Source organism: Neisseria sp. RH3002v2f (genome assembly GCF_014596375.1).
Lineage (GTDB): Bacteria > Pseudomonadota > Gammaproteobacteria > Burkholderiales > Neisseriaceae > Neisseria > Neisseria cinerea.
In genome coordinates, this window is sequence record NZ_MAYZ01000020.1 from 1 (window position 1) to 57,275 (window position 57,275).

Genomic DNA, 57,275 nt, shown 5'->3' on the forward strand with positions numbered 1-57,275 from the left:
CAGGACCGTGAAACGACTCAGCGCCGATGATAGTGTGGTTCTTCCATGCGAAAGTAGGTCACTGCCAAACACCCATTCAGAAAACCCCCGGATATCCGGGGGTTTTTGCTTTGCCAGGAAAAAATGTTGGGGGTGGTAGGACGGTATCTGTACGGTGTCTGGTTGGGTTTGTAGAGGGACGACTTGAAACTTTTGGATATTCATTTTAAAATGACGTAATTTTATTATTTACCACACGTTGAAGGAAAAACCATGAAAAAAATGTTTGTATTGTTCTGTATGCTGTTCTCCTGCGCCTTCTCTTTTGCTGCGGTAAACGTCAATGCCGCTTCCCAGCAGGAATTGGAGGCGCTGCCGGGAATAGGTCCGGCAAAGGCAAAGGCCATTGTGGAATACCGTGCGCAAAACGGTGCGTTCAAGTCTGTGGACGAGTTGACAAAGGTTAAGGGTATCGGCCCTGCGGTGTTGGCGAAGCTGAAGGACCAGGCTTCTGTCGGTGCGCCTGCGCCTAAGGCCCCAGCCAAACCGGCTATACCCGCAGCTAAAAAATAGGGCGTAAGTGCCGATAAAGTGCCGTCTGACCATAGGTTGGGCGGCGTTTTATTGTGTGTACTTTATAGTGGGGCAGGGTGTTTGATTTCGTTATGGCTGTATTGATGGAATTAAAATCTGCTGTTTCGGTAATGGTTGCTTATGAGAGTAAAGTCAACTATTGCATGCCCGCTCAAGAGAGAATGGGGCGTACATATTTGACTTTAATTGACTATGTGCCGTCTGAAAATTGGTTTTTAGACGGCATTTCCGGTATGTGTGAAACAATGAGGTAAACTGCGCTACGGAATATTTCTGTTGCAAATGGGCAAAGGCGGCACTTCTATATTGCCTTTCATGCGTAAGGGAATTAGAACGTTGCGGCTACGCGGAAGCCGTATTTGTTGTCCTTTGTACGATCCATTTCGGTTTTGTCGCTATCCAAGACGAACTCGGCAGACTCGCGGGTTGCGCGGTGACGGTAGTACGGACCAAATTTCATGTTGAGACCGTCGGTCAGTTGTTTGCCCTCATTCAGACTGGAGCTAAATTCCCATACTTTGGTGCTTGCGCTTCCCCATTTGAGTGGTCGCCACTTTGGTTTTGCTGCGTAAATCCACACGGGGATCTGTTCGCGGAGTTATGGATCAGCCTTCATCAAGGTCTTGACGGATTTCGCCGTCTACTTGTAGGGTAAGGAGTTCACTTTGTGGAGAGACAGGCGTAGCCGTCGCTCCTTTCTCCCAGAGGACGTTCCGCTTGGATGTACTGTATCCCCGACTAATGCTGCTACGGATCCTGTTTTCTGCAATGAAGATAAGTTAAAAAGATTGCAGGGAAATGCCCACTTATCAATTAAATCTTTTCTCAATTAATTCGTTTATTTTCTTTTCAAGGGTTTCTGTGTATTTTTGGTTGTTTCGGTTTTGTCGTGCAGGTTTGCCCAAATGAATGGCGAGTATTGTTTTTATCAATCTGTTTTCTTCTTCTTTGGAATAAAATTTCTAAAATATTAAAAATATGAAATTTAAAATCTATAAAAAAATCTTTGTCTGTTATTTTGGAATAAAATAGCTTTGCGGTGGACTGTTGTGCTTGTTATGGTTATACAAACCATGTAATCTATATATAAACCCAATCAAGAAAGATACCCGATGACACACCATTACCCCACTGACGATATTAAGATTAAAGAAGTTAAAGAACTGTTGCCGCCGATTGCCCATCTTTACGAGCTGCCGATTTCCAAAGAGGCTTCGGGTCTGGTTCACCGTACGCGCCATGAGATTTCGGATTTGGTGCATGGTAAGGATAAACGGCTCTTGGTCATTATCGGGCCGTGTTCGATTCACGATCCGAAAGCGGCGTTGGAATATGCGGAGCGTTTGTTGAAACTCCGTAAGCAGTATGAAAACGAGCTTTTGATTGTGATGCGAGTTTATTTCGAGAAGCCGAGAACGACGGTGGGTTGGAAAGGTTTGATTAACGACCCGCACTTGGACGGAACATTCGATATCAATTTCGGTTTGCGTCAGGCGCGCAGTCTGTTGTTATCACTGAATAATATGGGCATGCCTGCCTCTACCGAATTTTTGGATATGATTACACCCCAGTATTATGCCGACCTGATTTCTTGGGGGGCAATCGGTGCACGGACGACTGAAAGCCAAGTTCACCGCGAATTAGCAAGCGGTCTGTCCTGTCCCGTCGGCTTTAAAAACGGTACGGATGGTAATTTGAAGATTGCAATCGATGCAATTGGTGCGGCGAGCCATTCCCATCATTTCTTGTCTGTAACTAAAGCCGGACATTCCGCCATTGTCCATACCAGTGGCAATCCAGATTGTCATGTTATTTTGCGGGGCGGTAAAGAGCCGAATTATGATGCGGAACACGTCAGTGCTGCGGTTGAGCAGTTAAAGGCGGCCGGTGTAAATGATAAGCTGATGATTGATTGCAGCCATGCTAACAGCCGCAAGGATTATACCAAGCAGATGGACGTGGCACGGGATATTGCCGCCCAATTGGAACAGGACGGGAGCAATATTATGGGTGTAATGGTAGAAAGCCATTTAATAGAAGGCAGACAGGATAAGCCGGAAGTTTACGGTAAGAGCATTACCGATGCGTGTATCGGTTGGGATGCGACTGAAGAACTGTTGGCATTGTTGGCGGGTGCCAACAAAATACGTATTGCTCGGGCAAGTTGAGATTTTTGATACGGAATATCATAAAATGCCGTCTGAAGCTTTCAGACGGCATTTTTATGGAGACGACATGACTAAAATAACCTTAATTGCAGCGTGTGCGGAGAATCTGTGCATTGGGGTAGGAAACGCCATGCCTTGGCATATTCCGGAAGATTTTGCATTTTTCAAAGCATATACCTTGGGGAAGCCGGTAATAATGGGACGGAAAACATGGGAGTCTTTACCGGTCAAACCCCTGCCTGAAAGAAGAAACATTGTTATTAGCAGGCAGGCGGATTATTGCGCGGCAGGTGCGGAAACGGCGGCAAGTTTGGAGGCTGCATTGGCATTGTGTGCCGATATGGAGGAAATCGTTATTATGGGCGGTGCGCAGATATACGCACAAGCGATGCCGTTGGCGACTGACCTGCGGATAACCGAAGTCGGCCTGACTGTGGAAGGTGATGCGTTTTTCCCTGAAATAGACCGGATGCATTGGAAAGAGGCGGAGAGGACGGAACGACGTGTTAGCAGTAAAGGGACAGTATATGCATTTGTACATTATCTCAAAAGATAATCGTAAGGCAGATGCCGTCTGAATGTATTTCAGACGGCATTTTATTTCCAGGTTGAGAACGGGTGTTTGCTCAAGTATGCATTGGTAAACATGCCGTCCGAGGTGATTTCCCGTCCCAGCCAGTTCGGACGCTCAAAATCGGCATTCTCGTCGGGCAACTCGATTTCCGCAACGACCAAAGGCGCATTATCGCCAAGAAAAACATCGATTTCAAATAGGCTGCCGCCCCACCTGACCGGATATCGCCATTTTTCCATTTTAAACGGGCACATCGTTTCCATCATCTTTTCGGCATCTGCAAGCGGGATTTCGTATTCAAACTCACTGCGGCTGAGTTCCGAAATATAGCCTTTCAGTGTCAGCCACGCCCTTTGTCCGACAATACGGACACGGACGGTACGTTCTTTCTCGACAGAAAGATAAGCCTGTTTCAAGAGCAGCGGCTCATCGGCGTATTGATGCCATTTGTCGTTTTCAATCAAAAAGCGGCGTTCGATTTCTACCGTCATAAGGCACTCCGTCAAAACGGTTTGAACACAACCAGGTAAAGCGCACCTATCATCAGCAGTACAGGGATTTCGTTAAATACGCGATACCAGCGGTGTGAGAAAGTATTGCTGTAATTCTGAAAACGACGCAGCAGCACGCCGCAATACAGCTGATAGGCCAAGAGCATCAACCCCAAACACAGTTTGACATGTACCCAACCGCTGCCCCACCAACCGGCGGCAAACGGTATCGCCGAGCCGAACACGACCGCACCGAAACCTAAAGGGGACATAAAACGGTACAACCGCACCGCCATGCCCGACAGACGCACATACTCGGGATTGCCGCGCGGCGCACCGATCATTGCCATATTGACAAAAATCCTCGGCAGGTAAAACAGGCCGGCAAACCATGAAATAACAAAAAACAGGTGAAACAGTTTGAACCAAGAATACATAAATGCCAGCACATCATACTGAAAAGCGGTATTGTACAGGCAAACCGTCCGTGAAACATGATAAAATAAGGCATACAGACGGATTAAATATAATCGTTACCGAAAACGGAGGAAAAATGCTCAAATCCATCGAACTCAATTCGCATGTCCGCAACCGGCTTGCTGAATATCTGAAAAGCCGCGGTTTGGATTTTCAGGCAGCCATGCAGGAAGAAGAGGGCAATAAAGAAATTGCCTCAATTATTCATGGCGGCCTGCCCATACTGGTTCGCAAACTGTATTCTGAACAAAAAATGCAGAAGTTTTTTTGGGACAAAAAAGAACTGATTATGACCTATATCGGTCAGCAGCTCGGCAGATAGTTTTTCGAAGTCAGCCGCCCTCCGTTTTCAGGTAGGGCGGCTGTTTTTATAGCGTACTCATTCGAATAATACGGCATCGCCCGTCATCCGGTACTGCCCGTACCGTCTTTACCTTGATGGCTTATTTATCTTTATTGAAATCTATGCCGCCATATTTGCCGATAAAAAACGGCCGGGTGTTTCAGACGGCATATTCGGCATATTTGGTATCGGCGTTTAAAACGGTAACGTAAAAAACTGGTACAATCCCCAATTGATAATGATTGTTTTTAGAAAGCTGTTTTATGACTGCACAAAACAGATGGGTATTGCTGCTACCTTTGTTGGCAACAGCGGCATACGCCGAAGAAATACCGCATGGACCTGATTTGAGAAACAAGCCCGAGTTCAAGCTCCATGAAGTGGAAGTTAAACCCGTCAACAGGGAAAAGATATCGGAACAGGTACAGGAAAAAGGGAAAGTTTTGCAGATTGATGGAGAAACCCTGCTGAAAAATCCCGAATTACTGTCGCGTGCCATGTATTCCGCAGTGGTCTCAAACAATATTGCCGGTATCCGTGTTATTTTGCCGATTTACCTAAAACAGGCGCAGCAGGATAAGATGCTGGCACTTTATGCACAAGGGATTTTGGCGCAGGCAGACGGTAGGGTGAAAGAAGCGGTTTCCTATTACCGTCGGCTGATTGCCGTCCAGCCCGATGCGCCCGCCGTCCGTCTGCGCCTTGCCGCCGCATTGTTTGAAGACAAACAAAACGAGGCAGCGGCAGACCAGTTTGACCGTCTGAAAACAGAAGACCTGCCGCCTCAGCTTATGGAACAAGTCGAACTGTACCGCAAGGCATTGCGTGATCGGGATGCGTGGAAATTCAACGGCGGATTCAGCGTCACCCAAGAGCGAAATATCAACCAGGCTCCGAAACAGCAGGAATATGGAAAATTTACGCTCCCAAAACAGGTGAACGGTACGGCAGTCAATTATCAGATCGGCGCGGAGAAAAAATGGTCGTTGAAAGACGGATGGTATGCGACGGCGGGCGGCGACTTGTTCGGCAGGATTTATCCGGATAACACGAGATTTAACGACATGACGGCGCGCGTATCTACCGGTGCAGGCTATTCGGATCAGCGTAAAGATATAGGGCTGACGGTATTCCACGAACGCCGGACCTACGGCAACGATGCCTATTCTTATGCCAACGGCGCAAGGGTAAGTTTCGACTATTGGCTGGCGCAGAAACTGCAGATGCTTACCGCCGTGGAAACAGGTTATCTGAAAAATATACGGTATGACCGTTCAAACAACAAAAACCTCATGTTGAGCCATTCCTTGATTTACTATCCCAATGCGCGGCAATATTGGATGGGCGGTTTGGATCTTTACCGCGAGCGCAACCCCGCCGACCGGGGCGACAATTTCAACCGTTACGGCATGCGTTTTGCTTGGGGGCAGGAGTGGGGCGGCAGCGGTTTGTCCTCGCTGCTTCGGGTCGGTGTGGCGCAAAGGCGTTATGAAAAACCCAGCTTCTTCAGCAGTTTTAAAGGGGAAAGGCGCAGGGATAGGGAACTGGATACTTCGTTGAGCCTTTGGCACCGTGCGTTGCATATTAAAGGCATCACGCCGCGCCTGACCTTGTCGCACCGTGAAACATGGAGTAACGATGTGATGAATGAATACGAAAAAAACAGAGCGTTTATTGAGTTTAACAAAACGTTCTGATGTTCGTCGCAAAGTGAGAAATGCCGTCTGAAACCGGATTCAGACGGCATTTTTACAGTGGGGAAGACTTAGGCTTCGACAACTTTGCCGCGCAGGGAGAAGGTGTAGGCCTCGGTGATTTCCAAATCGATCATTTGGTTAATCATGTCGGGTGTGCCGGTAAAGTTGACCACGCGGTTGTTGGCGGTACGGGCTTGCAGTTGGTCGGGGTCTTTTTTGGAGATACCTTCGACCAGGCAGCGTTGAATCGTGCCGACCATGGTTTGGTTGATGCGCGCGGTTTCGGCTTCGATGACTTCGTTCAAAGCTTCGAGGCGGCGCACTTTTTCTTCATGCGGCGTGTCGTCGTGCAGGTTGGCGGCAGGCGTGCCAGGGCGCGGACTGTAAATAAAGACGAAGCTCAAGTCGAAGGCAATGTCTTTGACCAGTTTCAAGGTTTGCTCGAACTCACGCTCGGTTTCGCCCGGGAAGCCGACAATAAAGTCGGAGCTGAGGCACAAATCAGGACGGATGGCGCGCAGTTTGCGGATGATGGATTTGTATTCCAAAGCGGTGTAGCCGCGTTTCATCGCACTCAATACGCGGTCGGAACCGCTTTGAATCGGCAGGTGCAGGTGTGAAACCAGCTTCGGCAGGTCGCGGTAGCACTCGATAATCGCGTCGGTAAATTCGCGCGGATGGCTGGTGGTAAAGCGCAGGCGTTCGATGCCGGGGATTTCGTGGACGATGCGCAACAAAGTGGCAAAGTCGCAGATTTCGCCGTTTTCCATTTCGCCGCGATAGGCGTTGACGTTTTGGCCTAAGAGGTTGATTTCTTTAACGCCTTGTTGCGCCAAACCGGCAATCTCGGTCAATACGTCGTTGAGCGGGCGGGAGAATTCTTCGCCGCGGGTGTAAGGGACGACGCAGTAAGAGCAGTATTTGGAACAGCCTTCCATAATGGAAATGAATGCCGAACCGCCTTCTACGCGCGCAGGCGGCAGGTGGTCGAATTTCTCGATTTCGGGGAAGGAAATATCGATTTGCGAGAGACCGGTGGTTTCTTTATCGACGATAAGTTTGGGCAGGCGGTGCAGCGTTTGCGGACCGAAAACCACGTCCACATACGGCGCGCGTTTGACGATGTTTTCGCCTTCTTGCGAGGCGACGCAGCCGGCAACGCCGATGATGAGGTCGGGATTTTTTTCTTTGAGCGGACGGACGCGCCCCAAATCGGAGAAAACTTTTTCTTGCGCTTTTTCACGCACGGAACAGGTGTTGAACAAGATGATGTCGGCGTCGTCGGGCTGGGTAACCTGCTCGATGCCGCCGTGTTCTTCGGCAAGGACAGACAGCATTTTTTCGCTGTCGTACTCGTTCATTTGGCAACCGAAGGTACGGATAAATACTTTTTTCATGGTTTGTGTCTTTCTCAGGCAGCCGTAATTGCGGGGCTGATTGTTGTTGGAATGAAAAAATTTCAGACGGCATGACGGTGCCGTCTGAAAATCGGTGCGGATTATAGCACGATGTGGGTTTTGTAAACAGAATATTGTTTTTAATATGAATTTATACGGTTTTGATGGCTGTATTCGGTTGATACCAGTAATCACAGTCGTGAGGGAATTACAGCAAGCGTTTCCTTAAAAGATTGGGTAAACAATCAAAAACAAAATGGCATTGCCCCAATCAGAAAAGCACGTTTCTATGGTACAGCCACAAATGTGAAGAATGATTACGCCGATGTTCTACAGAAAAACGGCTATACCTATACGGGTGCAGACGGTAAAATTTATAACAGCGGAGCCTATTCGATTGTGCATGACAAGGATTTTGTGGGGAACAAATGGATACCTTTCTTATTAGGAACCAATGACACCACACAAGGTGCATGTAAGGGATTTTGCTATTCGCATAGCAGTTATTTTGCGGAAGTGCCTGAACAGTATCAAAGGGATAGGAATGGTGAATATATCCTTGATAAGAACAACAACAAAATAGAAACAGAAGATTGGAAAGACTATAAGGGGAAATGGGGTGTTCCTAAAATGGGTGATGACGGCAAATATATCAATCATGCTATTCCGAAATTAGTGTATCCGAATAAACTCAATGGTGAGCAATATGAAGAAAACCCGTTCTAATATGGTATTGATACTGTTTTGCTCAACAATATTAACTGGCTGTTTTGGTAGTTGCGGGGACTGGAATTGTTCAGGTAATCCGCGATGGAACGAAAAAGTTAATGATTGTTATAGTAGAAACCTTGAAGTTGTTAAGCAACAATTAGGATATAAAAAATACGGTGGTGATATTGTTCGTTTCCATAGCGAAGTGCAAGATAGCGAAATTGGACAACATATCTCTACGCAATGTATTTACTATAGCGGTAAATATGATATTCATAAAGATAAGCAGTATGGTCATTTGTTTGTGAAATAGCTAGTAATGATAGCAAATACATAAATCACGCTATTCCTAAATTAGGCAATCCAAACAAACCAAATGGAGAAAAATATGAAGATAAACCATTTTAATATAGCATTACTTTTTGTTTCCACCATGATGCTAACAGGATGTTTTGGTCATTGTGCGGATTTTAATTGCACGAGACTCGATCCACGCTGGGTAAAAGCAGTTGATACATGCACAACTAAAAATCGCACAATAGTGTTACAAGTATTAGGGGAAGATTTAGGATACAAATCTCTCATTGAGGTACAAGACAGTAAAATTGGTCAACACATTTCTTCTCAATGTATTTACCATAGCGGTAAATATGATATTCATAAAGATAAGCAGTATGGTCATTTGTTTGCAAAATGATTACGCCGATGTTTTACAGAAAAACGGCTATACCTATACGGGTGCAGACGGTAAAACTTATAACAAATGTTTGGCTTTAATGGGAGGTGTGTATGAAACCGGTTGTATGGGCGGCATTGCTGCTGTGTGCGTGTACCAGCAATTTCGGCGACAGGGAACATCAGTTCCTGCGTTATCAGACGGAAGAGGGAATCGCACAAACGGTTGTTAAAGGTAAAACAACCCGGGCGGAGGTAGAGGCACGTTTCGGGAAGCGCAACCCTTTCGGCTGTTATGCCTATCATGAAGTCAGCCTGCCTATTTATAATTTTTTGCCGACCAATTTCATTTATATGAAATCAGAACGCCGGCATTGGGAGTGGTGTGTGGATTATGACGGGGAGGGAGTTGTCCGGGACTACCGCTTTACACATAAAGTTGAAAAAGACGAGCATTCCGTCATCCGGGATACGGTTGACGTTATCCGCAAAGAAGCGGGCAAATCCTTGGCGAAACCTGAAAAATGATAAAATAGCTTTTTCTGTTTCAGAACCTAAAACCTGCCTTTAGGATGGAATTTAAGGATATATATGAACCGTAACGAAATTTTATTCGACCGCGCCAAAGCCATCATCCCTGGCGGCGTGAATTCCCCCGTCCGCGCATTCGGCAGCGTCGGCGGCGTGCCGCGCTTTGTCAAAAAAGCCGAAGGCGCGTATGTTTGGGACGAAAACGGCACGCGCTACACCGATTACGTCGGTTCGTGGGGGCCTGCGATTGTCGGACACGCGCACCCCGAAGTCATCGAAGCCGTGCGCGAAGCCGCGTTAGGCGGTTTGTCGTTCGGCGCGCCCACCGAGGGCGAAATCGTCATCGCCGAAGAAATCGCCAAAATCATGCCGTCCGTCGAACGGCTGCGCCTCGTCAGCTCCGGTACCGAAGCCACTATGACCGCCATCCGTCTGGCACGCGGTTTTACCGGCCGCGACAAAATCATCAAATTTGAAGGCTGCTACCACGGCCATTCCGACAGCCTGTTGGTGAAAGCAGGCAGCGGTCTGCTCACCTTCGGCAATCCTTCTTCCGCCGGTGTGCCTGCCGACTTTACCAAACACACTTTAGTCCTCGAGTACAACAATATCGCTCAATTGGAAGAAGCCTTTGCTCAAAGCGGCAATGACATTGCCTGTGTGATTTTGGAGCCTTTCGTCGGAAATATGAACCTTGTCCGCCCGACCGAAGCCTTCGTCAAAGCCCTGCGCGAATTGACCGAAAAACACGGCGCTGTGTTGATTTACGACGAAGTGATGACCGGTTTCCGCGTCGCGCTCGGCGGCGCACAATCGCTACACGGCATCACGCCCGACCTGACCACGATGGGCAAAGTCATCGGCGGCGGTATGCCGCTTGCCGCGTTCGGCGGCCGTAAAGACATCATGGAATGTATTTCCCCGCTGGGCGGCGTGTATCAGGCAGGCACCTTGTCGGGCAACCCGATTGCCGTCGCCGCAGGCTTGAAAACGCTGGAAATCATCCAGCGCGAAGGCTTCTATGAAAACCTGACCGCCTTGACACAACGCCTCGCCAACGGTATTGCCGCCTCTGCCAAAGCGCACGGCATCGAATTCACCGCCGACAGCGTGGGCGGTATGTTCGGCCTGTATTTTGCCAGCCATACGCCGCAAAACTACGGCGACATGGCACGTTCCAATATCGACGCTTTCAAACGCTTTTTCCACGGTATGCTCGACCGCGGCATTGCCTTCGGCCCGTCCGCTTATGAAGCAGGTTTCGTTTCCGCCGCGCATACGCCGGTTTTGATTGACGAAACGGTCGCCGTAGCAGGTGAAGTGTTCAAAGCGATGGCAGGCTGATTGCCGAAAGTTAAAAATGCCGTCTGAAATGCAAACAGCGTTTCAGACGGCATTTTTTGTTTCTTATTCCGTATCGGGTTTGGTGGCGGAAATCAGAAAGTGTTCGCGGTAGTGGCGCATTTCTTCGATACTCTCCAAAATGTCGTCCAATGCCTTGTGCGAACCGCGTTTGACGACGCTTTTGGCAACGGGTGGATTCCAGCGCTTGGCAAGCTCTTTGAGCGTGGAAACGTCAAGGTTGCGGTAGTGGAAGTAGTTTTCCAGTTTCGGCATATATTTGACCATGAAGCGCCGGTCTTGGTGGATGGAGTTGCCGCACATCGGCGTGGCGCGTTCGGGTACCCATTCCGACATAAAGTCCAGCAGTTTCTGTTCGACTTCGGCTTCGGTATGCGACGATTCGCGTACGCGCTGTGTCAGCCCCGTCCTGCCGTGTGTGGCGGTGTTCCACTCGTCCATATTGTTGAGCAGCTCGTCACTTTGGTGGACGGCGTAAACTTCGGATTGCGCCAATACATTCAAATCCGAGTCGGTAATAATCATCGCGACTTCGATAATGCGGTCGGTTTCGGGATTCAGCCCCGTCATTTCCATATCGAGCCAGCAGAGGTTGTTTTTGTCCTGCATGATGTTTCCTTTGCTTGTCAGCGTTTTATCCCGCTCAATCGCGCCCATCCTTCTTCGGTTTCCGCAGGATCGAGATCGAACCATTGGCTGTAAATGCCGCTGAGTTCTTCGATTTGTTCGTCCAACAAACCGGATAACACGATGCGGCCGCCTTGTTTGGTGCGGGCGGCAAGCATTTCGCCGAGCATACGTAAAGGGTTGGCGAGGATGTTGGCGACAACTACGTCGAATTGCCCTTGAGGCAGGCCGTCGGGCAGGAAGAATTGTGCATCGACGTTGTTTTGTTCGGCGTTGTCCTTGCTGGCACGGATGGCCTGTTCGTCAATATCGACGCCGACGGCAGAACCTGCGCCGAGTTTGAGGGCGGCGATGGTCAGGATACCTGAACCGCAGCCGTAGTCGAGGACGCTTTCGCCGTTTTTGAGTTGTGTATCCAACCATTTGAGGCAGAGGCGCGTGGTCGGGTGGCTGCCGGTTCCGAAGGCGAGGCCGGGATCGAGGCGGAGGTTGACGGCAGTGCCTTCGGGGGCTTCGTGCCAAGAGGGGGTAATCCACAGGCGTTCGGAAATTTGGATGGGGTCGAATTGCGCTTGGGTCAGGCGTACCCAGTCTTGGTCTTCGAGGGTTTCGCCGGTGTATGCCAAGTCTTTTAATCCGCATTCTTGTGCGGCGGTTTGGATGATGGCGGCGGCTTCGTCGTGTTCGCCAAATAAGGCGATGACTTTGCTCTGCTGCCAGATTTGTTCGGTCGGCATACCGGGTTCGCCAAAGATGGCTTGTTCGTTTTCAGTGCCTGCATAGGCATCTTCAATGGCGGCGGAGAGTGCGCCGTGTTCCATCAGGGTGTCGGCGAGGCGTTCGGCGACGGCATCGTTGACGTTGATGGTGATTTGTTGGTAAGGCATAGAGGGCTTTCTTAACAGACCTTCGGAATAGGGTCGTACTGTATAAGGGGATGAGTGTGTAACGGAAATGCCGTCTGAAAACGGACAAACTGTTTCAGACGGCATATCGGGGACGGCTTATTTGTCCTGTTTGGCTTTGCGATCTTCCAGCCAGTGTTCCAAATAGTGGATGCTGACGCCGCCTTTTTGGAAACCTGGGTCGTTGAACAAGTCGCGGTGCAGCGGCGTATTGGTTTTGATGCCGGTAATCGCCAGCTCGGCAAGGGCTACGCGCATTTTAGCCATGGCTTGGTCGCGGTCTTTACCGACGACGCAGACTTTGCCGATCAGGCTGTCGTAGTAAGGAGGGATGCGGTAGCCTTGGTAAATATGGCTGTCGACGCGGATACCGAAGCCGCCGGGCAGATGGCAGCTTTCAATCAGACCCGGGCTTGGGATGAAGTTGTACGGATCTTCGGCGTTGATACGGCACTCAAACGCGTGGCCTTCGACTTGAATATCCTTTTGTTTGTATTGCAACGGCAGGCCGGCCGCGATGCGCAATTGCTCTTGTACGATGTCCACGCCGGTGATGAGCTCGGTAACCGGATGCTCAACCTGAACGCGTGTGTTCATCTCGATAAAGAAGAACTCGCCGTCTTCGTACAGGAATTCAAACGTACCTGCGCCGCGATAGCCGATGCGTTTGCAGGCGTCGGCACAGGCTTTGCCGATTTTGGCGCGTTCTTTTTCAGTGATGAACGGAGCCGGTGCTTCCTCGATGACTTTTTGGTGGCGTCGCTGCATGGAGCAGTCGCGCTCGGCAAGGTAGATGGCGTTGCCGTGTTCGTCGGCAATCACTTGGATTTCGACGTGGCGCGGACGTTGCAAATAGCGTTCCATGTAAACCATCGGGTTGCCGAATGCCGCGCCTGCTTCGGCTTTGGTCATTTCGACAGACTGGAGGAGGTCTTCTTTTTTCTCGACGACGCGCATACCGCGGCCGCCGCCGCCGCCGGAGGCTTTGATAATGACGGGATAACCGACTTTATCGGCGATTTTGAGGATTTCTTCGCCGTCGTCGGGCAATGCGCCGTCAGAGCCGGGAACACAAGGCACGCCCGCTTCGATCATGGCGTGTTTGGCGGATACTTTGTCGCCCATCAGGCGGATGGTATCTGCTTTAGGGCCGATGAAGATAAAGCCCGATTGTTCGACCTGTTCGGCGAAATTGGCGTTTTCGGCAAGGAAGCCGTAGCCGGGGTGGATGGCATCTGCATCGGTAACCTCGGCGGCGGCAATAATGGCGGGAATATTCAGATAGCTTTGCGCCGAGGAGGCGGGACCGATACACACGGATTCGTCGGCGAGTTTGACGTGCAGGCTGTCTTTGTCGGCTTCGGAATGGACGGCGACGGTGGCGATGCCCATTTCACGGCAGGCTCGCAGGACGCGCAGGGCGATTTCGCCCCGGTTGGCGATCAATACTTTTTTCAGCATGATAATCTTTCCGGATGGTTCAGACGGCCTCAGCGGCCGCCTAATGCGTTGCGGATTTTTTGGTCGGTTTTGTATTGGCTCAAGGCGTAAACCGACCACATGGCTGCCGGTATCCAGCCAACCAGCGTACATTGCAGAATCAGACAGATGATGCCTGCAAACGGACGGCCAATGGTGAAAAACTGCAACCAAGGCAAGAAAATAGCCAAAATCAGACGCATGGTTTGTCCTTTAATGAACAGAAAAAGGAATTTCAGACGGCCTTAAAGTGAAGGCCGTCTGAAAAAGCGGATTATTCAATGATGAAGAGCGGCTCGCCGTATTCGACCGGAGTACCGTTTTCGACCAGGATTTCTTTGACCGTACCGGATTTTTCGGCTTCAATTTCGTTCATCAGTTTCATCGCTTCAATGATGCACAAGGTATCGCCTGCTTTAACTTGTTGTCCGACTTCGACAAATGAGGAGGCATTCGGGCCGGGTGCGCGGTAGAACGTACCGACCATAGGTGATTTTTGCGCATTGGACAAATCTCGGGCTGCAGGTGCTGCGGCAGGCGCGGGGGTTGTTGCGACGGGTGCCGGTGCAGGTGTGGCAGCCATGACTGCGGCAGGTGCGGGTGCGGCATAAACTGGTGCCGCTGCGATGGTTCGGGTAATGCGGACTTTTTCTTCGCCTTCGGTAACTTCGATTTCGGCAATACCGGATTCTTCAACCAGATCGATCAGTTTTTTTAATTTGCGCAAATCCATTTTTGTTCCTTTAACGGCTGCCGGTTTTTCGGCGGGCTGTTGCGTTGGTTTTTCAGAAAACAGCCGACTTGCGGCAACGGCGCAAACCGGGCGGAATTAGGGTTTGGAAAAGTTTTTCCAACGGCGGAAAATAACCGTAATAATGTGTTTATTTTCCCGAAGTTGTCGGCAAATGTCCAGTAAAATATTAAAAAACAGCAGTTTTTGGCGGAAATATGCAGGAGGTCGGTTTGGTATGCGAGGTATGCTTTGTCGAGAGTTTTTATTCTAATTTATTGGTTTTTCGGACAAAGATGCCGTCTGAAAAAGATAAGTGCGTATAATGGACGCTGTTCCGAATGAAAGTGTCACAATGGATATCTCAGATTTTGATTTTACCCTGCCTGAAAAGCTGATTGCCCAGCATCCGCCCGAAGTGCGCGGCAGCAGCCGCCTTTTGGTTGCGTTGCCGGATATGCCCCTGCAAGACCGGGTATTCGGCGATTTGCCCGATTATGTCGGCGAGGGCGACGTTTTGGTATTCAATAACACAAAGGTGATGAAGGCGCGGCTGTTTGGTCAAAAAGACAGCGGGGGCAGAATCGAGGCTTTGATTGAGCGTGTTTTAGATAGTCATACCGCACTGGCGCATATCCGTTCGTCCAAGTCCCCCAAGCCCGGTATGGGCTTGGTGTTTGAAGGCGGTATTCGCGCCGTGATGGTCGAGCGTGTAGGAGCGTTATTCTGTTTGCGTTTTGAAGGTGGTCAAACCGTTTACGAACTTTTGGAACAGAACGGCCATTTGCCTCTGCCGCCTTATATCGAACGTACCGCCGATGCGGATGACGACAGCCGTTATCAAACCGTTTATGCCAAATATCAGGGGGCGGTCGCCGCGCCGACGGCGGGTCTGCATTTTACCGAAGAACTTTTGCGTCGCCTGAAAGACAAAGGCGTAGAAACCGCAGAAGTAACCTTGCACGTTGGTGCGGGAACATTCCAACCAGTGCGTGTGGAAAAAATCGAAGAACACAAGATGCACAGCGAATGGTTTGAAGTGCCGTCTGAAACCGTCGCCGCCGTTGAGGCGGCAAAAGCCCGGGGGAATAAAGTCTGGGCGGTCGGCACGACTTCCATGCGCGCCCTCGAGTCTGCCGCGCGCGAGACGGGATACTTGAAAGACGGACAGGGCGACACCGATATTTTCATCACGCCGGGCTACCGTTTTAATGTTGTCGACAGGCTGGTTACCAATTTTCATTTGCCGAAATCGACGCTGCTGATGTTGGTCAGCGCGTTTTCGGGTATGGGTCATATCCGCGCCGTGTATCGTCATGCGGTTGAACGTGAATACCGTTTCTTCAGCTACGGCGATGCGATGATTTTGGGGCGGAACGAAGGGGGTGGGCTTTAAACCGCCGCTGTCCGTTGCAAGACAGATGCCGTCTGAACCGTGGTTCGGGCGGTATTTTTATGGATGTCCGGCAGTTAGATAATCCACCGCCTCAAATCGGGGCGTTTAAAGGTACAAAGAAAGTGAAGGCTATGTGCAACAAAATGCCGTCTGAAACCGCAAAACGGCTTCAGACGGCATTTTTCAAGCTGATTCAGGTATCAGCTGCGGTTTTTCAAACGCCCGTGCAACTCTTGAACGCTGTACACGCCCAGATGGTCTCGGCTTTTCGCACCTTCGCTCATCGCTTCGCCGCCGGCAGTGGTGGTGTATTGCGGCACACGTTGCTGCAATGCGCTTTGGCGGATGATGTGGCTGTCGGACACGGATTGCGGATCGCTGGAAACGGTATTCACGACCAGTGCGATTTCACCGTTTTTCAGCGCGTCGCCGATATGCGGGCGGCCTTCGGGGACTTTATTGATGGTTTGTACAATCAGCCCCTGTTCGGTCAGGTATTGCGCCGTGCCACGTGTGGCGCAGATGCCGTAGCCTAAAACTTGGAAGTTTTTAGCGGTTTTAATGACGCGTTCTTTGTCTTCTTCGCGCACGGAGAGGAAGATTTTGCCGGTCGGGTTGAGGCGTTCGCCTGCGCCGAGTTGGGCTTTGTAGTAGGCTTCGCCAAAGCTTGCGCCCACGCCCATGACTTCGCCGGTGGAGCGCATTTCAGGGCCGAGAATGGTGTCCACGCCCGGGAATTTGATGAATGGGAACACGGCTTCTTTAACGGCATAGAAATCGGGAACGACTTCTTTTTCCACGCCTTGTTCTTTCAGGGAAATACCTGCCATGCAGCGTGAGCCGACTTTGGCGAGCGGCACGCCGGTGGCTTTGGAGACGAAGGGAACGGTGCGGCTGGCGCGCGGGTTCACTTCCAACACGAACACCACGCCGTCCTGCACGGCAAACTGTACGTTCATCAGGCCGACCACGCCCAGCGCGTATGCCATGGCTTTGGTTTGGCGGCGGATTTCGTCTTGGATTTCTTCGCTGAGTGAGTAGGGCGGCAGCGAGCAGCCGGAGTCGCCGGAGTGGATGCCTGCCTGTTCGACGTGCTGCATGATGCCGCCGATAACGACGTCTTTGCCGTCTGAAACGCAGTCCACATCCACTTCAATCGCGTTATTCAAGAAGAAGTCGAGTAGTACTGGGCTGTCTTCGGAAACTTGTACGGCTTCACGCATGTATTTTTGCAACTCTTCGGCAGAGTGAACAATCTGCATGGCGCGGCCGCCGAGGACGTAAGACGGGCGCACGACCAGCGGATAGCCGATTTCTTCGGCTTTGACGAGCGCTTCTTCTTCGTTGTGGGCGATGCGGTTGGGCGGTTGGCGCAGGCCTAAGTCGTTCAACACTTTTTGGAAGCGTTCGCGGTCTTCGGCGGCGTCAATGCTGTCGGCGGATGTGCCGATGATGTTCACACCGTTTGCCACCAAGGCATTGGCCAGTTTGAGCGGGGTTTGACCGCCGTAATGCACAATCACGCCCCACGGGTTTTCGGTGCGGACGATTTCCAACACGTCTTCCAGCGTCAGCGGCTCGAAATACAGGCGGTCGCTGGTGTCGAAGTCGGTGGACACGGTTTCGGGGTTGCAGTTCACCATAATCGTTTCAAAGCCCGATTCGCGCAGGGCGAGCGCGGCGTGAACGCAGCAGTAGTCAAACTCGATGCCCTGACCGATGCGGTTCGGGCCGCCACCGAGAATCATCACTTTCTTACGGTCGGAAGGGCGCGCTTCGCATTCTTCTTCGTAAGTGGAATAGAGGTAGGCGGTTTCGGTGGCGAACTCGGCGGCGCAGGTATCGACGCGTTTATAGACGGGATGCAGCTTCAGCGCGTAGCGGTGTTCGCGTACTTCTTTTTCTTTTACGCCTAAAAGCTGGGCGATGCGTTTGTCGGAGAAGCCTTTGCGTTTCAGACGACGTAAGGCGGCGAAATCCAAATCTTGCAGGCAGCCTGCACTTACCTGCTGCTCTTCTTTCACCAAGTCTTCGATTTGCGCCAAGAACCAAGGGTCGATGGCACAGATTTCGTGGATTTCTTCCAGCGTGAAGCCGGCGCGGAACGCATCTGCCACAAACAGCATACGTTCAGGGCCTGGGTTCGCCAGTTCGCGGCGGATTTCCGCTTTGTCTTCGCTGCGAGGGTTGAAGCCGCACAAGCCGGTTTCCAAACCGCGTAAAGCTTTTTGGAAGCTTTCCTGAATCGTGCGGCCCATCGCCATCACTTCGCCCACCGATTTCATCTGCGTGGTCAGGCGGTCGTCTGCGGCAGGGAATTTTTCAAACGCAAAACGTGGGATTTTGGTCACGACATAGTCGATAGAAGGCTCGAACGACGCGGGCGTGCGGCCGCCGGTGATGTCGTTGCGCAATTCGTCCAGCGTAAAGCCGACTGCCAGTTTGGCCGCTACTTTGGCAATCGGGAAGCCCGTTGCTTTAGATGCCAACGCGGAAGAACGGCTCACGCGCGGGTTCATCTCAATGACAATCATCTCGCCGTTTTCAGGGTTCACCGCAAACTGCACGTTCGAGCCGCCCGTGTCCACGCCGATTTCGCGCAATACCGCCAACGAAGCGTTACGCATGATTTGGTATTCTTTGTCCGTCAGCGTTTGCGCAGGCGCAACCGTAATCGAGTCGCCCGTATGCACGCCCATCGGGTCGAAGTTTTCAATCGAGCAGATAATGATGCAGTTGTCGTTTTTATCGCGTACAACCTCCATCTCGTACTCTTTCCAGCCGAGAACGGACTGCTCAATCAGCAGCTCATGCGTGGGTGAGGCGTCGAAACCGCGTTCGCAAATAGCCAAGAATTCGTCTTTATTGTAGGCAATGCCGCCGCCCGAACCGCCCATCGTGAAAGACGGACGAATCAGCGTCGGAAAACCGACTTGTTCCTGCGCCGCCAAAGCTTCGTTCATCGTGTGGCAGACAAAGGATTTCGGGCAGGAGAGACCGATTTTCTCCATCGCTTCCTTAAAGCGGCCGCGGTCTTCCGCCTTGTCGATCGCATCTTCCGTCGCGCCAATCAGCTCGACATTGTATTTCGCCAACACGCCGTTGCGCGCCAAATCCAGCGCACAGTTCAGCGCGGTCTGACCACCCATCGTGGGCAGAATCGCATCAGGCCGCTCTTTGGCGATAATCTTCTCCACCGTCTGCCACATAATCGGCTCGATGTAGGTAACATCCGCCATTTCAGGGTCGGTCATGATCGTGGCAGGGTTGGAATTCACCAGAATGACTTTATAGCCTTCTTCACGCAAGGCTTTGCAGGCCTGTGCGCCCGAATAGTCAAATTCGCAGGCCTGACCGATAACGATAGGGCCGGCGCCGATGATAAGGATGGATTTTAGGTCGGTACGTTTAGGCATGGTGTTTTACCTTGTATAAAAAGTTTAAAATCTATTTTTTATTTGAATCTGCAGATTGAGATTCAGCTGTTTGATATATCAAAGTTGTATTTTGTGTACTAATAATAGTGGTGTTTGTGCTAATTTTTTTTCCATTAATTATAGGGTTTATATAGTAAAAATCATTAGTTTTTAGTAGGAGGAAGCCTTCTAGAATTTGTTTGTCATTTGTTTGTATTTTGACTTCAAATCCTCCAAGTTTCATATTTTTAAGAATGTTTTGAGTAAAACTATCTAATGTAAGCGGTGGAATGAGAGCTAAAAATATTAATATTGATGCTGGAATAACAGAAAGGAAAATATTTATAGTTTCTAATTTATTATTCCATATGTTTTTTACAAAGAGATACCACCCAAACAGATAAATTAGTAGTGCTGTAATAAATAAAATTGTAGGAATAGCTACATTTCTAAAAGAATATATCCCATAAAAAACTGCGCAGATTACTAGTATAGAAAAAAATATTCCTATGCATTTTTGAATTTTTTCTTTGCTTAGTGCCAGAACTAGTGGGATCAAAAATGCAATTGCGCTTAAAACTATAAAATCTATACCTATATATTGAAATAATTTATCAGACTCTAGTAACTCAGGAGCAAGAATATTGTTTTTCCTCATATATTGCCACGCTGCAATTTGTGGAAAATTTAGAAATATTAGAATAAAAAAATTGTTTGCTATTTGCTTGCCTAAAATATTGGTAATTTTATTTTTTAAATCAGATTTGTGTTTATCAAAAAAATAGAACTGAATTGTAGCTGTAAACAACGCAAAAAATATCAATATAATAGATAAAGTACTCATATTTATTTCAAATATAAATAGATCGTCCGTAATTTGTAGATATGGCTTCGCAAATATTCTCTTTTTATTTCATTATATGCATATTTTACAGTAATGGCTTCAAATGCCGTCTGAAAATATTGTTGAGCATTTCATATTGAAGCAGGTTGGGTATTTATACCCAACCATACTCTTACGGGCATTAAAAACTAGTGATAAATGTAATCAAACCCAAAATAATGCCCGGGGCGTTCGCCAGCATGACGGGGTAGTCGCGTTTTTCTTTTAAAAAGCCGTAGGCAACCCATAATGTGCAGTTGATGGCGGCGACGAGGGGTTGCAATGGCGAGCCGGGGTTGCCGGCAAGGTTGTTTTGGATTTGTGGGATATAGGAAACGTACATGCCGACGGCGGTCAGGGTGGCGACGACGGAAAGAATGCGCATTTGCTTTTCTGTCATGGTTTTTCCTTTCTGATTAGAGGGTTGGGTTTCAGACTGTGTAGATGTTGAGAGTTGCCTGAATTTATATTTTTGAAGTTTGGTTTTCAGACGGCCTGTTGTTGAGTTGAGTATGGCCGTCTGAAAAAATCAGCTTTATTGTTTTGCCGCCTTCATATTGTCAATGAATTTATCAAACAGATAGCCGACGTCTTGCGGACCGGGGCTGGCTTCGGGGTGGCCTTGGAAGCAGAATACAGGTTTGTCTGTCAGTTCGATACCTTGCAAGGTGTTGTCAAACAAGGACTTGTGGGTAATTCTTGCGTTGGCGGGCAGGGTGTCAGTATCGACGGCGAAACCGTGGTTTTGGCTGGTAATGACGACTTTGCCGCTGTCCAAATCTTGTACAGGGTGGTTGGCACCGTGATGGCTGAAGCGCATTTTCAGGGTTTTCGCACCGATGGCGAGGCTGATCAGCTGGTGTCCCAAGCAAATGCCGAAAATCGGTTTGCCGCTTTCCATCAGTTTTTGTACGGCTTTGATGGCGTAGTCGCAAGGCTCGGGGTCGCCGGGGCCGTTGGACAGGAATACGCCGTCAGGGTTGAGTGCCAAGACGTCTTCCGCGCTGGTTTGGGCGGGGACGACGGTCAGGCGGCAGCCGCGTGAGGCAAGCATACGCAGGATGTTGGTTTTGACGCCGAAATCGTAGGCGACGACGTGGAACGGCTGTTCGGCAGGGGTAACGAAACCTTTGCCCAATTCCCATTCGCCTTCGGTCCATTCGTAAGTTTCTGTGCAGGAAACTTCTTTTGCCAAGTCTTTGCCGACCATGCTGCCGAATGCGGCGATGAGTTCTTGTGCTTTTTCAACAGTGGCATCCGCACCGGTCAGAATCGCGCCGCCTTGTGCGCCTTTTTCGCGCAGCAGCGTGGTCAGGCGGCGGGTGTCGATGTCGGCGATGGCAACGGTTTGGTTGCGTACCAAATAGTCGTGTAGGCTTTCGGAGGCGCGGAAGTTGCTGTGCAAGAGCGGCAGGTCGCGGATAATCAAGCCTGCGGCGTAAACGCTGCGGCTTTCTTCATCTTCGGCGTTGGTACCGGTATTGCCGATGTGCGGATAGGTGAGGGTAACGATTTGTTTGCAGTAGGAAGGGTCGGTCAGGATTTCCTGATAGCCGGTCATGGATGTGTTGAACACGACTTCGCCGGAAGTCGAACCTTCGTAACCGATTGATGTGCCGTGAAATACGCTGCCGTCAGCGAGAACGAGAAGGGCGGGGGTGCTCATGATGGGAATCCTGTTTTTAATAAAATTCTTGATAATGCCGTCTGAAAAGCCTTCGGTAGGTTCATCCGTGCAGAAAATCCGGTTAAAAAAAAACACGCCGCGCAAGAAAGAATCTGCGTAACGTGCTTTTTCAGGCAGTCTGTGTATGCCTTAGAAGCAACATATTTTAAGCCGAAACGTGCCGGATTTCAAGAAGTGTAAACCGATTAGGGCGGCTTCATCAGGCAGCGGGCGGGATATGTTGCGGATTATTATTTAAATATTTACTGATTTATCCAGTGTAACCTGTATCGTTGCCAGCCTTTCCTGTTGCGGTGTTTCAAACCGTACCGTATTTTTTCGGAATCTGTATGTCATAATAAAAATGCCGTCTGAACAGTTCAGACGGCATTCATTTATGATACCCGGTTAGAAAAAGATTTCACGCCAGCTGATGCGTTTGAGTTTGCCTCCGCAAACCGGGCCTGTTACATCCAGGTTGCCTATGTCAGACATCAGGAAGGTGCGGCTGCCGTCTTCGCTTTTTTCTTTGAAGCAGGTGTTGTTCGGGTTTTTGTTTGCAGGGCCGTCTTCATCTCCGCTGCCGTTACCGCCTGCATCACCGTCCAGCGTGAAGGGCGATTCGTCTTTTTTCTTACCGTCGCGATAGCTTATGGTCAGAAGTTTGGGGTAAACGAATCCGTTGGGGCAGATATAATTTTCGCCCTTTTGGTTAGAGACTGTTCCTTTTTCACAACCCAATGGCGGTTCATTTGTATTGGTTGACGACGGGGGATTGCTGCTTTTTATGAACGGGCGGGCATTTCTTTTCGTCAGTTTGCCGCCTGTTTCCGAATCGATGCCCAAGACGGTTGTTCCTGCCGCACATACGCCGAACGATGTGTAGTTACGGATGGTAACAAACGCTGTCCTTAATACCATTTCGGGTTTGATGGTTACGCGGTCACCATTGCCAAGGTCGATTTTCCAGCCTCTCTTGCCTTTTGTTTCGTTGCCGGACAAGAAGAGTTTGTCGCCTTTTTTCTCAATGGTCTGTTTGACCAATTCGCCTTCCTTAGCTGTTTCCCGAGTTTCAGGGGCTGTCATGTTCTCAGGCAGGTCGTCAAAGATGCCATAGATGGATTGCGGCGTTTGGTCTTTGACGTCATGTTCGTTCAAATCACTGCCTGTGCCGAAAATAACAACATATTTGTTTTTTGCCAGACGTGATATGGCGGGTGCGGATGTAACCGGTTTTTTTGGGTTGCCGGTATAAATACGCAGGACTTTCCAGTTATTGGCAACAGAATCCCTTAGGTCGAAGCGGTACATATTGCCGCCGCGGTCGCCTGCGTAGGCAATATCGACTGTACCGTCGAAATCGGTGTCAACCAGCGTCGGGGAAGACAGGCCTCCTACGCCGTTCGGAACATCGATTTTTCTTAACAGGTTTTTGCCCAGCATATCGTAAACATACAGTGCGGTTTTATTGCCCCCGTAGCCGTTGGCGAGGAAGCCTGCATATTTGCCGCCGAGAATCTTGCCGATTTGAGGCGTGCCGACGGTAAAGCCCAAATCGCCGTCCTGCGCGTCAAACAGGGGGACGTTGCTTATCCAAGTGCTTGAATCTTGATTCAGACCGGCAAGGTCCAAAGCATATGCGCCTTTGCCGCCCTGACCCATCGCGCCGAACATGAAAACATGGTCAGTATTGCCAACTGTTGCCTTGCGCAGCACGAAGCCACCGTCCACGCCGTAGAGGTTGTTTGTGTAATTTTTGTTGGCGAAGTGGCGCAGCGTTTTGGCCAGGGTAGTGTCGTTGTTTCGGTCGTCTTTGCGCGCAATGGTTCCCGGTATGTAGCTGAGCTTCAAATCGTAGGATGCATTATTGGCGTCACGTTTGAAGATATGCACCATGCCATCGTTTGCGGCCGTTGCCATAAAGTCGCCGATACCTGCAATCGGGCTGTTGATGATGTCGCCGAGATTCCGGTCGTCGTTTTGCCGGATACGGTAAGACTGGCTGTATTCCGGGGCATTTTTACCGTTGAAGTAACTATCGTCATTATCCCTGCGGTCTGTCCATCTGAGCAGCAGATCTTGCCATTCGTCGTCATGGCGGGTGTTGGAAATATCGAATTCGCCGTTCGAACGTCCGCTTGACTGGTTGGTAAATACGACACCGTCTGTCCCTTGTGCGAGGCGGATCATGACCTTACGGTTTTGGAATGAAGGTTGAGGGAGGGTGCCGGCTCTGCGGCCTGTTTCATCTATGGAGTACAGATTAATCCGGCTGCTGGATTTTTCCGGGTAGGTTTGTACCTCGGCGACCATATTGCCCAACGGTGTGGGAGCAACCATAGGGAAACCGCCGGTCGGTTGGCTCGGCGTACATTGGTTGCCGATGCTGCGCGGCATTTTCAGCTTAACCTCTACACGGGAATTATCATAAAGTTGGTAAGTAAAGGGGAATCTGTTGGTCTGTTGAACGCTGAAATTCTTAATCTGAGAGCGTTGGGTTGGTACGATTTCGCCCAAACTGATTTCCTCGGGAAGAGAAGTACTTTTCGGCTTGTCCAGTTGGTGCAGTTTTGCTCGAAGGTAGAACGCCGCCCCTGTGCTGGAGGATGAGCGGATGTTTAACTTCGTCGATAGGTTGGATTGCCACCTTCCCATATTCCCGCCGTCAACTCTGGTTGCCAGTTGGAAGGAAACACCAAGCCAAGGTTGGCTGTTGATACGGTATATCGGCAGACCATCCGGGCTCGTGATTCCGGTGCGGGAAATTTGTCCCCAATTTTCCTTAAAGGTAAAGTTGACGGTAAAGTCAGAATAGTTGTTATAAGTTATGTCGTTTAGGTAATAACCCACTTTGCCGGATTGGTTGGGATTGGTCTCAATCCATCCGCTGATGTTATTGCCTGCGGCTGCTGCGGTTTTGATGTTTAGCCCGGAGGTTTTGTTGAACAGCGGGGCAGACGGCGTGTCTACGAAGTGTATGCTGGGTATGCGATCTGCAATCAGAACGCTGTGGCCGTGTTCGAATCGATATTCGATTCTTCCCCTACCACCATTCATCTCTTGACATGCCTGTCGGGAGAAACTTCCCCCACCTGAGGCGACTATACCGTTGCTGCCGACGGAATAAGAAGCCGGTTCGCAGTAGGCAAATGCCGTCTGGCTTGCGGCGGAAAATGTTAAAGCAATAATGCCTGATGAAATGATGCGGCGGTCATGCCGTATTGTTTTTTTCGTTTTCATGATGATTTTCCCGTATATGATTCCGATTGTCCGACAAGGTATGTGGGACTTTGATCCGGCGGGGTATTGAATGCCTTGCAAAAATATCGGCTGGATAATGGATTGTTTTAAACGGACAAATTAAATAAATAAAATAAATCGAACTATATAAAGATTATATCACAGGCAGTTTTCTTTGAATGTCGGTTCAGTGTTATGAACTGTAAAGAGGCAGGGCAATCTTGATTTGTGCAGCGTCCGGCATAGGGCGGCGTGGTAAAATGTCCTATCGGTAAAAAATAACAGCCGGAACCCGGAATAGGTTTGATTTATGAAGCAGAGACACATTACGAAAAACAGACACCGCCTCACCGCCGCCAAGCCTTTGGCGGCCAGTATATTTGCCGCATTGACGGCTTCCCAATCCGCGCAGGCAATCCCCTTCAGGGATTTGCCGGTCTATCTGCAAAATACTTCTACGGTTTCCGGTACGGGCAAGGTCAGGCCCAACGTTGTCTTTCTTGTGGACGATTCCAACTTTATGAACAACGGTGCGGGCAGAACCGTTATCCAGCATACTTTTTCAGACGGCAAAATCCTGATTAAGGTTAGGGATAAAAATAACAACAATGCCGAGATAATGAGGACGCTGAATCCGAAAAACCTGATGCTGGACGGCGGCTGTCCGCAGATTACCCTGGCAGACGGCAGGATTACGGAAGACCCTCGGTATATCGACCCTTCCAACGGATGGTGTACCAAGCCACTGCCGCCGGTTTAGCTGCAGAGCATCGATCCCGTTGCTTATCAGGAGTTTAAAGAGCTTCAAATCGGGGATGGAAACGGCGGTTTGAAATTGACCGAGCGTCTTGTCAAGGTTAAAGATGCGCTTAAGGCAGTTGTCGGAAAATACGGCGCAAATGCCAACTGGGGGCTGCAGACCCTGCACAATAACGGCGGTTCGGATACCGACGGGGTGAATGCTGCGCCTTCGGATATGCAAAGCCGTATCGACAGGATTAAGGCGCAATACCCGATGGTGCCGCTGACACGGCGTTATTATGAAACTGTGCGCGACCGACTGCTGCCGGCGGTCAAATACCGCTGCCAGAAATCGTATGTCGTGGTTTTGACCTCGTCTAAGTCGGATACGAGTTGTCATTACACCAACTATGTGTTCGGTTCGAGCGGTTATAGCGATTTCGCGGGTAATTTGGGGTCTTATCCTAAAAATATTCCTGCCACCCATCCGCAGCATTGGAAGGACTGCCTGATCAGCGAGCGGAAATATCAAAAACGTTATCCGAATATGATGACTTGCCCTTGGGAGGCGTATTGGGATGAGACGGCGGCGAAGAAACAGCTAAAGGGTGCATTCCCCGGGAATTATTGTGAAGCCCCCGTCGGTCCGAAGCTGCCTAAAGCTCCGCCTGCAACTTGGCAGGATGCAAGGAAAGAATATGAAGCCAAGTACGGCAAATGTGAAAAAATCAACCAGCGGCCGGGTCCCGGTTACGGGCAGAAGTATCAGGATTCGGACGATTGTGATGCGCGTTTTTTCTATAACGGAGATGTCCAACTTCACGGTATGAGGGTGGCAAACTACAAACTTGCATTGGGCGAATATAAAAAATCCAAGGGGTTTGGTGCAAACGAAGAAAGCCGGAGGGTTCACGAGGAACTGTGTCCGAGTGGCAAGCCTAATAAGAACGGCAGCCAGAACAGTGGGCTGCATGAATTTTTCGATAAGGAAAAAGACCATCTGAGGTCTTTGTTCGGCAATCTGAAATATACTCAGACAAACGGATTGACCGCCGGCGAGTACGGTCAAATGGCTGCTGAGGTATTGGATACTATCGGCCTGGCGGAATTTGCCCCTCAGTTTCGTTCGACTTACCGAAGCTTGAACGGCCCGCGTTATTGTGAAACCGAAAACGGTACGTTGAAGTGTAAGGTACGCATTACCGGCAAGCTTCCTGCTTCGATTTCGTTCAATGCAAACGGGATAAATGACGAGCAAACCCAGTTTGAGGGAATGAGGTTTCCCGCCGTCTTGAAACAGTCTGATTCGTGGCGGAATAATTATTACAATTATGACTGGGTATCGGATTATTATTATTTCAATCCGGGAAAACCCAGTGTGGGCAAATCGGAGAAGGAGAAATTTTCTAATTATTTCGGAGCGTATTTCAGCGAGCATGGCTTTGATCAAAACCAGGCTGATGCAAACGGAACAACAAGACCCGGTATGAAGCATCTGCCCGGGGCGGGGCAGTGTACTGCGGGTTCGGTTGATACCGTCCTTGACGGCGATAACGGTATGGGTATGTTCAGCCGCGCCTTGGCGGAAAAAGACATCAAATCCGCTTCAGACGGCAGGGATGCGGCAGGTGTAAGCTGGGATAGCGATGCTTCTTCCGATCCTGCCGGCGTGGATTTCGGCAAGCAGACCGTCCAAACTTATACAGTCAACTTCAATGCGGACGAAGGTACAGTACGTAAGGAATATCTGCGCAACGGCGCGAGCCGCGACAATATGTATTATCCGGTTACGGATTATAAAAACCTGACCAAGATATTGGATGAGATTCTCGGCAAAATTCAGTCGGATACGAAAAATACGACGGGTGGGTCTTTTTCTGCGACAGCCCCTGCCGCAACCGGCAACAGTATCCCCGATTTGGCGGCCGCCGTATTCCTGAATCCGACAACGTGGAGCAGCCGTTTGCGCTTCTACCGTTTGGATGCTTCAGGCTATCCTGATAAGGCGCGTTATGCCGAACCTTCATTTGACAACCGTAAAACGCTGATTAAGCTTGGAAATAATACTTATTTTACGGATAAGATGGACGGCGTTTCCGGTATCGGCAACCATACTTTCGGCATCCCTGCAAAATCGGGTAATGCCGATGAATGGAAAGAACTGCTGCTGCCATGGACAGACAGAAGCGGCAACGACAAGGCTTTGGAAACCTTGTCTCAAACCAAGGTCGGCGGTGCAGACAAATACAGCCAAAAATACCGCGTGCGTCCGGATGCGGAACGTCATTTGGGCGATATACTCGACAGCCAGGTTGTTGCCGTCGGGAATACGGATGCCGGTAACCGCCGTGAGTTTATGGTAACGGCGGCAAACGACGGCATGGTGCATATTTTCAAACGCGGAAGTAAAGCGCCTTACGACTTGAAGCTGAGCTATATTCCGGCAAATATGCCGCGCGAGGATGAGGCGGGCAATGAATCAGATCTGGCTAAAACCCTGAAAGATTTCGCACATGGCGGCTACGGCAACCATCCGGCGCATACTTACGGCGTAAACGGCGGCTTTGTCGTGCGTCAGGCGGATGTGGACGGACAAAAACGCGTGTTTATGTTTGGTGCGATGGGTCAGGGCGGACGTGGTGCGTATGCTTTGGATATCGGCGCGGTCAACGGCAGCCAAAATGCCTGGAATGTTACCGTCCCCTTGTTTGATGCTGTCGACAAAGATATGGGTTATACCGCCGGTACGCCGCAAATGGGGCGGACATACAACAATAAGTCGGGTTATTCGGGTTTTCTTGCAGGCGGCTACCGTACTGATGCCGTACAAAGCAATGCCAATAAAACGGCTTTGTATGTTTACGATATGTTCGGTAAAAAGCTGATCCGCAGAATCGATGTTCCGGCCGGTATGGGCGGTTTATCCTCGCCAACCTTAGTGGATACTGATTTCGACGGAGTTGTCGATGTGGTTTATGCAGGCGACAGGGGCGGCAATATGTACCGTTTCAATGTTGTCGACCCTGATCCGTCAAAATGGAATTACAGCATTGTTTATCGCGGCAATCCAAGTCAGTCGATTACGGCGGCTCCTGCCGTTTCGCGCCGCGAATCCAACAAATATGTCATTATTTTTGGTACGGGCAGCGATTTGACTGCCGCAGATATCGTGGACCAGACTACTCAATCGGTATATGGTATTTTTGACGATGTGTCGTGGGACTCAAAAACCGGCGGACCTAAAACGGCTCCGAATGCGCGCGGTAACGAGTTGGTCAATCAGAATATGAGCAAAGACAACGGTTTGATTTTCCTGTCGAATAATGAAATTGATGAGAAAACCAAAAAAGGTTGGAAAATCGATTTGGCACCCGGCGAACGTGTTACCCTCAAGCAGAACATGATTTTGCGTACGGCAGTGGTTACCATCCGCAACTACACCAAAAAAACCGTGATGACGGGGGCAAGCTCCACAGGCGACCTCTGTATTCCGGATACGCAAAACAGCAATACTTCAACCGAAACGACGATTCTTGCCGTTAATGCCGAGGATGGCGGCGGTTTGACTCCTAGAAAAACCCGCCTGATTCCGCCTTCAATCAACAACGGAGGAAATAACGGAGGAAATAACGGAGGAAATAATACTTCCAATTGTAAGAACATCAATGGCAAAATCATGTGTCCGAACGGTTATACCTTCCCGGGCCCGCTTGTCCCGACTTATCTTGACGGGAAAAAAATCGGCGATCCCCCGACTTCTCCCGACGGTGATGCCGGAGGCAGCGGCAATGACGACGGTCCGCCCGACACTGTGCCGAACAACAAATGTTTTACCTCTAAAGGAAAACGCACGCTGCTGATGAACAATATGAGCAACCTTGACGTGGTCGGCCCGCTTTGCGGAATGAAACGTATCAGCTGGCGTGAGATATTCTTCTGATGCCGTTGTCGGATAAAATGTCGTCTGAAGCCCAATCGGTTTCAGACGGCATTTCTTATGGAATCAATATACTATTTGCGCGGGAATGATGCAGCTCGTGTGCTGCTTGTTGCGATTCGGCGTCAAAATAAAAACCCGGCTTTAAAAGAAAAAAGGCAGTCCTTCGGGGCTGCCTTTTCGGTTGGTATCACTCGACTACGATTTTGGGGAAGCGGCTGCTGAAGTCTTTGCCTTTGTCGGCAATGCTCAGGGCGATTTGGAATGCTGCATCGGTGTAGATTCGGGCGATGGTAGGGTGTTCGTCGAACAGTTGTGCCGCCGCCCCTCCGTCCATCGCTTCGCGTACGGGCAAACTTAAGGGAAGCTGTCCGAGTAGCGGGACATTGAGGCGTGCGGCCAAATCTTTGCCGCCGTCCGTGCCGAATAGTGCTTCGCTGTGTCCGCAGTTGGAGCAGATATGGACGGACATGTTTTCCAATACGCCCAAAATCGGAATGTTGACCTTGCGGAACATATCCACAGCTTTGCGCGCGTCTATCAGCGCGATGTCCTGCGGCGTCGTAACGATGACGGACCCGGTTACGGGGATGCGTTGGGACAGTGTGAGTTGGATGTCGCCCGTACCCGGAGGCAGGTCGATGAAAAGATAGTCCACTTCGTCCCACTCGCTTTGAAACATCAGTTGCTGCAATGCCTGACTGACCATCGGGCCGCGCCAGACGACGGCTTGGTCTGTGTCAACCAGAAAGCCGATGGACATGACTTGTATGCCGTTTGAAGATTCGACAGGAATCAGTTTTTGGTTTTTCTGGTCGGGTTTGCGGTCGTCCACACCCAACATGGTTGGTTGGCTCGGGCCGTAAAGGTCGGCATCGAGCACGCCGACGCGTGCGCCCATGCGCGCCATCGCGGTGGCAAGGTTGGCGGTGGTTGTTGATTTGCCCACGCCGCCTTTTCCCGATGCGACGGCAATGATGTTTTTCACACCTTTGATGGTGGTAACGCCGGGCTGGACTTTGTGTGTGCCGATTTCCGTGTCCATGGACAGATGGATGTGTGTGTCGCCTGTCAGCGGCATCAGGATTTCCTGTATGCGGTCGGCGGTTTCTGAGGCAATGTGCGCGACAGGGAAACCGAAATGCAGGGCGATATGGATGCCGTCTGAATGCTGTTCGACCGAGCGGACGGCCTTTTCGCTGCCGAGTGTGCGTACCGTATTCGGAATACTGACAGTTTCAAGGAGGGTGCGGATATTTTGTATATTCATGATGTGTGCCTCTGTTCGCAAGTTGGGTGAGAGGAAGATAGACGGAAAGTGTACATGATTTTGGGCAGTTTGCTTTTTTCTTGTGCGAACTTTTACACGATATGGGCCGGATTGTGAAAATCCGTTGCCAAAATATTCCATGCAAACAGCAGTCTGTAATTAAGTCTGTAAAAATTGCTTGACGGTGGGGAGAGGAGTTGTATAATGTACGACTTATCGGGTCGTTAGCTCAGTCGGTAGAGCAGCGGACTTTTAATCCGTTGGTCGAGCGTTCGAATCGCTCACGACCCACCAGATAGCCGAAAGCCAAGTTTTAAGACTTGGCTTTTTGTTTGCCTGTCAATCGCCGGCAACAGCGTTTTCGTACTGTTTGGAAGGTTGTATGAAGAAAAAACTGCTTTCGGGCATAAAATTTGCCGTTCAGACGGCATTGGTGTTTTTATTAGTGTCGCTGTGTCTGGATTGGATGCGTAAGCCTGACGAACCTGCCGGGGCGGCAGGGCGGCCTTTGACTTTGCTGTCGGGGCGTCAGCTGACTTTGGGACAGTTTAGCCGGGATAGGACGGTGCTGGTGTATTTTTGGGGGAGCTGGTGCGGCGTGTGCCGTTATCAGTCTCCGATAATCGATGATTTGGCGGCCGACGGTGTGCCGGTTGTCGGTGTAGCGATACGTTCCGGCAGTTCGACCGAAGTTTCTGCGTATATGAAAAAACGCGGATTGGGTTTTCCGAGCGTTAATGATGAGGACGGCGGTTTGGCACGGTCTTGGCAGATTAAGGCAACGCCGACTGTCATTTTGGTCAAAAATGGGAAAATAGTTCACTATACGACGGGAATCAGCAGTTATTGGGGCTTGCGCGCACGAATTTTTCAGGCGGATGTTTTAAGTTAGTTGTGTTCCCGTTAAACTTTTAGTCATATACGGAGTCAAACGGTGTACGCCTTGTACGGCGGATACGCCGGCGTTTGTTTTTTTTGGAAGAAAGTTCTTTCGACAGTAAATGTAATACTTTGTTGAGATTGTAGGGAAAATAGACTAAGATATAACTATTAAAATATTTTTAGATAGGATTATCGGAATTAAAGCCTTTTATACCCAAATGCCTGATACGGTTTATAGAGTATTGTTTCTATATGTTCGTTTTGTTATATAACGGTTGTATCGGAATGATACCTGAGGGCTTCACAGACGGTTTGAAAGTTTGATTTGCGATAACTCGGAGACTTTAATAATGCCTACCCAATCAAAACATGCGTCTATCAATATCGGTCTGATACAGGCAAGGGAAGCCTTGATGACACAGTTCAGACCCATTCTGAACCAGGCGAATATCACCGATCAGCAATGGCGGATTATCCGTCTTTTGGCGGAAAACGGTACATTGGATTTTCAGGATTTGGCCAATCAGGCGTGCATTCTGCGCCCCAGTCTGACCGGCATCCTGACCCGTCTTGAAAAAGCAGGTTTGGTTGTCCGCCTGAAACCTTCTAACGACCAACGCCGTGTTTTTTTGAAGCTGACTTCCGAAGGTGAAAGCCTGTATCAAGAAATCGGCGAAGAAGTGGATGAACGCTATGATGCCATCGAGGAAGTGTTGTCCCGCGAGAAAATGATGCTGCTTAAGGATTTGCTGACGGAACTTGCACAAATCGATGATTTGTTGAATTCGTAAAACGCGCAATGCGCGGAAACGTCCGACAGACGGTCTTGTTTACGAATCAGAGCTGCTGCACATGAGGGAGACCTTATGTGCAGCAGTCTTGCATATGGAAACAGATAAAGGGGTAATATGACGGATTTGCAGAAAGAATTTCAAACCTCATTCCGTGATGCGATGGCATCTTGCGCGGCAGGTGTTCATGTCATTACGACAGAGGGATCGGCAGGACGTTACGGCATCACGATGACTGCGGTTACACCGGTTACGGACGAGCCTCCGACCGTGATGCTGTGTATCAACCGTAAAGCCCGTATCATCCCGATACTGTCAGAAAACGGCAGCCTGTGCATCAATACGTTGGCAGACGAACATCAGGATGTGGCCGAACATTTTGCTGGATTGACCAATCTTTCGCCCGAAGAACGTTTTGCCTATCATATCTGGCATTATGGTAAAACCGGACAACCCGAAATAGAAGGGGCGTTGGCGCACCTGCACGGGCATATTGTCGGCCAACATGAAATCGGCACACATTTTGTGTTTTACGTCAGGCTCGACGAAATTAAAAATTGCGTGGGCAAACGTCCGGCGCTGCTTTATTTCAGACGGCAGTTTAGATCTTTAGACTGATATTCGGACAGATATATATGAAAGCGATGATACTGGCGGCAGGACGCGGCGAGCGTATGCGCCCTTTGACCGATACCACTCCGAAGCCGCTGCTTGATGTGGCGGGTAAGCCTCTAATCGGTTGGCACCTATGCCGTCTGAAGCAGGCAGGGTTTACAGAAGTAGTCATCAACCATGCGTGGTTGGGTCGGCAGATAGAAGATGTTTTGGGCGACGGCTCGTCATATGGTGTGAACATTGCCTATTCGCCCGAACCTGAAGGCGGCTTGGAAACCGCAGGCGGTATCGCACGGGCATTGCCGCTGTTGGGCGATGCCCCGTTTTTGGTTGTCAATGGCGATGTGCTGACCGATATTGATTTTGCAGCGGCGCACCGGAAGGCATCTCTCCTGCCCGAGCATATTTCCGCACATTTGTGGCTGGTGGAAAATCCCCCGCACCATCCCGACGGTGATTTTTTGCTGTTGCCGGACGGAAGCGTACAGTCGGAAGTATCCAGCGGCAACGGATTGACATTCAGCGGCGTGGGTATTTACCGTCCTGAAATGTTTGACGGAATTGAAGCGGGCAGTGTGGCGAAACTCGCGCCTGTATTGCGTGGCGAAATGCGGCAAAACCGGGTGAGCGGTCAGAAGCATACGGGTTTGTGGCTGGATGTCGGTACGGTAGACCGTCTGAAAGAGGCTCAAGCCGTTGCAGGGGCTTGGAAGTAAACGGAACGGGATGCGGATTTGCATCCCGTTTTCTTATTGCAGCCGTCTTAACTGATGCATTGCATCTTTAAAGGGTTTTCGGAACAGGTTGTGCGGAGGTATGTGTTGAGCATCAAAACCGGTTCAAGATAAGGCGGATTTGCTTCATGTTTGGTTATGCAGGATAAACAATGCCGTCTGAAACGGAAATCTGTTTCAGACGGCATTTTACCGATTCGGTCAGTTGCGGACTTCTCCGATTTTTTCTTTGTGTTTCAATACGGCGCGGTCAAGTTTGTCTGTCAGGGTGTCGATGGCGGCATACATGTCCTGACCGTCGGACTCGACGTGCAGGTCTTTACCGGCAAGGTGTACGTCTGCCTCGGCCTTATGGCCGGCTTTTTCCACAGACAGCGTTACAGTTATAGAAATGATGTCCGAAGCGTGGCGGTTGATGCGCTCCAGTTTCTTGGAAACGTGGTTTTTGATGGCTTCGGTGATGTCGAAATGCAGACCGGTGATTTTCAGATTCATGATACAGCTCCTTCGGTGGGTTCTGTCCGTCGGCGACGGAACGGAAAAACGGGTTGTAGCATTGTGTTGAAAAATTATTCTGCGGTTTTGCGTTTGTGTGCTGCCGGAATCTCAAGGGATTCTCTGTATTTGGCAATGGTGCGGCGGGAAACCTCCATGCCGCGGAAAGCCAGCAGGTTGGCGAGTGCCTCGTCAGAATAGGGCTTGCGTTTGTCTTCGCTGCCGACAAGCTGGGAGAGTGCGGCTTTAACGGCGTGTTGGCTGACGGCTTCTTTGCCTTCTTCCATTTGAACTGCCTGCGTGAAGAAATAGCGTAGCGCAAACACTCCGCGCGGGCAAGACAAATATTTTTGGTTGGCCGCGCGGGAAACGGTACTTTCTGCCACACCCAATTCGGCGGCGGCATCTTTCATCATCAGAGGGACGAGTCCGATTTCGCCAAAAGTGAAAAAGTCTGCCTGATGTTTAACGATGTATTCGGCAAGGAGGACGATGGTTGCTTTCCTCAATTCGAGAGAATCGATACGTTGTCTGGCTTCGCTGATTTTTTCCTTCCATTCGGGCGAGAGGCCTTCAGACGGCATCAGTTCGCAATATTCGCTGTTCATTTGCAGAGGAGGCAGGGAGTCTTCGTTGAAACTGACTGTCCAGCCGTCTTTACTTTCCTCAACCCAGACATCCGGGCGGATATACGGCGTGGGCGTGGACGAGGCAAAACCGGCGGCGGGAAAGGGATTGAGCGAAGCAATGAGGTCGAGTGCGGCTTCGAGTGTGCCGCTGTCGGTTTGGGGCAGGCGTTTTTTTATTCGCGCGAGGGTTTGGCTGCGGTTACCGTCAATGCTGTCGAGGGCGTTTCGGACGATATGCAGGGCGGCGTGTTTGGCAGCACATTCGCCCGATCTTTCTATCTGCAGTATCAGCGATTCGTTCAAATCAGCGGCGGCCACGCCTGCCGGGTCGAATTTTTTCAATGCGGTCAGGGCGTGTTTCAGCATTGCTTCATCCAACATCCATTCCAAGGGCGTATGGTCGAGGATGTCTTCAATGCTGTCGCTCAGATAACCCTGCTCGTCAAGGGAATCGATGAGGATGTGGACACAGGCGGATTCTTGATCGGAAAGCGGGTGTTCGCATACTTGCGCATGCAGGTATTGGTTGAAATCCTGTTCGCCGGCGATGTTGGACAGCATATCTTCGCCTTCGTCTCCGCCGATTTGACGGGCAGGCGCAGTGTAATGGCTGAACTCGGCATCGGAAAATTCATCCGTGTCTTTGCGTTCGAGCAGGGGGTTGTCCGACAGCCAGTTTTCGACCTCGCGTTCAAGTTCGATACCCGACATCTGCAATACGCGCAAAGATTGTTGCAGCCGCTGGTTGAGCTGCTGGGTCTGTTTGAGCTTTATTCCGAGTAACGTCATGATAATGCGTGAGAATTATTCTTTTGGCCTGTCGGCGGCAGATGATGCCAGGAAACATCATTATAAATGGTTTTATGTAGGGATTTTGATTCGTTTTGATAACAAAAAACAAACGAAAATGTAATCTTGATTGCTTATAACAATATTAAATCGATTTCATAGTTTTAATAGCGAAAATCTTGGCGTATAGTTGCATCCATAGTTTAAATAAAAGGAAAACAAAATGTCTATTCATGAAATCTATTGCAATCAAGAAACCAGTTATGAGTATGCTTTCCGCCAAATCGTGCTGTAAGCCGTTTGTCGTATCTTTTGATTAACCAAGGAAAAGGAACACGAGCTATGACTACCTCCAAATGCCCCGTAACCCATCTGACCATGAACAACGGCGCGCCTGTTGCCGACAATCAAAACAGCCTGACCGCCGGTCCGCGCGGCCCTCTGCTGGCGCAGGATTTGTGGCTGAATGAAAAACTCGCCGACTTCGTACGCGAAGTCATCCCCGAACGCCGTATGCACGCCAAAGGTTCGGGCGCGTTCGGTACGTTTACCGTAACACACGACATCACCAAATACACCCGCGCCAAAATCTTCAGCGAAGTCGGCAAAAAAACCGAGATGTTCGCCCGTTTCACCACCGTGGCAGGCGAACGCGGCGCAGCCGATGCGGAACGCGACATCCGCGGCTTTGCGCTGAAGTTCTATACCGAAGAAGGCAACTGGGATGTGGTCGGCAACAACACGCCCGTGTTCTTCCTGCGCGACCCGCGTAAGTTTCCCGACCTGAACAAAGCCGTCAAACGCGATCCGCGCACCAATATGCGCTCTGCCACAAACAACTGGGACTTCTGGACGCTGCTGCCTGAAGCGTTGCACCAAGTTACCATCGTCATGAGCGACCGCGGTATTCCCGCCAGCTACCGCCATATGCATGGCTTCGGTTCGCATACTTACAGCTTCTGGAACGAAGCGGGAGAACGTTTCTGGGTGAAATTCCATTTCCGCAGCCAACAAGGCATTAAAAACCTGACCAACGAAGAAGCTGCCAAAATCATTGCCGACGACCGTGAAAGCCATCAGCGCGACCTGTACGAAGCCATCGAGCGCGGCGAGTTTCCGAAATGGACGATGTACATCCAAGTCATGCCTGAAGCAGACGCGGAAAAAGTACCTTATCATCCGTTTGACTTGACCAAAGTTTGGCCGAAAAAAGACTATCCGCTGATTGAAGTGGGCGAATTCGAGTTGAACCGCAATCCCGAAAACTTCTTCGCCGATGTGGAACAATCCGCCTTCGCACCGAGCAACCTCGTTCCCGGTATCGGCGCCAGCCCCGATAAAATGCTGCAAGCGCGTTTGTTCAATTACGCCGACGCACAACGCTACCGTTTGGGCGTAAACTTCCGCCAAATCCCCGTCAATCGTCCGCGTTGCCCTGTTCACAGCAACCAGCGCGACGGCCAAGGCCGCGCCGACGGTAACTACGGCAGCCTGCCGCACTACGAACCCAACAGCTTCGGCCAATGGCAGCAACAACCCGACTTCGCCGAACCGCCTTTGAAAATCAACGGCGACGCGGCACACTGGGACTACCGCCAAGACGATGACGACTACTTCAGCCAACCGCGCGCCTTGTTCAACCTGATGAACGATACGCAGAAACAGGCTTTGTTCGGCAACACCGCCGCAGCCATGGGCGATGCGCCCGACTTCATCAAATACCGCCATATCCGCAACTGTTACCGTTGCGATCCGGCATACGGTGAAGGCGTAGCCAAAGCCCTCGGACTGACTGTCGAAGACGCACAAGCCGCCCGTGCGACCGACCCCGCACTGGGTCAGGCAGGTTTGCTGTAATTTGAAAGGAGCAGCCCATGTGGATGGAAATTGAAGAAATCCTGTCGCATGCGGTCCGATACCGTCAATAAGTATTGCACTTGAAATGCCGTCTGAATGTTTGTTTCAGCATTCAGACGGCATTTTTGCATTTTTTTGCTTTTGTTATAATCCGCCCTTTTTAAGGATGGGTGCGGTATGAGTCTTTACGCTTTGCTCTTGGTTGCGCTGGGAATGTCGATGGATGCGTTTGCCGTCGCATTGGCAAAGGGTGCGGCGGTCAGGATGCCTCTGCGCAAAATTGCAGCAACGGCCCTGGTGTTCGGCACGGTTGAAGCACTCACGCCGCTGGCAGGCTGGGTAGGCGGTTTTTATGCCAAGCCGTTTATCAGTGAATGGGACCATTGGGTGGCTTTTGTCCTGCTGGGCGGGCTGGGTCTGAAAATGATGCGAGAAGGGTTGTCCGGCGAGGCGGAGGACGCGCGGGAAACCAAACGGGAAAGCTGGTGGTTGACGGTTCTGACTGCTTTTGGAACCAGTATTGATTCTATGATAGTCGGGGTGGGCTTGGCGTTTATGGAGGTAAACATCGCCTTTGCCGCCGCCGTAATCGGTATGGCGACTACGGTGATGGTTACCATCGGGCTGACGGCGGGAAGGGCTTTTGGCGTACTGCTCGGCAGGCGTGCGGAATTTGCCGGAGGTTTGGTGTTGATTGCCATCGGTACATGGACGCTCTTGTCGCATTTGGGTTTGATTCAATGATGTCGGAAAATAAAATGCCGTCTGAAGCTTTGCCGGTTTCAGACGGCATTTTGTTAAACTTGATTCTCTATTGTTATTATTGTGTAAAGCTATTGAAAATAAAATATTGATTTTCCGCAAAGATGGCTAAAGGTGCGATAGGTACACTGAAAAAATAATCGGCAGAACAGGTTTGCCTGCCGGTTTGGACAATAATTTTAACCTACCATAAGGAATACACGATGTCTTTCAAACTCCGTTACCTCGCATCAGTATTGGCATTGTCTTCACTGTTGGCGGCATGCGGCGGTCAGGAAAAGTCTGCGGCAGGCGATGCTTCTCCTGCTTCCGAGACCGAAGCGGCTTCCCAAGTACAGGCCTCGGAAGCCGTTCCTTCCGCTTCATCGGCCTCGCCCGAAGACCAAGACCTTTTGAAACGCGCGCAAGGCGTATTCCAACCTCTGCCGACTGTCGAAGAAATGCAGAAAATCCGTCCGTTTACCGAAGAACAGGTCAAACTCGGACACCAACTCTGGTATGAACCGCGCCTTTCCAAAGGCAATACCGTAAGCTGCAACTCTTGCCACAACCTTGCTTCCGCCGGTGTGGACAATATGCCGACCAGTCAGGGACACAAAGGGCAGTTCGGCGGACGCAACTCGCCGACCGCATTGAATGCCGCGTTGCTGGGCAGCCAGTTTTGGGACGGACGTGCGGCTGACGTTGAAGAACAGGCGGGCGGGCCTTTGGTGAATCCGGTGGAAATGGCGAATGATTCGCAAGAGGCGGCGGCAGCCAAAATCGCCAAAGTTCCCGAATATCAAGAAATGTTTAAAAAAGCTTTTCCTGAAGACGGCGCGGTTTCGTTTAAAAACATCACTACCGCATTGGGTGCGTTTGAGCGTACCCTGCTGACGCCGACCAAATGGGACGAATACCTCAAAGGCAACGTCAACGCCCTGAGCGAACAGGAACGAAAAGGTGTGCGCGCGTTCATGGACAACGGCTGTATTGCCTGCCACAACGGTGTCAACCTTGGAGGCACGACCTTCCAGAAATTCGGTCTGGTCCAAGGGCCGTATTGGAAATTCATTGAAGACCCGAAACGCGACAAAGGCCGTGCTGACGTAACCAAAAAAACAGAAGACGAATTTTTCTTCCGTGTTCCGGGGTTGCGTAACGTGGCTAAAACTTATCCGTATTTCCACAACGGCAGCGTGTGGGAGTTGGATAAGGCAGTTACCATCATGGGTAAGGCGCAATTGGGTAAAGACATTCCGAAAGAAGATGTGGATAACATCGTCGTATTCCTGAATGCGCTTTCCGGCAATGTTTCCGAATCAGCGCGCACGATGCCGGAACTGCCCCTGACCGCACCGATGGAATCTAAGCCGGACAACAAATAATCCGGCCGGTACGCAGAAATGCCGTCTGAAACGGGAATCTGTTTCAGACGGCATTTTATTATTTCGTCGCGTCAGATATGCAGGGTATGCCGTAGGGTGGGCTTCAGCCAGCCGTTTCCATTAATCCAACCGCCTTATGCGTTTTTCACGAATGCGCGGCGTAGGCGACGGGATTGGTGGGTTGAAGCCTAATCCAATGGCTGCGTTGTGTAAGCCATGATGCATTTGGATAATTAATCAATATTCTGCGCTACCATTACCATCGGCTTTGGGGATTTGTACTTTAACATTACAATAATCAATAGCCTGTTTGGGTCGTATTCCCGAATCCGACAGTTTTAGATTATAAAAAGGCCGTCTGAAAAATTTTCAGACGGCCTTTTATAGTAAATTTCAAATAAAAACATCTTCGCCGTCATTCCCGCGCAGGCGGGAATCCAGACCTGTCGGTACAGAAACTTATCGGGCAAAACGGTTTCTTCAACTTTACGTTCTGGATTCCCGCCTGCGCGGGAATGACGATTCAGGCATTTTATATCGAATCCGCTATATTTTTACCTCAACCTTATCGTCAAGCCGCGTTGTCAAAGCCGCTGTGGCGCAGCAGTGCGTCTATGCTCGGTTCGCGTCCGCGGAAGGCTTTGAAGGATTCCGCCGCGCTGCGGGAGCCGCCGACGGCGAGGATTTCCTGCCAGAAGTGTTTGCCTGTGGCGGCGACGTCGTTGCTTTCTTCAAAGGCGGCGTAGGCGTCGGCGCTGAGGACTTCGGCCCATGCGTAGCTGTAATAGCCTGCGGAGTAGCCGCCGGCGAAGATGTGGCTGAAGCTCAAGGCGAAGCGGTTGTATTCGGGCGGTTGGATGACGGCGACTTCTTTGCGCACGCTGTCTAAAACCTGCGGCCAGTTTTTCAGACGGCCTTCGTCGTCTTCGCTGTAAATGGTCATGTCGAAGAGGGCGAACTCCATCTGGCGGACGAGGAACATGCCGCGTTGGAAGTTTTTGGCGGCGAGCATTTTGTCGAAGAGTTCTTTCGGCAGGGGCTCGCCGGTTTCTTCGTGGGCGGACATTTGTGCCAAGACGTCGTATTCCCAGACGAAGTTTTCCATAAACTGGCTGGGCAGCTCGACTGCGTCCCACTCGACGCCGTTGATGCCGGATACGCCCAGTTCGTCCACTTGGGTGAGCAGGTGGTGCAGGCCGTGGCCGGTTTCGTGGAAGAGGGTGAGGATTTCGTCATGGGAGAGGCGGGCTTCTTTGCCGCCGACGGGCGGGGTGAAGTTGCAGACGAGGTAGGCGGTGGGCAGTTGCAGCGTACCGTCGGCGAAGCGGCGGCGGCCTTTGTAGTCGTTCATCCACGCGCCGCCGCGTTTGCCTTCGCGGGCGTAGAGGTCCATATAGACGCCGCCTATGGTTTTGCCGTTTTGCTCCAGCTCGAAGTAGCGCACGTCTTTGTGCCAGACGGGAACGGTTTTTTCGGCGAATCCGATGCCGTAGAGTTTTTTGATTTGGGCGAACAGGCCTGCCAGAACTTTGCCGACGGGGAAGTATTTTTTGACTTCGGTTTCGCTGAATGCGTATTTGGCTTCGCGCAGTTTTTCGCTGGCGTAGCTCAAATCCCACGGCTGCGGGTCGGCGAGGTTCAGGCGATCGCGGGCGAAGGCTTTGACTTCGGCGAGGTCTTTTTCGGCGTAGGGTTTGGCGCGGCGGGCGAGGTCGTGCAGGAAGGTGAGGACTTGTTCGGGCGTATCCGCCATTTTGGTTGCCAGCGACAGCTCGGCGTAGTTTTTGAAGCCGAGCAGTTTGGCGGTTTGCAGGGCGTTTTCGAGCGTGCGGTCGATGTTGGCGGTGTTGTCGAATTTGCCGTCGTCTGAAAGTTCGCTGGCGCGGGTAACGTAGGCGCGGTAGATTTGTTCGCGCAGTTCGCGGTTGTCGGCGTATTGGATGACGGCGAGGTAGTGCGGAATCTGCAAACCGATTTTGTAGCCTGTTCTGCCTTCGCTTTGCGCGGCGGCGGCAAACATGGCGAGCGAGTCTTCGGGAATGCCGGCAAGCGGTGCGGCGTCGTCAAAGTAGAGGGCGAAGGCGTCGGTCGCGTCTAAGACGTTTTGCGAGAATTTGGCGGAGAGTTGCGCGCCTTCGGTTTGCAGTTGGGCCAGTTCTGCCTGCTGTTCGGGTGGCAATTCTGCGCCGCTGAGGACGAAATCGCGCAGGTCGTGGTTGAGCTTGGTTTTTTGTGCGGGAGAGAGGGTGTCGAATTCGGGGGAGTTTTTGATGGTTTTGAAGCGGTTGTACAGCTCGATGTCTTGTCCGATTTCGGTGAAGAAGACGGTGATTTCGGGCATCAGTTCGTTATAGACGGCGCGCAGTTCGGGCGTATCGACGACGGAGTTGAGATGCGATACCACGCCCCAAATCCTGCCGACGCGCTCGGTGATGCCGGTCAGACGCTCGACGGTGTTCGCCCAGTCGGTGTGCGTTTGTGCTTTGACTTCGGCAATCTGCGCGCGCGCTTCGGCGATGGCGGTTTGCAGGGCGGGTTTGATGTCGGCGGTTTGGATGGCGTCGAAACGGGGTTCTTCGCCCAAATGGAGCAATACGTTGTCGTTCATGTCGGGTTCCTTTGTGTGTTGTGCTTCAGACGGCATATCGGCAATATGCCGTCTGAAGCCGGAAATGGTGCCGGATGGGAAAAGTTAAAGTTCTTTATGGGCGGCATGTTGCGGCCGGGGATTCAACAGGCGGTATTGTACGCGCAAAAACTCATCCATGACGGCCTGTTGGATTTCCAGTCGCTTTGAAACGGGGGAGGCGAAACGGACAATGATGTGGTACACCTTGTCATCGTGCGGCACGCGGGTAACGCGCGGTCTGGCGGCGGGCGTAATAAACAGTTTTTCTGCCTGCACGTTTTCCAAATGCCGCTGGATGGCGGGTACGTAGGGAGTACACATCGGTTCGAGTACGGCTTTCAGACGGCATACGATTTCATCCGAATCCAAATGGATGGGTACGGGAATTTCTGCCGTATGGATAACATAGTCTCCCAAAATATTGTCGCGCCGGACAGAATGGTTCAGCAGGAGGCTGTTGGGGAACGACAGTGTCTTGCCCGAAAGCTGCCCGACCAGGGGATTCGGGCCGACCTGCATCATCAGGGTATTGAGGAGGTTGATGTCGACGACGCGTCCGCGTAAACCGTTGACTTCGATATAGTCGCCGACCGAGTACTGCTTTGTCGCCGACCGCAAAATACTGCCCGACAGGCACATAATCAGTTCTTTTGTTGCTACGACAACCGCCGCAGCCACCGCAAACATCGACAAAGCAAGCGTCTGAATCTGCGCGGCCCAGATTGCGGCGAGTCCGAACAGTACCAGCAACAGCGTTACATTGCGGCTGACCACCAAAAACCGCCGTTTGCTCTCTATGCTGAAATCCGGATGCCGTCTGAAGTGGACGTTCAGCAGGAGGGCGCGCGCCAGCAGCAAAGCCGTGACCATCGCCACGGATTCGATCGCCTCTCCGCGTATCGGGACGGCGTCGAGCCAGTTGTCCAGCATATTCCATATTTCCATTTCCGTGCCCCTGTCCGAAAAATATAGGACGTAGATTTTAGTGGCAAAAAAACGATTTTGCCACTTTACGGGAAAATCCCCGACCTGATGCCGGAGGAAGACGAACCGTTTCATCTTTCCCGTGCGGCACACTGATGAGAATAACGCTGAATAGGGCGGTAAAATCAGCTATAATGCACAACAATATATGCCGTAACAATCCGCCTTTCTCCAGGGCGCAGATTTTTACGGCGGCATTTGGCAATCTTTTCAAAATCCGGCAAGAAAAACCATGACTGAACAAAAACACGAAGAATACGGTGCCGACAGCATTCAGGTGCTCGAAGGCTTGGAAGCAGTACGCAAACGCCCCGGCATGTACATTGGCGACACGCAGGACGGCAGCGGCCTGCACCACATGGTGTTCGAAGTATTGGACAACGCCATCGACGAAGCACTGGCGGGACATTGCGATAAAATCACCGTAACCATCCATGCCGACAATTCCGTCAGCGTGGCCGACAACGGGCGCGGTATGCCCACCGGCATCCACCCGAAAGAAGGACGCTCCGCCGCCGAAGTCATCATGACTGTCTTGCACGCAGGTGGTAAATTCGACAACAACAGCTACAAAATCTCCGGCGGCCTGCACGGCGTAGGCGTGTCCGTCGTCAACGCGTTGTCCGACTGGGTCACGCTGACTATTTACCGCGACGGCAAAGAACACTTCGTCCGCTTCGTGCGCGGCGAAACCGAAGAGCCGTTGAAAGTTGTCGGTGATTCCGATAAAAAAGGCACGACCGTGCGCTTCCTCGCCAGTACGGAAACCTTCGGCAACGTCGAATACAGCTTCGATATCCTTGCCAAACGCATCCGCGAACTTTCCTTCCTGAACAACGGCGTGGACATCGAATTGACCGACGAGCGCGACGGCAAACACGAAAGCTTCGCCCTTTCCGGCGGAGTGGCGGGTTTCGTGCAATACATGAACCGCAAAAAAACGCCGTTGCACGAAAAAATCTTCTACGCGTTCGGCGAGAAAGACGGCATGAGCGTCGAATGCGCGATGCAGTGGAACGACAGCTACCAAGAAAGCGTGCAGTGCTTTACCAACAACATCCCTCAGCGCGACGGCGGTACGCACCTGACTGCATTGCGCCAAGTGATGACGCGCACCATCAACAGCTACATCGAAGCCAACGAAGTCGCCAAAAAAGCCAAAGTGGAAACCGCCGGCGACGATATGCGTGAAGGTTTGACCTGCGTGTTGTCCGTCAAACTGCCCGACCCCAAATTCTCATCGCAAACCAAAGACAAACTGGTTTCCAGCGAAATCGGCCCCGTCGTCAACGAAGTCATCAACCAAGCCCTGACCGACTTCCTCGAAGAAAACCCGACCGAAGCCAAAATCATCACCAGCAAAATCGTCGATGCCGCCCGCGCGCGCGAAGCCGCCCGCAAAGCCCGTGAAATCACCCGCCGCAAAGGCGTGATGGACGGCTTGGGGCTGCCCGGCAAACTTGCCGACTGCCAAGAAAAAGATCCTGCCTTGTCAGAACTTTATCTGGTCGAGGGCGATTCTGCAGGCGGTTCCGCCATGCAAGGCCGCGACCGCAAATTCCAAGCGATTTTGCCGCTTAAGGGCAAGATTTTGAACGTTGAAAAGGCGCGCTTTGAAAAAATGCTCGCCAGTCAGGAAGTAGCCGCTTTGATTACTGCGTTGGGCGCAGGTATCGGCAAGGAAGAATTCAATGCCGAGAAGCTGCGTTACCACCGCATCATTATCATGACCGATGCCGATGTGGACGGCGCGCATATCCGTACCCTGCTCCTGACCTTCTTCTACCGCCAAATGCCGGAACTGGTCGAGCGCGGCTACATCTATATCGCCCAGCCGCCTTTGTATAAAGCGAAATACGGCAAACAGGAACGTTACCTCAAGGATGAGTTGGAAAAAGACCAATGGCTGCTCGGACTCGCCTTGGAAAAAGCCAAAATCGTTTCAGACGGCAAAGTGCTGGAGGGGAAAGATTTGGAAAGCGCCGCCAAGCAGTTCCTGCTGGCAAAAACCGTTATCGGACAGGAAAGCCGCATCATCGATGATTTGGTGCTCAAGGCGATGCTGTATGCCGAACCCGTCGATTTATCTTCGGCAGATAGCACAGACCGCGCCATTGCCAATCTTTCCGCCTTGTTGGACGAAAAAGAAGTGGTGTTGGAACGCGTGGAAGGACACGAAGGCAACCGCTTCATCAAGATCACGCGCAAGCTGCACGGCAATGTGATGACCAGCTACCTCGAATCCAAATTTCTTAATAGCAAAGCCTATCAGACCATTGTTCAGACTGCCGCCGTGCTGAAAGGTTTGGTTGCAGCCGGTTCGACCTTATTTAAGGGCGAAACCGAATATCCTGTCGGCAGCTTTGAAGAAGCATTGGATATCCTGTTGCAAAACGTGCAAAAGGGTATGAGCATCCAGCGGTATAAAGGTTTGGGCGAGATGAACCCCGAACAGCTGTGGGAAACGACGATGGATCCGTCCGTGCGTCGCCTTCTGAAGGTACGCATTGAAGATGCCATTGCCGCCGACGAAGTGTTCGTTACCCTGATGGGCGACGAGGTCGAGCCGCGCCGTGCCTTTATCGAGAACAATGCGCTGATTGCCCAAAATATCGACGCATAAGTAAAAATTACAAAAGGAGACGGGCATCATGCCGCGTCTCCTTTTTGGTTTGTCAAACGGAACCCATGCCGTCTGAAAAAACCGTCGGAGTAAAATATGATCAGTATTTTTGATATTTTTAAAATCGGTATAGGTCCTTCCAGCTCGCATACCGTCGGCCCGATGAAGGCCGCCGCCGCCTTCGCCGCAGGTTTGGATGTGCAAACCGCCCGCATTGCTATCGACATTTACGGCTCGCTTGCACTGACAGGGCGAGGGCACGGTACGTTTGACGCGCTGATGCTCGGTTTGGAAGGCAGTCTGCCGCACGATATTCCGCTTGCCGACATTCCCGACCGCCTCGAGCGTATCCGCTCCCGGCATATCCTGCTGCTTAACGGAAATGAAATTGTGTTCGACCCCCGGCGCGATTTGCATATACGCGGCGACCAAGTGCTGCCAAAACATCCGAACGGCCTGCGTTTCACCGCCTATGCTTCAGACGGGGCAGTCTTGAAGGAGCAGGTTTATTATTCGGTCGGCGGCGGGTTTGTCGTTACAGAAGAAGATTTCGACCGGCAGGCGGAAACGGAAAAAACCGTTCCTTATCCTTACAACAGTTGTGCCGAGCTGCTTGCCCAATGCCGTCTGAACCAGCTGGATATTTCCGAAGCCGTGTTGGCAAACGAGGCTGCGCTTGCCGGATGCAGCGAAGCCGAAATCCGCCGCCGTGTTGCCGGTGTTGCCGAGGTTATGGAAGGCTGCATCAAGCGCGGTTTGGCGGCAGACGGCGAACTGCCCGGAGGATTGAACGTCCGCCGCCGCGCCCCGCAGCTTGCCGCCAAGCTTAAAGTCCTGCGCGAAACCGAAATCGTCAACACCCAGCTTTGGCCGATGGTGTACGCCATGGCGGTCAACGAAGAAAACGCCGCCGGCGGACGCGTCGTTACCGCGCCGACCAACGGCGCGGCAGGCATCATTCCCGCAGTATTGCACTATTTCCGCAAGTTTAATCCACACGCCACTCAGGAGCGTGTCGAGAATTTCCTGCTCACCGCAGGTGCCATCGGCATCCTGTATAAAACCAACGCCTCCATTTCCGGTGCGGATGTCGGTTGTCAGGGAGAAGTCGGCGTAGCGTGCTCGATGGCGGCGGGCGCATACGCCGAAGTTATCGGCGGTACGCCCAAACAAGTGGAAAACGCCGCCGAAATGGCGATGGAACACCATCTGGGTCTGACTTGCGACCCCGTCGGCGGACTGGTGCAAATCCCCTGCATCGAACGCAACGGCATAGCCGCCGAAAAAGCTCTTAAGCTTGCTACCCTGGCATTATTGGAAGACGGCACGGACAAGAAAGTCTCGCTCGACGAAGTCATCCAAACCATGTTGCAGACCGGTCGGGATATGAAGGCAACCTATAAAGAAACCTCGCTCGCCGGACTCGCCGCTACACTCCAGAAAAAAGCTATCCCCGTATCCGTGCGCGTGGTTGAGTGCTGAGGATAGACAGAAACGGAAATGCCGTCTGAAAACAGTTTTTCAGACGGCATTTTGTTTTTCAAATCCTGATAACTTGCCGGTCGATTTGCGCATCCGGAAAATGAGACAGCCAAGAGACATCGTCATCAGAACCCTTACTCAGGACAGAAATGTATCCGTTGGACTGAAGCTGTTTGATTGAGCGAGTCATAATCGAGACAGCTTCTTTCAGTGCCGATTCGGGATCGTCTTCATACACACAGCCGCTTTCATATAGGAAATTTGCCACATCGTCGAATGAACCCACTTTGTTTTTCCTGAAATACCGTTTCGTATATTCCGGAATGGCGGCAAGGCGTTCTTCCAGTGCAGGGCGTTCTTCCTGTGTTTTCGGTTTTTGTTCGCGGTCTGTTGAAGCATTGGGTGAGAAAGCCCAGCCGAGAAACATCAGAACGCCAAAGATTCCGACAATCCAGCCCCAAGACAGCCTCATCACATCGACAAATAGGTAATCCAATATTGAGAACAGTACGATGCAGATAAGCCCGAGAACAAGAAAAGGCCATATCTTTTTCAGTATGCCGATAATCAGGCAAAGTAGAAAGAAACCAAATATCAGTTCCAATTTTCAATCCTTTTTATGCTGTTCAAACGTCAGCAGTCCATTATTTCTGTGCTACAGGCTTTTCGACGGCAAACTTCATCTCGGTTTGTGCTTCCAATTCGCCGACAGCCTCGTCGTTCAGATAGATTTCCATGTCCATCACAGGGCTTTGCGTTTGTTTGCGTACCCATGAACCTTGGGTGTCTTTGTAATACAGGTCTGCCTGAAGCTGCATTTGGCGGTTGCCGACCACGCGCAGGAATGCATTGCCTGCCTGATAATTCAGGTTTTCGGTTTTCTCGGTTTTTAAAATAGTGTTGTCCAAAGTTGTGGAATGTGTAGCGAGAAAGTCGGCTAAAGACAGGCGTTGCGGCGCATATTCATTTTCTAAAGATTCTAGGAACTGACCGGCGACTTTGCGTCCTAATTCTTTGAGATCGCCCAATAAATCGGTATGTTGGGAGTTTTGTCTGTTTGGGTTTTGCATATCGGTTTCCTCGATTTCAGGTAAATTAGATGTTTTCCAAATGCAGCTCTTCGGCAACTTCATCGGTGATGTCCACCTCTCTGCCGCTGGAACGGTTTATTTTGGCAAGAATATCTGCGGGTATGTCTTTTTCTGAAATCTCACGGGTAATAACGGTTTCCTGCCATTGCCCGGTTTCCTTGCGCGAATAGAATTTCTGTATGGCAACATTTTTTGCAGCATACAAAGCACGGGCAACGCTGCCGGTTTGTAGGAAGGTTTTGAAACCGGCGATGGCGGATGGGATGACAATTTCCCGAATCTTCCTAATCGATTTGTTGACGAAATCTTTTATTTCATTCCAAAAAACACCGACGACGACTGCGCCGGCGAATAAAGCGGCACCAATCCAAATAAGTGGAATCATGATAGTTCTTCCTTGTTGAGTTTCTGTTTGACAAAGTTTTCGGAAACCTCATGGGTTTCGGTTTTGAGGATTCTTCCTGAGGAAACGTCGAATTTCTTGCCGGTATTGGCTTCCTTACCTTTGCGGATATTTTCGATTTTTTCCATCAGATTGTGATGGGTCACTTCATGTGCGCCTTCGTTTTTGGCGGCAAAGGCGGCAAGCAGGATGCTGTTGGCAATGTCCGAACCGCTTAATGTATCGGATTGTTTGGCGGCTTCAGGCAGATTGATGGAATGTGGGAGCTGTCCAGGAATATATTTTTCAAACAGTCGCAAACGTGTCTCCTCATCGGGTAAACCGAATTCGATGTGCATCAGGATGCGGCGCATAAAGGCAGGGTCGTAGTTGCTGATGAAGTTGGTCGCAAAGAGGATGGTATCGTTGTAGTCGTTCATCAGGGTCAGCATGACGGAACGGGTTTGATTGACGCTGGTGTCGGTCGCACTGGTCATATTGGTGACGCGGCGGCTCAAAATGGCATCTGCTTCGTCGAAAAACAAAATGGCGTTGTTGGCTTTGGCAAACTCAAACGCGGCTTGGATGTTTTTCGGTGTTTCACCGACATATTTTGACTCGATGTCACCATAATTGACCAAAACCAGCGGGCGGTTGAGACGGTTGGCAATGGCGTGTGCCGCCATGGTTTTACCTGTGCCAGGTTCGCCGTAGAGGTTGATAATCATCTTATTGTCGTATTTGTGGGTGTGTTTGAAACCCCATTGTTCAAATACGGCAGTCTGGTGTTCGCGCAGGCTGATGGCGCGGTTTAGCTCGTTGAGCGTATGGGTGGGTAGTATCAGGTCGGAAAGACTGTAAACCGGGCGACTCAAATCAAAAGTAATAGTACTTTTTTTGGGCGGCGTACCTTCTGATTTCGATGTATTGGGAACGATAGGCATCGTGAAAACCTGTTGAAAATGGGACGGCAGCCATTCTATTTTTTTTTTTTTTCAATGGGTTATTTTGTTTTTAATGGAAGTGTATGTATATAAAAGAAATTGACTATTTTTTAAAAGGCAAAACAAACGGAAAAATGCCGTCTGAAAACAGTTTTTCAGACGGCATTTCATTTATTTCTTGTGGGTTTACCGTTTCAGAGCCAGAGTCAACACACCTGCGGTTACCAAACCTAAGCCTATCCACTCCTGCGTGCTTGGGCGTTCGTCTAAGAAAACGACGGCCATCAGGGCGACCAAGACCAGGCTGAATTTGTCGACGGGGGCGACTTGCGAGGCGTTACCCAGTTGCAGGGCTTTAAAATAGGCGAGCCAAGATGCGCCGGTAGCAAGGCCGGATAGGATGAGGAATGTCCAGTTGCGCCCCGTAAAGCCGTTCACGCCCTGCCATTTGCCGGTGTAGGTTAAAAACAGTACCAAAGCGGCGAGGATGACCAAGGTGCGGATAAAGGTGGCGAAATCCGAATCTATACCCTGTAAACCCATTTTGGCGAAGATGGCGGTCAATGAGGCGAAGCCTGCCGATGCCAATGCCCAAAACAGCCATGCGTTGCTGCTCATGTTTTATTCCCTTGTTTCAAATTGTTGACAATATGAATCCGCTTGTTGATGAAATATCAAAATTTTCACTGCGGTTTGTCTTTGGAAAACGTTATAATAGAACGAATATTCTTTTTCTTCCAGCCGTCTTTAGTGTATTGTTTCAGACGGCCTTTCCCTCTCTCAATAAAGGAAAATCATGAGCTTCAAAACCGATGCCGAAATCGCCCAATCCTCCACCATGCGCCCGATTGGTGAAATTGCCGCCAAGCTGGGTTTGAACGTTGACAACATCGAGCCCTATGGTCATTACAAAGCCAAAATCAATCCTGCCGAAGCGTTTAAACTGCCGCAAAAACAAGGCCGTCTGATTTTGGTGACCGCCATTAACCCGACTCCAGCGGGCGAAGGCAAAACCACCGTAACCATCGGTTTGGCGGACGCATTGCGCCATATCGGCAAAGACTCTGTGATTGCTTTGCGCGAGCCTTCTTTGGGTCCGGTGTTCGGCGTGAAAGGCGGCGCGGCAGGCGGCGGCTATGCCCAAGTTTTGCCGATGGAAGACATCAACCTGCACTTCACCGGCGACTTTCACGCTATCGGTGCGGCAAATAACTTGCTTGCCGCCATGCTCGACAACCATATCTATCAAGGCAACGAGTTGAACATCGACCCCAAACGCGTCCTGTGGCGTCGCGTGGTCGATATGAACGACCGTCAGTTGCGCAATATCATCGACGGCATGGGTAAACCTGTTGACGGCGTGATGCGTCCTGACGGTTTTGATATTACCGTTGCCTCCGAAGTGATGGCGGTATTCTGCCTTGCCAAAGACATCAGCGATTTGAAAGAGCGTTTGGGCAACATCCTTGTCGCCTATGCCAAAGACGGCAGTCCTGTTTACGCCAAAGATTTGAAAGCGAATGGCGCGATGGCGGCATTGCTCAAAGATGCGATTAAGCCTAACTTGGTGCAAACCATCGAAGGCACTCCGGCCTTTGTGCACGGCGGCCCGTTCGCCAACATCGCCCACGGCTGTAACTCTGTAACGGCTACCCGTTTGGCGAAACACCTTGCCGATTATGCGGTAACCGAAGCAGGCTTCGGCGCGGATTTGGGCGCGGAAAAATTCTGCGACATCAAATGCCGTCTGGCTGACTTGAAACCTGATGCGGCTGTTGTCGTGGCGACTGTCCGCGCTTTGAAATACAACGGCGGCGTGGAGCGTGCCAACCTCGGCGAAGAAAACCTCGAAGCGTTGGCAAAAGGTTTGCCTAATCTGCTGAAACACATTTCCAACCTGAAAAACGTATTCGGCCTGCCTGTGGTGGTTGCCATCAACCGCTTCGTGTCCGACTCCGATGCTGAGTTGACCATGATTGAAAAAGCTTGTGCGGAACACGGCGTCGAAGTTTCCTTGACCGAAGTGTGGGGCAAAGGCGGCGCGGGTGGTGCAGATTTGGCGCACAAAGTCGTCAACGCCATCGAAAACCAACCGAATAACTTCAATTTTGCCTACGATGTTGAGTTGAGCATCAAAGACAAAATCCGTGCGATTGCCCAAAAAGTGTACGGCGCGGAAGATGTCGATTTCAGCGCGGAAGCGTCTGCCGAAATCGCTTCACTGGAAAAACTGGGCTTGGACAAAATGCCGGTCTGCATGGCGAAAACCCAATATTCTTTGAGCGACAACGCCAAACTCTTGGGCTGCCCCGAAGGCTTCCGCATCACCGTGCGCGGCATCACCGTTTCCGCCGGCGCAGGCTTCATCGTCGCCCTGTGCGGCAACATGATGAAAATGCCAGGTCTGCCGAAAGTTCCGGCTGCCGAGAAAATCGACGTGGACGCAGACGGCGTGATTCACGGCTTGTTCTGAACGGTTTTCTGAAACCGGATACCGTCTGAAAGTGGTCGGAGGGAGTGTCAGCCCGACCGACTTTTCAGACGGCATTTTTATTTATATAACCAAAACAGCTTTAGATACAAGAAAGTATTATTTTCTGTCCTGATGACACTTTGTTAGAGTGGGTAAATTTATAGGCAACCAAACAGTCAGGAGTTTAAATGGATACGCGCGATTTATATCCCCACGAAATTTTGCAAGATGCCATCAATAAAAGCCGGGCCAAATCCAATTTCAGCGTTAAGATGCTGTTGATTTTGAGCTTCCTCGGCGGCGGTTATGTCGGTTTCGGTTATCTGGCGTTTTTAAAAGTCGTCAGCGGCATCCCTGCGGAGTGGGGCGGGCTGGCGTCGCTTTTGGGTGCCTGCGTTTTCCCCATTTGTTTGATTTGTATCTTGATAGGCGGCGGCGAATTGGCAACGGGTAATATGATGCTGATGACGGTCGGACGCATGACCAAATTGGTCAGCATGAAAAAATTGGCACGCAATTGGGTTTTGGTCAGTATCGGCAATCTGGTCGGCGCGCTGTTTATGGCGTATTTCTTGGGACATTATGTCGGTTTGGCTGAGGGCGCGGCTGCAGCCAAAACAATGGCGATTGCCGAATCGAAAGTCAATATGGATTTCGGACGCGCCTTTGTGTCGGCGATTGCCTGCAACTGGATGGTTTGCATGGGCATCTGGTTTTATTTTGGCGCGAAACACACTTCTGGTAGGATTTTGGCGATGTGGTTTCCCGTAATGATTTTTGTCTTAATCGGCGTACAGCATTTTGTCGCCAATATGTTTATCATTCCGGCCGGTATTTTTGCAGGGGCCGATATTACCTGGGGGCAGTTTTTCAGCAATATGGTTCCGGTATTTTTGGGTAATGTCGTCGGCGGTTCGTCATTTGTGGCAGCATCTTATCTTTACGCCTTCAAGCATCTGATTAAAGACGATTATATGATTTGAGGCCAAACCCGAAATGCCGTCTGAACGCTGTTTCAGACGGCATTTTTTCAGGATACGGGAGGCAATATGTTATAATTCTCCGTTAAATTTCTCTATTTTCAGGAAAAACCATGAGCTTGAAATGCGGCATCGTCGGTTTGCCCAACGTCGGCAAATCCACCCTCTTTAACGCGCTGACCCAATCGGGTATCGAAGCGGCAAACTATCCTTTCTGTACCATCGAACCCAACGTCGGTATCGTTGAAGTCCCCGATCCGCGTATGGCCGAATTGGCAAAAATCGTTAATCCGCAAAAAATGCAGCCCGCCATCGTCGAATTTGTCGATATCGCCGGTTTGGTTGCAGGCGCGAGCAAAGGTGAAGGCTTGGGCAACCAGTTCCTCGCCAACATCCGCGAGACTGACGCGATTGTTAACGTCGTACGCTGCTTTGACGACGACAACATCGTTCACGTTGCAGGCAAAGTCGATCCGATTGCCGACATCGAAACCATCGGCACCGAGTTGGCACTGGCAGACTTGGCCAGCGTCGAAAAAGCCATCGTCCGCGAAGAGAAACGCGCACGCTCAGGCGATAAAGACGCGCAAAAACTGGTCGATCTATGCAAAAAACTGCTGCCGCATCTGGACGAAGGCAAGCCTGTACGCTCCTTCGGTTTGGACGCGGAAGAACTCTCCATGCTCAAACCGCTGTTCCTGCTGACTGCCAAACCTGCCATGTACGTCGGCAACGTTTCCGAAGACGGTTTTGAAAACAACCCGCACCTTGACCGCCTGAAAGAATTGGCTGCAAAAGAAAACGCGCCGGTTGTGGCCGTTTGCGCCGCAATGGAAAGCGAAATCGCCGAATTGGAAGACGACGAAAAAGCCGAATTCCTCGCTGAAATGGGCTTGGAAGAACCGGGCCTGAACCGCCTGATCCGCGCGGGCTACGACCTCTTGGGCCTGCAAACCTACTTCACCGCCGGTGTCAAAGAAGTCCGCGCCTGGACCATCCACAAAGGCGACACTGCGCCACAAGCCGCCGGCGTAATTCACACCGACTTTGAACGCGGCTTCATTCGCGCCCAAGTTATCTCCTACGAAGACTTCATTGCTTTAGGCGGTGAAGCCAAAGCCAAAGAAGCAGGCAAAATGCGTGTAGAAGGCAAAGAATACGTCGTGCAAGACGGCGATGTGATGCACTTCCTGTTTAACGTCTGACCCTGTATTTCAGGCGGCCTCGTCAGATGAGCCGTCTGAACTATCCTTGTTTATCTTACGGGAATATCCATGAAAACAACCGTCTTATTTCTCGCACTGGGTTTTGCCGCAGCCGCCGCGCAGGCGAAGACACCGCAGCAGATTGTGCAGGAGTCTTATCCCAAGTATTCGCAAAAATACCAATGTTATCGGGTAAACATAAAAGACAGTGGCGAATACTGCGTTCGCCAAATCAAAAGCGAAACGCGGCAAACTGCGCAGGGTAGGTTGATGTATTTACTGTTTGCCGGCAATGTGTTCGATTTTAAAAACGGTAACGAAAGCGGCGCACACGTCCAAAACGGCATGGCCGGCATTTTTGTATTGAAAGAGGCGGACGGAGGTTGGAAACTCCTTGCTTCGCAGCCGCATTCTTGGGCAGGTTCGTTCGGCATTGCACCAGAGGCAAAAGACTGGTCGTTTCACAAGTTCGGTAAAGATCGTTGGGGTTTTATGACCAAATACAGCGATGTGCATCATGGCTATTCGGGGGCGGCATATCGGCTGTTTGTCCATAACGGTGCGGGAAAAATTACAGACAGCACCCTGTTTGCCGAAGCAGATAACGAAGGCGCGTTGGGCGATTGTTCCGAAAACCGGTATGAAGACAGGGAAAATACTGCTGAAGAGCGTAGGGAGTGCCAAAAGGCGCGGTACAGCCTGTCTTCTACGATTAAGGTATTGGAAAGCGGCAAATCGAATGCAGGTTTTTATCCCATTCGGCTGACCGTATCCGGTTTTGACGGTTTTAAAACCTACAATGGTGACGCGTTTGTCTCAAGCTACAATGCCGCCTCAGGCCGTTATTCCATGCCTAAAGGCTACCCGTTGAAAGATAAAGAGTTTTGATTGCACGGCGGATGCCGTTTGAAATATTTTAGGAAACAGCATGACTTCCATTATTCAAGATTTGAAATCGCGCGGCCTTATCGCGCAAACTACCGACATCGAAGCCTTAGACGCTTTGCTAAACGAACAAAAAATCGCCCTCTATTGCGGTTTCGACCCGACCGCCGACAGCCTGCATATCGGCCACTTGCTGCCTGTATTGGCATTGCGCCGTTTCCAACAGGCGGGACATACGCCGATTGCTTTGGTGGGCGGCGCGACCGGTATGATCGGCGACCCCAGCTTCAAAGCGGTGGAACGAAGCCTGAATTCCGCTGAAACCGTTGCCGGCTGGGTAGAAAGCATCCGCAACCAACTTACCCCTTTCTTAAGCTTTGAAGGCGAAAATGCCGCCATTATGGCGAACAACGCCGACTGGTTCGGCAGCATGAACTGTCTCGACTTCCTGCGCGACATCGGCAAGCATTTCTCCGTCAATGCCATGTTGAACAAAGAGTCCGTCAAACAGCGTATCGAGCGCGACGATGTGGGCATTTCCTTTACCGAGTTCGCCTACTCCCTGCTGCAAGGCTACGACTTTGCCGAATTGAACAAACGTTACGGTGCGGTTTTGGAAATCGGCGGCTCCGACCAATGGGGCAACATCACTGCCGGTATCGACTTGACCCGCCGTCTGCACCAAAAACAAGTATTCGGCCTGACCCTGCCGCTGGTCACCAAATCAGACGGCACCAAATTCGGCAAAACCGAAGGCGGCGCAGTATGGCTGAACGCGAAGAAAACCTCGCCGTATCAGTTCTACCAATTCTGGCTGAAAGTCGCCGATGCCGATGTGTATAAATTCCTGAAATACTTTACCTTCCTGTCCATCGAAGAAATTGACGCCATCGAAGCCAAAGACCAAGCCAGCGGCACCAAGCCAGAAGCGCAACGCATCCTCGCCGAAGAAATGACCCACCTGATTCACGGCGAAGCCGCCCTGCAAGCCGCACAGCGCATTTCCGAAAGCCTGTTTGCCGAAGACCAAAGCAGCCTGACCGAAAGCGACTTCGAACAGCTCGCCCTCGACGGCCTGCCCGCATTTGAAGTTTCAGACGGCATCAATGTCGTCGAAGTCTTAGTTAAAACCGGTTTGGCATCCTCCAACAAAGAAGCGCGCGGCTTTGTGAACAGCAAAGCGGTATTGCTCAACGGCAAACCTGCCGAAGCCAACAATCCGAACCATGCCGCCGAACGCCCCGATGACGCCTGCCTGCTGACCGACGACCACAAACGTTTCGGCAAATACACTATTGTAAGACGCGGCAAACGCAACCACGCGCTCTTGGTTTGGAAATAAGAAGCATGCCGAAAAATGCCGTCTGAATGGTCAGGCGGCATTTTT

General features: G+C 50.9%; 50 protein-coding genes, 1 tRNA gene and 3 pseudogenes. 29 read left to right on the forward strand and 25 right to left on the reverse strand.

Translation table 11 applies throughout. The features are described 5' to 3' along the window. Positions 1-183 precede the first annotated feature (183 nt). Positions 184-552 (forward strand): annotated as a pseudogene (locus BBW69_RS03995) (helix-hairpin-helix domain-containing protein). A 349-nt stretch (positions 553-901) separates the two neighbouring features. On the opposite strand, the gene BBW69_RS10110 reads toward BBW69_RS03995, so the two are convergent. Beyond that, on the reverse strand, positions 902-1,153 hold the full coding sequence (locus tag BBW69_RS10110; protein ID WP_308019251.1) for a hypothetical protein: 252 nt from the start codon (positions 1,151-1,153) through the stop codon (positions 902-904). A gap of 532 nt (positions 1,154-1,685) precedes the next feature. Between BBW69_RS10110 and aroG the strand changes: the two genes are divergently transcribed. Further along, entirely contained in the window at positions 1,686-2,741 is a 1,056-nt protein-coding gene (gene aroG / locus BBW69_RS04005) for a 3-deoxy-7-phosphoheptulonate synthase AroG (protein ID WP_003676888.1), read from the forward strand. Between the two features lie 67 nt (positions 2,742-2,808). Continuing rightward, a complete protein-coding gene (locus tag BBW69_RS04010) occupies positions 2,809-3,297 on the forward strand; it encodes a dihydrofolate reductase (RefSeq protein WP_188210626.1) in 489 nt (162 codons plus the stop codon). Positions 3,298-3,338: 41 nt separating this feature from the next. Here BBW69_RS04010 and BBW69_RS04015 read toward each other — a convergent pair whose 3' ends face one another. Next, positions 3,339-3,806: a CYTH domain-containing protein gene (locus BBW69_RS04015; protein WP_188210490.1), complete on the reverse strand. Its 468-nt coding sequence runs from the start codon at positions 3,804-3,806 to the stop codon at positions 3,339-3,341. An 11-nt stretch (positions 3,807-3,817) separates the two neighbouring features. Further along, positions 3,818-4,243, reverse strand: coding sequence for a CopD family protein (locus BBW69_RS04020; protein WP_002249959.1), 426 nt, complete (start codon positions 4,241-4,243; stop codon positions 3,818-3,820). A 116-nt stretch (positions 4,244-4,359) separates the two neighbouring features. Here BBW69_RS04020 and BBW69_RS04025 point away from each other — a divergent pair, with 116 nt between their 5' ends. Then, positions 4,360-4,605, forward strand: a complete 246-nt coding sequence (locus BBW69_RS04025) for a hypothetical protein (RefSeq protein ID WP_107961128.1) — start codon at positions 4,360-4,362, stop codon at positions 4,603-4,605. A gap of 284 nt (positions 4,606-4,889) precedes the next feature. Further along, positions 4,890-6,323 carry a surface lipoprotein assembly modifier gene (locus BBW69_RS04030; protein ID WP_188210491.1) on the forward strand — a complete coding sequence of 478 codons (1,434 nt, stop codon included), beginning with the start codon at positions 4,890-4,892 and terminating at the stop codon, positions 6,321-6,323. A 68-nt stretch (positions 6,324-6,391) separates the two neighbouring features. Here the strand turns inward: BBW69_RS04030 and miaB are convergent, their stop codons facing one another. Then, the gene (gene miaB, locus BBW69_RS04035) at positions 6,392-7,720 is read right to left on the reverse strand and encodes a tRNA (N6-isopentenyl adenosine(37)-C2)-methylthiotransferase MiaB (protein ID WP_188210492.1); all 1,329 of its coding nucleotides are present in this window, start codon (positions 7,718-7,720) and stop codon (positions 6,392-6,394) included. 306 nt (positions 7,721-8,026) lie between these two features. Here miaB and BBW69_RS04040 point away from each other — a divergent pair, with 306 nt between their 5' ends. From BBW69_RS04040 to hemL, 6 genes and pseudogenes are all read left to right on the forward strand, one after another. Further along, entirely contained in the window at positions 8,027-8,446 is a 420-nt protein-coding gene (locus BBW69_RS04040) for a hemagglutinin (protein WP_223169946.1), read from the forward strand. Continuing rightward, positions 8,427-8,744, forward strand: a complete 318-nt coding sequence (locus tag BBW69_RS04045) for a hypothetical protein (RefSeq protein ID WP_033915418.1) — start codon at positions 8,427-8,429, stop codon at positions 8,742-8,744. The genes BBW69_RS04040 and BBW69_RS04045 overlap by 20 nt, the downstream gene beginning before the upstream one ends. 75 nt (positions 8,745-8,819) lie before the next feature. Beyond that, a complete protein-coding gene (locus tag BBW69_RS04050; RefSeq protein ID WP_188210493.1) occupies positions 8,820-9,128 on the forward strand; it encodes a hypothetical protein in 309 nt (102 codons plus the stop codon). Beyond that, positions 9,082-9,192: pseudogene (locus BBW69_RS10115) on the forward strand (hemagglutinin); the annotation flags it as partial. The gene BBW69_RS04050 and the pseudogene BBW69_RS10115, both read left to right, overlap by 47 nt. Positions 9,193-9,220: 28 nt before the next feature. Then, positions 9,221-9,634 (forward strand): glucosamine-fructose-6-phosphate aminotransferase, encoded by a 414-nt coding sequence (locus BBW69_RS04055; protein WP_107997059.1) that lies wholly within the window; start codon positions 9,221-9,223, stop codon positions 9,632-9,634. A 63-nt stretch (positions 9,635-9,697) separates the two neighbouring features. Next, on the forward strand, positions 9,698-10,981 hold the full coding sequence (hemL, locus tag BBW69_RS04060) for a glutamate-1-semialdehyde 2,1-aminomutase (protein WP_188210494.1): 1,284 nt from the start codon (positions 9,698-9,700) through the stop codon (positions 10,979-10,981). Between the two features lie 63 nt (positions 10,982-11,044). On the opposite strand, the gene orn is transcribed toward hemL, so the two are convergent. From orn to BBW69_RS10120, 6 genes and pseudogenes are all read right to left on the reverse strand, one after another. Then, complete coding sequence (gene orn, locus BBW69_RS04065; RefSeq protein WP_188210495.1) at positions 11,045-11,608, reverse strand: oligoribonuclease; 564 nt, start codon at positions 11,606-11,608, stop codon at positions 11,045-11,047. A 17-nt stretch (positions 11,609-11,625) separates the two neighbouring features. Beyond that, a complete protein-coding gene (gene prmA / locus BBW69_RS04070) occupies positions 11,626-12,513 on the reverse strand; it encodes a 50S ribosomal protein L11 methyltransferase (RefSeq protein ID WP_188210628.1) in 888 nt (295 codons plus the stop codon). A 117-nt stretch (positions 12,514-12,630) separates the two neighbouring features. Further along, on the reverse strand, positions 12,631-13,992 hold the full coding sequence (gene accC / locus BBW69_RS04075) for an acetyl-CoA carboxylase biotin carboxylase subunit (RefSeq protein ID WP_003676864.1): 1,362 nt from the start codon (positions 13,990-13,992) through the stop codon (positions 12,631-12,633). A gap of 29 nt (positions 13,993-14,021) precedes the next feature. Further along, positions 14,022-14,213, reverse strand: coding sequence for a YqaE/Pmp3 family membrane protein (locus tag BBW69_RS04080; protein WP_003680299.1), 192 nt, complete (start codon positions 14,211-14,213; stop codon positions 14,022-14,024). 71 nt (positions 14,214-14,284) lie between these two features. Beyond that, a complete protein-coding gene (gene accB, locus BBW69_RS04085; protein WP_188210496.1) occupies positions 14,285-14,743 on the reverse strand; it encodes an acetyl-CoA carboxylase biotin carboxyl carrier protein in 459 nt (152 codons plus the stop codon). Next, a pseudogene (locus BBW69_RS10120) lies at positions 14,725-14,980 on the reverse strand (acetyl-CoA carboxylase). The gene accB and the pseudogene BBW69_RS10120 overlap by 19 nt, the downstream one beginning before the upstream one ends. Before the next feature lie 115 nt (positions 14,981-15,095). Between BBW69_RS10120 and queA the strand changes: the two are divergent. Further along, positions 15,096-16,136, forward strand: a complete 1,041-nt coding sequence (queA, locus tag BBW69_RS04090; RefSeq protein WP_188210497.1) for a tRNA preQ1(34) S-adenosylmethionine ribosyltransferase-isomerase QueA — start codon at positions 15,096-15,098, stop codon at positions 16,134-16,136. A 200-nt stretch (positions 16,137-16,336) separates the two neighbouring features. Here the strand turns inward: queA and carB are convergent, their stop codons facing one another. From carB to pilC (BBW69_RS04115), 5 genes are all read right to left on the reverse strand, one after another. Then, positions 16,337-19,552 (reverse strand): carbamoyl-phosphate synthase large subunit, encoded by a 3,216-nt coding sequence (carB, locus tag BBW69_RS04095; protein ID WP_188210498.1) that lies wholly within the window; start codon positions 19,550-19,552, stop codon positions 16,337-16,339. Positions 19,553-19,583: 31 nt separating this feature from the next. Continuing rightward, entirely contained in the window at positions 19,584-20,396 is an 813-nt protein-coding gene (locus BBW69_RS04100; RefSeq protein ID WP_188210499.1) for a hypothetical protein, read from the reverse strand. 181 nt (positions 20,397-20,577) lie between these two features. Beyond that, positions 20,578-20,835 (reverse strand): SemiSWEET family transporter, encoded by a 258-nt coding sequence (locus BBW69_RS04105; RefSeq protein ID WP_016687622.1) that lies wholly within the window; start codon positions 20,833-20,835, stop codon positions 20,578-20,580. 135 nt (positions 20,836-20,970) lie between these two features. Further along, positions 20,971-22,101: a glutamine-hydrolyzing carbamoyl-phosphate synthase small subunit gene (gene carA, locus BBW69_RS04110; RefSeq protein WP_188210500.1), complete on the reverse strand. Its 1,131-nt coding sequence runs from the start codon at positions 22,099-22,101 to the stop codon at positions 20,971-20,973. A 408-nt stretch (positions 22,102-22,509) separates the two neighbouring features. Beyond that, positions 22,510-25,341 carry a PilC family type IV pilus tip adhesin gene (gene pilC / locus BBW69_RS04115; RefSeq protein ID WP_188210501.1) on the reverse strand — a complete coding sequence of 944 codons (2,832 nt, stop codon included), beginning with the start codon at positions 25,339-25,341 and terminating at the stop codon, positions 22,510-22,512. Positions 25,342-25,651: 310 nt separating this feature from the next. On the opposite strand from pilC (BBW69_RS04115), the gene BBW69_RS04120 reads away from it, so the two are divergent. Both BBW69_RS04120 and pilC (BBW69_RS04125) read left to right on the forward strand, forming a co-directional pair. After that, the gene (locus tag BBW69_RS04120) at positions 25,652-26,101 is read left to right on the forward strand and encodes a hypothetical protein (protein WP_188210502.1); all 450 of its coding nucleotides are present in this window, start codon (positions 25,652-25,654) and stop codon (positions 26,099-26,101) included. A gap of 69 nt (positions 26,102-26,170) precedes the next feature. After that, positions 26,171-30,022 carry a PilC family type IV pilus tip adhesin gene (gene pilC / locus BBW69_RS04125; protein ID WP_188210503.1) on the forward strand — a complete coding sequence of 1,284 codons (3,852 nt, stop codon included), beginning with the start codon at positions 26,171-26,173 and terminating at the stop codon, positions 30,020-30,022. A 187-nt stretch (positions 30,023-30,209) separates the two neighbouring features. Here the strand turns inward: pilC (BBW69_RS04125) and apbC are convergent, their stop codons facing one another. After that, the gene (gene apbC / locus BBW69_RS04130) at positions 30,210-31,289 is read right to left on the reverse strand and encodes an iron-sulfur cluster carrier protein ApbC (protein ID WP_188210504.1); all 1,080 of its coding nucleotides are present in this window, start codon (positions 31,287-31,289) and stop codon (positions 30,210-30,212) included. Positions 31,290-31,507: 218 nt separating this feature from the next. Here apbC and BBW69_RS04135 point away from each other — a divergent pair. The 5 genes from BBW69_RS04135 to murU all read left to right on the forward strand — a co-directional run bounded on the left by BBW69_RS04135 (position 31,508) and on the right by murU (position 34,293). Beyond that, positions 31,508-31,583, forward strand: a tRNA-Lys gene (locus tag BBW69_RS04135). Between the two features lie 88 nt (positions 31,584-31,671). Beyond that, on the forward strand, positions 31,672-32,181 hold the full coding sequence (locus BBW69_RS04140) for a protein disulfide oxidoreductase (RefSeq protein WP_188210505.1): 510 nt from the start codon (positions 31,672-31,674) through the stop codon (positions 32,179-32,181). A 340-nt stretch (positions 32,182-32,521) separates the two neighbouring features. Next, the gene (gene hpaR, locus BBW69_RS04145) at positions 32,522-32,962 is read left to right on the forward strand and encodes a homoprotocatechuate degradation operon regulator HpaR (RefSeq protein ID WP_107860288.1); all 441 of its coding nucleotides are present in this window, start codon (positions 32,522-32,524) and stop codon (positions 32,960-32,962) included. 117 nt (positions 32,963-33,079) lie between these two features. Next, positions 33,080-33,580 (forward strand): 4-hydroxyphenylacetate 3-monooxygenase, reductase component, encoded by a 501-nt coding sequence (hpaC, locus tag BBW69_RS04150; RefSeq protein ID WP_188210506.1) that lies wholly within the window; start codon positions 33,080-33,082, stop codon positions 33,578-33,580. A gap of 17 nt (positions 33,581-33,597) precedes the next feature. Then, complete coding sequence (gene murU / locus BBW69_RS04155) at positions 33,598-34,293, forward strand: N-acetylmuramate alpha-1-phosphate uridylyltransferase MurU (RefSeq protein WP_188210507.1); 696 nt, start codon at positions 33,598-33,600, stop codon at positions 34,291-34,293. Between the two features lie 219 nt (positions 34,294-34,512). Here murU and hpf read toward each other — a convergent pair whose 3' ends face one another. Together hpf and rpoN are read right to left on the reverse strand one after the other, a co-directional pair. Next, positions 34,513-34,806, reverse strand: coding sequence for a ribosome hibernation-promoting factor, HPF/YfiA family (gene hpf / locus BBW69_RS04160; protein ID WP_107860148.1), 294 nt, complete (start codon positions 34,804-34,806; stop codon positions 34,513-34,515). 74 nt (positions 34,807-34,880) lie between these two features. Beyond that, positions 34,881-36,224 carry an RNA polymerase factor sigma-54 gene (gene rpoN, locus BBW69_RS04165; RefSeq protein WP_188210508.1) on the reverse strand — a complete coding sequence of 448 codons (1,344 nt, stop codon included), beginning with the start codon at positions 36,222-36,224 and terminating at the stop codon, positions 34,881-34,883. A 342-nt stretch (positions 36,225-36,566) separates the two neighbouring features. Here rpoN and katA point away from each other — a divergent pair, with 342 nt between their 5' ends. From katA to BBW69_RS04180, 3 genes are all read left to right on the forward strand, one after another. Next, positions 36,567-38,081 carry a catalase KatA gene (gene katA / locus BBW69_RS04170; RefSeq protein WP_002250995.1) on the forward strand — a complete coding sequence of 505 codons (1,515 nt, stop codon included), beginning with the start codon at positions 36,567-36,569 and terminating at the stop codon, positions 38,079-38,081. Between the two features lie 177 nt (positions 38,082-38,258). Next, positions 38,259-38,825, forward strand: coding sequence for a manganese efflux pump MntP family protein (locus tag BBW69_RS04175; protein WP_188210509.1), 567 nt, complete (start codon positions 38,259-38,261; stop codon positions 38,823-38,825). Positions 38,826-39,046: 221 nt separating this feature from the next. Further along, the gene (locus tag BBW69_RS04180) at positions 39,047-40,210 is read left to right on the forward strand and encodes a cytochrome-c peroxidase (RefSeq protein ID WP_003705279.1); all 1,164 of its coding nucleotides are present in this window, start codon (positions 39,047-39,049) and stop codon (positions 40,208-40,210) included. A 571-nt stretch (positions 40,211-40,781) separates the two neighbouring features. On the opposite strand, the gene BBW69_RS04185 is transcribed toward BBW69_RS04180, so the two are convergent. Both BBW69_RS04185 and BBW69_RS04190 read right to left on the reverse strand, forming a co-directional pair. Then, positions 40,782-42,818: a M3 family metallopeptidase gene (locus BBW69_RS04185; RefSeq protein WP_188210629.1), complete on the reverse strand. Its 2,037-nt coding sequence runs from the start codon at positions 42,816-42,818 to the stop codon at positions 40,782-40,784. A gap of 84 nt (positions 42,819-42,902) precedes the next feature. After that, the gene (locus BBW69_RS04190) at positions 42,903-43,784 is read right to left on the reverse strand and encodes a mechanosensitive ion channel family protein (RefSeq protein ID WP_188210510.1); all 882 of its coding nucleotides are present in this window, start codon (positions 43,782-43,784) and stop codon (positions 42,903-42,905) included. A gap of 271 nt (positions 43,785-44,055) precedes the next feature. Between BBW69_RS04190 and gyrB the strand changes: the two genes are divergently transcribed. Both gyrB and BBW69_RS04200 read left to right on the forward strand, forming a co-directional pair. Then, the gene (gyrB, locus tag BBW69_RS04195; RefSeq protein ID WP_107997079.1) at positions 44,056-46,446 is read left to right on the forward strand and encodes a DNA topoisomerase (ATP-hydrolyzing) subunit B; all 2,391 of its coding nucleotides are present in this window, start codon (positions 44,056-44,058) and stop codon (positions 46,444-46,446) included. A 96-nt stretch (positions 46,447-46,542) separates the two neighbouring features. Further along, the gene (locus BBW69_RS04200; protein WP_188210511.1) at positions 46,543-47,928 is read left to right on the forward strand and encodes an L-serine ammonia-lyase; all 1,386 of its coding nucleotides are present in this window, start codon (positions 46,543-46,545) and stop codon (positions 47,926-47,928) included. Positions 47,929-47,986: 58 nt separating this feature from the next. On the opposite strand, the gene BBW69_RS04205 is transcribed toward BBW69_RS04200, so the two are convergent. The 5 genes from BBW69_RS04205 to BBW69_RS04225 all read right to left on the reverse strand — a co-directional run bounded on the left by BBW69_RS04205 (position 47,987) and on the right by BBW69_RS04225 (position 50,963). After that, positions 47,987-48,532: a hypothetical protein gene (locus tag BBW69_RS04205; protein ID WP_188210512.1), complete on the reverse strand. Its 546-nt coding sequence runs from the start codon at positions 48,530-48,532 to the stop codon at positions 47,987-47,989. 40 nt (positions 48,533-48,572) lie between these two features. Then, entirely contained in the window at positions 48,573-48,998 is a 426-nt protein-coding gene (locus BBW69_RS04210) for a hypothetical protein (RefSeq protein WP_107860159.1), read from the reverse strand. Positions 48,999-49,023: 25 nt separating this feature from the next. Beyond that, a complete protein-coding gene (locus BBW69_RS04215; RefSeq protein WP_107860160.1) occupies positions 49,024-49,404 on the reverse strand; it encodes a hypothetical protein in 381 nt (126 codons plus the stop codon). After that, the gene (locus tag BBW69_RS04220; RefSeq protein WP_188210513.1) at positions 49,401-50,345 is read right to left on the reverse strand and encodes an ATP-binding protein; all 945 of its coding nucleotides are present in this window, start codon (positions 50,343-50,345) and stop codon (positions 49,401-49,403) included. Before BBW69_RS04220 ends, BBW69_RS04215 begins: the two co-directional genes overlap by 4 nt. 186 nt (positions 50,346-50,531) lie before the next feature. Beyond that, positions 50,532-50,963: an EamA family transporter gene (locus BBW69_RS04225; protein ID WP_003680126.1), complete on the reverse strand. Its 432-nt coding sequence runs from the start codon at positions 50,961-50,963 to the stop codon at positions 50,532-50,534. A gap of 178 nt (positions 50,964-51,141) precedes the next feature. Between BBW69_RS04225 and BBW69_RS04230 the strand changes: the two genes are divergently transcribed. The 5 genes from BBW69_RS04230 (at position 51,142) to tyrS (ending at position 57,230) form a co-directional block, all read left to right on the forward strand. Further along, the gene (locus BBW69_RS04230; protein WP_188210514.1) at positions 51,142-52,818 is read left to right on the forward strand and encodes a formate--tetrahydrofolate ligase; all 1,677 of its coding nucleotides are present in this window, start codon (positions 51,142-51,144) and stop codon (positions 52,816-52,818) included. 188 nt (positions 52,819-53,006) lie between these two features. Beyond that, positions 53,007-53,801, forward strand: a complete 795-nt coding sequence (locus tag BBW69_RS04235; protein ID WP_188210515.1) for a formate/nitrite transporter family protein — start codon at positions 53,007-53,009, stop codon at positions 53,799-53,801. 110 nt (positions 53,802-53,911) lie between these two features. Next, positions 53,912-55,003 (forward strand): redox-regulated ATPase YchF, encoded by a 1,092-nt coding sequence (ychF, locus tag BBW69_RS04240; RefSeq protein WP_188210516.1) that lies wholly within the window; start codon positions 53,912-53,914, stop codon positions 55,001-55,003. 69 nt (positions 55,004-55,072) lie between these two features. Further along, complete coding sequence (locus tag BBW69_RS04245; RefSeq protein ID WP_188210517.1) at positions 55,073-55,891, forward strand: hypothetical protein; 819 nt, start codon at positions 55,073-55,075, stop codon at positions 55,889-55,891. A gap of 40 nt (positions 55,892-55,931) precedes the next feature. Continuing rightward, positions 55,932-57,230 (forward strand): tyrosine--tRNA ligase, encoded by a 1,299-nt coding sequence (gene tyrS, locus BBW69_RS04250; protein WP_107860165.1) that lies wholly within the window; start codon positions 55,932-55,934, stop codon positions 57,228-57,230. The last annotated feature ends 45 nt before the right edge of the window (positions 57,231-57,275 follow it).

What these genes read in the sequence shown, in the direction of transcription:
- aroG (WP_003676888.1), top strand. Translation starts at nt 1,686, where the DNA reads ATGACACACCATTACCCCACTGACGATATTAAGATTAAAGAAGTTAAA.
- BBW69_RS04010 (WP_188210626.1), top strand. Translation starts at nt 2,809, where the DNA reads ATGACTAAAATAACCTTAATTGCAGCGTGTGCGGAGAATCTGTGCATT.
- BBW69_RS04015 (WP_188210490.1), bottom strand. Translation starts at nt 3,806, where the DNA reads ATGACGGTAGAAATCGAACGCCGCTTTTTGATTGAAAACGACAAATGG.
- BBW69_RS04020 (WP_002249959.1), bottom strand. Translation starts at nt 4,243, where the DNA reads ATGTATTCTTGGTTCAAACTGTTTCACCTGTTTTTTGTTATTTCATGG.
- BBW69_RS04025 (WP_107961128.1), top strand. Translation starts at nt 4,360, where the DNA reads ATGCTCAAATCCATCGAACTCAATTCGCATGTCCGCAACCGGCTTGCT.
- BBW69_RS04030 (WP_188210491.1), top strand. Translation starts at nt 4,890, where the DNA reads ATGACTGCACAAAACAGATGGGTATTGCTGCTACCTTTGTTGGCAACA.
- miaB (WP_188210492.1), bottom strand. Translation starts at nt 7,720, where the DNA reads ATGAAAAAAGTATTTATCCGTACCTTCGGTTGCCAAATGAACGAGTAC.
- BBW69_RS04045 (WP_033915418.1), top strand. Translation starts at nt 8,427, where the DNA reads ATGAAGAAAACCCGTTCTAATATGGTATTGATACTGTTTTGCTCAACA.
- BBW69_RS04050 (WP_188210493.1), top strand. Translation starts at nt 8,820, where the DNA reads ATGAAGATAAACCATTTTAATATAGCATTACTTTTTGTTTCCACCATG.
- BBW69_RS04055 (WP_107997059.1), top strand. Translation starts at nt 9,221, where the DNA reads ATGAAACCGGTTGTATGGGCGGCATTGCTGCTGTGTGCGTGTACCAGC.
- hemL (WP_188210494.1), top strand. Translation starts at nt 9,698, where the DNA reads ATGAACCGTAACGAAATTTTATTCGACCGCGCCAAAGCCATCATCCCT.
- orn (WP_188210495.1), bottom strand. Translation starts at nt 11,608, where the DNA reads ATGCAGGACAAAAACAACCTCTGCTGGCTCGATATGGAAATGACGGGG.
- prmA (WP_188210628.1), bottom strand. Translation starts at nt 12,513, where the DNA reads ATGCCTTACCAACAAATCACCATCAACGTCAACGATGCCGTCGCCGAA.
- accC (WP_003676864.1), bottom strand. Translation starts at nt 13,992, where the DNA reads ATGCTGAAAAAAGTATTGATCGCCAACCGGGGCGAAATCGCCCTGCGC.
- BBW69_RS04080 (WP_003680299.1), bottom strand. Translation starts at nt 14,213, where the DNA reads ATGCGTCTGATTTTGGCTATTTTCTTGCCTTGGTTGCAGTTTTTCACC.
- accB (WP_188210496.1), bottom strand. Translation starts at nt 14,743, where the DNA reads ATGGATTTGCGCAAATTAAAAAAACTGATCGATCTGGTTGAAGAATCC.
- queA (WP_188210497.1), top strand. Translation starts at nt 15,096, where the DNA reads ATGGATATCTCAGATTTTGATTTTACCCTGCCTGAAAAGCTGATTGCC.
- carB (WP_188210498.1), bottom strand. Translation starts at nt 19,552, where the DNA reads ATGCCTAAACGTACCGACCTAAAATCCATCCTTATCATCGGCGCCGGC.
- BBW69_RS04100 (WP_188210499.1), bottom strand. Translation starts at nt 20,396, where the DNA reads ATGAGTACTTTATCTATTATATTGATATTTTTTGCGTTGTTTACAGCT.
- BBW69_RS04105 (WP_016687622.1), bottom strand. Translation starts at nt 20,835, where the DNA reads ATGACAGAAAAGCAAATGCGCATTCTTTCCGTCGTCGCCACCCTGACC.
- carA (WP_188210500.1), bottom strand. Translation starts at nt 22,101, where the DNA reads ATGAGCACCCCCGCCCTTCTCGTTCTCGCTGACGGCAGCGTATTTCAC.
- pilC (WP_188210501.1), bottom strand. Translation starts at nt 25,341, where the DNA reads ATGAAAACGAAAAAAACAATACGGCATGACCGCCGCATCATTTCATCA.
- BBW69_RS04120 (WP_188210502.1), top strand. Translation starts at nt 25,652, where the DNA reads ATGAAGCAGAGACACATTACGAAAAACAGACACCGCCTCACCGCCGCC.
- apbC (WP_188210504.1), bottom strand. Translation starts at nt 31,289, where the DNA reads ATGAATATACAAAATATCCGCACCCTCCTTGAAACTGTCAGTATTCCG.
- BBW69_RS04140 (WP_188210505.1), top strand. Translation starts at nt 31,672, where the DNA reads ATGAAGAAAAAACTGCTTTCGGGCATAAAATTTGCCGTTCAGACGGCA.
- hpaR (WP_107860288.1), top strand. Translation starts at nt 32,522, where the DNA reads ATGCCTACCCAATCAAAACATGCGTCTATCAATATCGGTCTGATACAG.
- hpaC (WP_188210506.1), top strand. Translation starts at nt 33,080, where the DNA reads ATGACGGATTTGCAGAAAGAATTTCAAACCTCATTCCGTGATGCGATG.
- murU (WP_188210507.1), top strand. Translation starts at nt 33,598, where the DNA reads ATGAAAGCGATGATACTGGCGGCAGGACGCGGCGAGCGTATGCGCCCT.
- hpf (WP_107860148.1), bottom strand. Translation starts at nt 34,806, where the DNA reads ATGAATCTGAAAATCACCGGTCTGCATTTCGACATCACCGAAGCCATC.
- rpoN (WP_188210508.1), bottom strand. Translation starts at nt 36,224, where the DNA reads ATGACGTTACTCGGAATAAAGCTCAAACAGACCCAGCAGCTCAACCAG.
- katA (WP_002250995.1), top strand. Translation starts at nt 36,567, where the DNA reads ATGACTACCTCCAAATGCCCCGTAACCCATCTGACCATGAACAACGGC.
- BBW69_RS04175 (WP_188210509.1), top strand. Translation starts at nt 38,259, where the DNA reads ATGAGTCTTTACGCTTTGCTCTTGGTTGCGCTGGGAATGTCGATGGAT.
- BBW69_RS04180 (WP_003705279.1), top strand. Translation starts at nt 39,047, where the DNA reads ATGTCTTTCAAACTCCGTTACCTCGCATCAGTATTGGCATTGTCTTCA.
- BBW69_RS04185 (WP_188210629.1), bottom strand. Translation starts at nt 42,818, where the DNA reads ATGAACGACAACGTATTGCTCCATTTGGGCGAAGAACCCCGTTTCGAC.
- BBW69_RS04190 (WP_188210510.1), bottom strand. Translation starts at nt 43,784, where the DNA reads ATGGAAATATGGAATATGCTGGACAACTGGCTCGACGCCGTCCCGATA.
- gyrB (WP_107997079.1), top strand. Translation starts at nt 44,056, where the DNA reads ATGACTGAACAAAAACACGAAGAATACGGTGCCGACAGCATTCAGGTG.
- BBW69_RS04200 (WP_188210511.1), top strand. Translation starts at nt 46,543, where the DNA reads ATGATCAGTATTTTTGATATTTTTAAAATCGGTATAGGTCCTTCCAGC.
- BBW69_RS04210 (WP_107860159.1), bottom strand. Translation starts at nt 48,998, where the DNA reads ATGCAAAACCCAAACAGACAAAACTCCCAACATACCGATTTATTGGGC.
- BBW69_RS04215 (WP_107860160.1), bottom strand. Translation starts at nt 49,404, where the DNA reads ATGATTCCACTTATTTGGATTGGTGCCGCTTTATTCGCCGGCGCAGTC.
- BBW69_RS04220 (WP_188210513.1), bottom strand. Translation starts at nt 50,345, where the DNA reads ATGCCTATCGTTCCCAATACATCGAAATCAGAAGGTACGCCGCCCAAA.
- BBW69_RS04225 (WP_003680126.1), bottom strand. Translation starts at nt 50,963, where the DNA reads ATGAGCAGCAACGCATGGCTGTTTTGGGCATTGGCATCGGCAGGCTTC.
- BBW69_RS04230 (WP_188210514.1), top strand. Translation starts at nt 51,142, where the DNA reads ATGAGCTTCAAAACCGATGCCGAAATCGCCCAATCCTCCACCATGCGC.
- BBW69_RS04235 (WP_188210515.1), top strand. Translation starts at nt 53,007, where the DNA reads ATGGATACGCGCGATTTATATCCCCACGAAATTTTGCAAGATGCCATC.
- ychF (WP_188210516.1), top strand. Translation starts at nt 53,912, where the DNA reads ATGAGCTTGAAATGCGGCATCGTCGGTTTGCCCAACGTCGGCAAATCC.
- BBW69_RS04245 (WP_188210517.1), top strand. Translation starts at nt 55,073, where the DNA reads ATGAAAACAACCGTCTTATTTCTCGCACTGGGTTTTGCCGCAGCCGCC.
- tyrS (WP_107860165.1), top strand. Translation starts at nt 55,932, where the DNA reads ATGACTTCCATTATTCAAGATTTGAAATCGCGCGGCCTTATCGCGCAA.